This window comes from Bradyrhizobium sp. 160 (assembly GCF_023073735.1).
Taxonomy (GTDB): Bacteria; Pseudomonadota; Alphaproteobacteria; order Rhizobiales; family Xanthobacteraceae; genus Bradyrhizobium.
This window is the reverse complement of record NZ_JADPKD010000077.1, coordinates 56,613-113,274: the sequence shown is the minus strand read 5'-3', so window position 1 is coordinate 113,274 and position 56,662 is coordinate 56,613. Positions and strand designations below refer to the sequence as shown.

Sequence of the window (56,662 nt, the reverse complement as noted above, 5' to 3'; positions counted from 1 at the left end):
CCGTATCGGTCTCGAACTTGGCGATCCCGGCCGAATTGAGCCAATCGATCAGCCGCTTCACCTCGCCTATCACCTCGGGGCCGATACCGTCGCCGGGGAGCAGCAGCAGTTTATGGGTCGCCATGGTCGTGTCCTCAGTTTTTCCTCGTCATTGCCGGGCTTGACCCGGCAATCCAGCCTTCTTGAAAGATGGATGCCGGGGTCAAAGCCCGGACATGACGAAGGGCATGAATTTCGGCCGGAGTGCTAGAGCGGCGTTGCGCGCTTGGCAAGACACCATTGCCGGGGAGCCGGCTGTGCAAAGCGGATGGAGCCTGCCACACTCGCTCGGCCGGAGTACCCCTTGCACGCCCCTGACCGCGCCCCGCCGAACGCGCATCCCGCGCGGCTGATCCTGACCTTGTCGCTGGCAGCGACGGTCGGGCTCGGGATCGGCCGCTTTGCCTATGCACTGGTGCTGCCGGATATGCGGGAGACCCTCGGCTGGCCCTACTCGGCGGCCGGATTCATGAACACCATCAACGCCGTCGGCTATCTCGTTGGCGCGCTGATGGCGTCCCGGCTGATCCAGCGGGTCGGCTGGTCGGCGGCGATCCGCCTGGGAACCCTGGCCTGCGTCGCCGCGCTCGCCACCTGCGCGCTATCAGGCAATTTCGTTGCGCTGAGCCTCGCGCGCCTCGTGCTGGGCTTGGGCGCGGCGGCCGGCTTCGTCGCCGGCGGCGCGCTGGCTGCGACCATCGCCCAGTCCCGCCCGGAGCGCGCCAATTTCCTGCTGAGCCTGTTCTACGCCGGCCCGGGCATCGGCATTCTCGCCTCGGGGCTGATCGCCCCGTTCACGCTGCAATATTTCGGGCCGGGCTCGTGGTGGATCGTCTGGTGGGCGCTAACCCTGCTGTCTGTCGCAATGACGATTCCGCTGTTCCTGATCCGCATCGAAAGCGGTGCGCGCTTCTCGGAAGGCAGCCACGCGTCGTTTGCGATTCTGCCGGTGCTGATCTATCTCGCCGGCTACTTCCTGTTCGGCGCCGGCTACATCGCCTACATGACCTTCATGATCGCCTATGTGCGCGACGGCGGCGGCGGGGCCGCGGCACAGGCCGGATTCTGGAGCCTGATCGGGCTGAGCGCCTTCGTCACGCCATGGGTTTGGCGCGGCGTGCTGGCGCTCGATCGCGGCGGGCTTGCCACCGCTATCATTCTCGGCACCAACGCGTTAGGAGCCGCCTTGCCGATGCTCGGACATTCGCCGGCGTGGCTTGCGGTCTCCGCGGTGGTGTTCGGCGTCGCGTTCTTCGCCGTGGTCGGCTCGACCACCGCCTTCGTGCGCTTCAACTATCCGCCAGAGGTGTGGCCGACCGCGATCGCGGCGATGACGATCTCGTTCGGCGTCGGCCAGACGCTCGGGCCAATCGTGGTCGGCGCGATCACGGATGCGCTGGGGAGCTTGAGTTACGCGTTGAACGTATCGGCGGCGCTGCTGGCGCTGGGGGCGGTGGCGGCGCTGTGCCAGCGCAAGGTGGGGCCGAAGGCGGCGAATGGTGAATAGCGAATTGAGAGCGGGTTGGCTTCACTGCTTCCCTATTCGCTACTCCCGATTCGCCATTCGCCTCTCAGCTCCCACTAAACGAATTATACCCCTGGTCTTCCCAATAACCACCCTTGTAGTCGTTGGTGACCTCCATCGAGACCACGTATTTCGGGTTCTTGAAGCCGAGCTTGGTCGGCACGCGAATCTTCATCGGGAAACCGTAGGCGCGCGGCAGAATCTCGTTCGCGTATTTGAACGTCATCTGGGTCTGCGGATGCAGCGCGCTGCGCATGTCGAGGGGAGAATTGTAGCCGTCCTTGTCGGCGCACTGGAACCAGACATATTTCGCACGCGTGTCGGCGCCGATCAGCTTGAGGAAATCGCGCAGCGGCGTGCCGGTCCAGCTTCCGATCGCGCTCCAGCCCTCGACGCAGATGTGGCGGGTGATTTGCGTGACCTGCGGCAGCTTGTAGAGCTCATCCAGTGTCCAGGACTTCTTGTTGTCGACGAGGCCGCGCACCTCGAGCTTCCAGTCTTTGCCGTCGACGTCGGGCGCGTCGTCGAGATCGTAATAGGCGTTGAACGGGAACGGCTTGGTGATCGCGCTCTCGGGAAACGTCGGCGCCAGCGCATCGGGATTGAAGATGAAGGCCTGCACCGCGTCGTTAAATTTCGAGACCTGCTTCAGCATCTCCTCGGCCGAGGAGGAATCGACGATGTCGCAGCCGGTGAGCAGCGTCAGCGCCCCTAAGCTGGCGCCGCCCGCGATGAAGCGGCGGCGGGTGACATCCGGCATCGCCTTGATGGAGTCTTTGATCAGCAATCGCTTGTCGACGCCGGGGATCAGGAATGAGCGCTTGGCCATGATCTCCTCCCTCTCAACGACCAATGATCATCGCGCGCAGGCTCTTCGGCACCAGCAGCGCGAGAGCAACGTGAATGACCAGGAACGCGCAGATCGCGGCCATGCAGAAGAAGTGCACATAGCGCGCGGTTGGATAATCGCCGAACAGCATCACCAAATAATAGAGCTGCACCGGCTTCCAGATCGCGAGGCCCGAGAGCACGATCAGCACGCCGACCACGATGATGCCGGCATAGAGCAGGCGCTGCACGTAATTGTAGACGGTGAGATCGTCATGGCCGAGCTTGAAGGTCAGCGCCGCCCTGACGTCGTGCAGCACGCCGGACGCCGTGATCGGCAGCAGCTTCTTGCGGAAGCGGCCGGTGGCGAAACCGGTGATGAGATAAGCGAGGCCGTTGATCATCAACAGCCACATCGCCGCAAAATGCCAGAGCAGGCCGCCGCCAAGCCAGCCGCCGAGTGTGTACTCGCGCGGAAAGCTGAAGCCGAACAGCGGCGAGGCGTTGTAGATCTGCCAGCCCGACAGGATCATCAGGATCATGGCAAGCGCATTGATCCAGTGCATGATCCGCACCCAGGCCGGCTGGATCACTTTGGCCGGAGTGGCCCTGACCTGCTCGTCGGTGACTGTGAGGCTCGCCATGATGGTTCCGTCCTGAAGGTCGTGTGTCAGCAATTATACGCCGAAGCGTCCGCTTTCGTTACGCCCTTCCGGCATCGAATCGATACCGGGGGCTATCACGGTCACAATAAAGCGAGCCGGGTACCCCCGGCTCGCGGCCTCAAGGCCTCCTGTTGGGGGGATGAAACAGGACCGCGCGGTGTTACGTCGCCGGCATCAGCACGGTGTCAACCACATGGATGACGCCATTCGACTGGTTGACGTTGGAGATCGTGACCATCGAGGTGCCGCCTTTGGCATCGACGATCCAGGTCTTGCCGTCCATCTTCTTCACTGTCAGTTCCTCGCCCTCGGCGGTCTTCATCTTTTTGCCGTCGGTGAGGTCGGCGGCCACGAGCTTGCCGGGCACGACGTGATAGGTGAGGATCTTGGTCAGCGTCGCCTTGTTCTCGGGCTTGACCAGATTGTCGACGGTGCCGGCTGGCAGCTTGCCGAAGGCGGCGTTGGTCGGCGCGAACACCGTGAACGGGCCTTTGCTTTCCAGCGTCGGCACCAGGCCCGCCGCCTTGACCGCCGCGACCAGCGTGGTGTGATCCTTGGAGTTGACCGCGTTCTGGACGATGTTCTTGGACGGGAACATCGCGGCGCCGCCGACCATGACGGTCCTTTCCTCGGCGCTGACAGGCGCGACGACGGTCGCGGTGATGGCCAGGGCACTGAAGGCGGCGGCAGCGAGACAGGCAATGCGCTTCGACATGAAGAATCTCCCGATTGAATTGAGACCGGCGATGGCCGGCGTTGAGCTGACAACAACGGCGGCTGCGACAGTTCGATCTGGAGCAGCAGCGCGTCGTTGGACCGAACTACGGGAGGGTTTGCGATGCGGTTTCGCAGAAAAATTCTTTGTGATGCGTGAAACTATGCGGGGGGATGTTCGTGTGGTGGCTCCGCCGTCATTGCGAGGAGCGAAGCGACAAAGCAATCCGGGCTATCTGCGCGGATATTTCTGGATTTGCTTCGCTTCGCTCGCAATGACGAACTCGCGGCTACGACCGGGGCTAATCCCTATTGTTCGGCGTCTGGATGAAGCCGCGATTATGCGTGGGGCTGATCAACACTTCGTTGATGCAGACTCTGGCCGGCATGCTTGCGATGAAGGCGATGGTGCGGCCGAGATCTTCGGATTGCAGCATCCTGGCCTGCTCCTCCTCGCTCGGCACCACCGGGCGCAGTTTCAGGATTGGCGTCGCCACCTCGCCCGGCATCAGGCAGCAGGCGCGCAGGCCGTTGACGCATTCGTCCATGTTGAAGGAATGGGTCAGCGCCAGCACCGCATGCTTGGTCGTGGTATAGGCCGGGCCCGGCATCTTCGAGACGTGACGGCCGGCCCAGGACGAGACGTTGATGATCGCGCCGTCCTGCTGCTTGCGCATCGTCGGCAGCACCGCGCGCATGCAATAGAGCACCCCGTTGAGATTGACCTGAACCAGTCTGTCCCAGCCTTCCAGTTCCATATCCTTCCAGCTGCGCTTGGGGACATTGATGCCGGCATTGTTCACCAGCAGATCGATCCGGCCATGTCTGGCGACGATCCGATCGGCCGCCTTCTGCGCTTCAGTGGCGTTGGACACGTCCAACACAATGGCCTCGGCCGTCCCGCCTGCTCCCGTGATCTTCGCGACCACGGCATCCAGGGCTGGCTGACGCCGGCCCGAGACCACCACCGTCCAGCCATCGGCCGCGAGCGCCTCGGCGCCGGCCTCCCCGATGCCGCTGCCGCCGCCGGTGACCCAGGCCACGCGTTTTCCGTTTCTTGTCATGCCAACTGTCTCCGTTGCTTCTGCGGGGCGGTTTTTGCTAATCCAGCCCTCGGTTTTGACCGGCCTTTGCCGGCGAGGAATGTTGCATGAACCAAGCTGCCAACGCCAACCTGTTTTCCCGCCTGTTCGACGGTCTTTCCGATCCCAAACGCCTCGCGATCGAGACGCATGACGGCGCCCATATCAGCTATGGCGATCTGATCGCGCGCGCGGGGCAGATGGCGAATGTGCTGGTCGCACGCGGCGTGAAGCCCGGCGATCGCGTCGCGGTGCAGGTGGAGAAATCGGTCGCCAATATCGTGCTGTATCTTGCCACGGTGCGGGCCGGCGCGGTCTATCTGCCGCTGAACACTGCCTATACGCTGAACGAGCTCGACTACTTCATTGGCGATGCCGAACCGTCGCTGGTGGTCTGCGATCCCTCCAAGGCCGAGGGCCTCGCCCCGATTGCTGCCAAGGTGAAGGCCGGGGTCGAGACGCTCGGCCCTGACGGCAGGGGCTCGCTGACGGACGCCGCCGCCAAGGCGAGCAGCGAGTTCACGACGGTGCCGCGCGAAAACGGCGACCTCGCCGCGATCCTCTACACGTCAGGCACCACGGGCCGCTCCAAGGGCGCGATGCTCACCCACGACAATCTAGCGTCGAACTCGCTCAGCCTCGTCGATTACTGGCGCTTCACCGACAAGGACGTCTTGATCCACGCGCTGCCGATCTACCACACCCACGGCCTGTTCGTTGCGACCAACGTGACGCTGTTCGCGCGCGCGTCGATGATCTTTTTGCCGAAGCTCGATCCGGATCTGATCATCAAGCTGATGGCGCGCGCCACGGTGCTCATGGGCGTTCCGACCTTCTACACACGGCTTCTGCAGAACCCCGCGCTGTCGCGAGAGACGACCAAGCACATGCGGCTGTTCATCTCGGGCTCCGCACCGCTGCTGGCCGAGACCCATCGCGAATGGTCGGCCCGCACCGGCCACGCGGTGCTCGAGCGCTACGGCATGACCGAGACCAACATGAACACGTCGAACCCCTATGACGGCGAGCGCGTGCCCGGCGCGGTCGGCTTCCCGCTGCCGGGCGTCTCGTTGCGCGTGACCGATCCCGAGACAGGCAAAGAGCTTCCGCGCGACGAAGTCGGCATGATCGAGGTGAAGGGCCCAAACGTCTTCAAGGGCTATTGGCGTATGCCGGAGAAGACCAAGGCGGAATTCCGGCCCGACGGGTTCTTCATCACCGGCGATCTCGGTAAGATCGACGCCAAGGGCTACGTCCACATCCTCGGCCGCGGCAAGGACCTCGTCATCTCCGGTGGCTTCAACGTCTATCCGAAGGAAATCGAGAGCGAGATCGACGCCATGCCCGGCGTGGTCGAATCCGCCGTGATCGGCGTGCCGCACGCCGACTTCGGCGAGGGCGTCACCGCGGTGCTGGTGCGCCAGCCCGGCGCGAGCATCGATGAGGCGACCGTGCTGAAGGGCCTGGAAGGACGACTCGCCAAATTCAAGATGCCCAAGCGCGTTTTCGTCGTCGACGAGCTGCCGCGCAACACCATGGGCAAGGTGCAAAAGAACATTTTGCGCGAGACGTATAAGGATATTTACTCGAAGAAATAGGGGCTCAATCGCTCCGGGATGGGGAACGCATGAACCGAGAGCAGGCCGTCCGGATCAACGATCATCTGCTTGATGCTTGCGAAGCCCTCGACCGGGCTCGAATGGCGATTGCAGCACTTGGCAAGACCGAGCGGATCGAGCTCGGGGACTGGCTTGTCGCTATCGTCGGCGCCCTGGAGGACAAGCTGCTCCTGCCGATTTACGAGCAGCATCCGGAGCTGGAGCCGCCAGCGGCCGATTTAGAGGAGCCGACGGTCACCAGCGAGCTCACATGGAATGACGTCCAGCTTCCGCCGTCAGTGACCGAGCAGCGTTTCGACGAGATCATTTTTTCGGTCATGGAGCGGACTTGGCGGAAGACCGCCATGATGGTCTGGCTTGTGGTGAATCGCTGCAAGGAACTTGGATTGTCGATCGACGACGAAATGGTTGCTGCGCGATTGAAGGCGCTTTCCGACTCCGATCGCATCGAAGGCATCGGCGATCTGCGAATGTGGCGCCACAGCGAAGTACGATTGAAGGACTAGACCGCCGATTAGGCCAGATCGGGGCTCAGTCCCGTTCACTTGGTGTAGCGTACGCTCTCAACCCCGCCTTGCGACCAATCCAGACTGCTGTTGTTGAAAGAGTCTTGATTGTTCGCTTCGCACGCAAGGAGTGTGTGGCGGCTACTGCCCGCCTAACAGGCTCAGCACAAACCGGCTGCCCACGATGAACAGATAGCAGCCGAACGCGACCTCCAGCGTTCGCTTCGACATCGCATGGGCGGCTCTTACACCGAGCGGCGCGGTGACGAGGCTCATCGGCATCACCAGCGCGGCGCCGATCAGCGAGACGTAGCCGAGCGCGAACGGAACTTGCAGCGCTACGATGGCCGGATAGGTCGTCGCGGCCGGCCAGCCGGCATAGACGTAGCCGAGCGCGCCGGGGATCGAGATCAGCACGGCGAGCGCCGATGAGGTCGCGACCGCCTGATGGATCGGACGGCCGTAGAACGTCATCAGCAGGTTGGAGAACAGGCCGCCGCCGATGCCCATCAGCGTCGAGAGGATGCCGACGCAGAAGCCGTAGGCGCGCATCAAGAGCCCCTCGGGCATGTCACCTCCGAGCTTCCAGCTCTCGCGCGCGAAGACAAGCCTCGCCGCAGCGGCGTAGGCGACACAGACGAACACGATCTTGAACAGCCGCTCCGGCGCGTAGCGCGCCACCACGCTGCCGGCGACGACGCCAATGACGATCGGCAGCCACCAGAGACGCAGGATCGCCATGTCGACCGCGCCGCGCCGGTAATGCGCCTGGAACGAGCGAAGCGAGGTCGGGATGATGATCGCGAGCGAGGTGCCTATGCAGAGCGGCATCCGCACCTCCAGCGGCACGCCGACGATGCGAAAGCATTCGTAGAGCACCGGCACGAGGATCGCGCCGCCGCCGATGCCGAACACGCCGGCCAGGAATCCCGAGAGTGCGCCGGTTGCAATCAGCAACAGCGCGAGCTCGATGATCTCCTTGATATCAAGACCTGGAATCACCCCTGACCTGCTCCGGCATCGCCCCCGAAACATCTGCTCGGATTCGGCTGCAGGCCCAGCTGTAGAAGATCTGATTTGCCTGGTCGACACGCCGCGCCTGCCCCCTTGGGTGGGATGCAGGACGTGCATATCCGCCATCGCACGGAAAGTCGGTGCGCACGGCAGAATTAGACATGCCCTTGTGGTTCGCCCGAGGTGCTTCCGGCGTCATGAACTGCTGGCTTGAGCGACATTCGAACCACCATCGCTTAGAGGCGTTCCAATAGTGATTTCAATGGACCGCGCCGACGCCAGAAAAGGATGAACCAAGATTCGATATTTCGCTGGTAGGCCTACGCTCTGGTATACCAAGCCTCTGATTGGCCTTGTTTCATCAAGGCTCTAGAGCTGAACTCGCGTTCGATTTATGGCCATTTGGTGATTGCGCAGGTGAAGTCGACTCCGTAAATAGAGCCGACCTTTCCGATCCCCACGCGCCCTTCTGTTGGGCCGCAATACAACATCAAAGCCCATGACCGCACGGATCGAACGACCGCTCTCGCCACACATGCAAGTCTACCGCTGGACACTGACGATGGCGCTGTCCATCGTCCATCGCGCCACCGGTATCGCCCTTTATGTCGGAACCCTGCTGCTGGTCTGGTGGCTGGTTGCCGCAGCCTCCGGTCCGGCCGCCTACGGCCATGTCCAGGCCTTCGCCGGCAGCATCATCGGCCGGCTGATCGTGTTCGGCTACACTTGGGCGCTGATGCATCATATGCTCAGCGGCATCCGGCATTTCGTGTGGGACCTCGGCTACGGCTTCAAGGCCAATGAGCGGGAAGCGCTGACCTGGGGCGCCCTGATCGGCGGCATCGCTCTGACGGTGCTGATCTGGATCATCGCCTATGCGATTGGAGGCGGCCGATGAGTTTTGACGAATCCCACGGCTCGCCGCAGCGTCCCTCGATGCGCACCCCGCTTGGCCGCGTCCGCAATCTCGGCGCCGCGCATTCGGGCACGTCCGATTTCTGGCGCCAGCGCATCACCGGCGTCGCGATGACGCTGCTGATGATCCCGGTGCTGGTGATCATCATGATGCTGCTCGGCCGCAACCAGGTCGGCGCTGCGCAGATTCTCAGTTCCATTCCTGTCGCCGTGATCCTGCTCCTCTTCATCATCGCCAGCGCCTGGCACATGAAGATCGGCATGCAGGTGGTGATCGAGGACTACGTCCATAACGAGAAGCTGAAGCTCACTGCCATCATGCTCAACAACTTCTTCTCGGTCGCCGTGGCGCTCGCCTCGACCTACGCGATCCTGAAACTGTCATCCGGAGTGTAACCCATGGCCACCACAACGAATGGCTCGGGCAAGGGCGCTCCCGCCACCAACGGCAAAGCCTATCCGATCGAAGACCACACCTATGACGTCGTCGTGGTCGGCGCCGGCGGCGCGGGCCTGCGCGCCGTGGTCGGCTGCAGCGAAGCCGGCCTGCGCACCGCCTGCATCACAAAAGTGTTTCCGACCCGCTCGCACACGGTCGCAGCGCAGGGCGGCATCTCCGCCTCGCTCGGCAACATGCACAAGGACGACTGGCGCTGGCACATGTACGACACCGTCAAGGGGTCGGATTGGCTCGGTGACCAGGACGCGATCGAATACATGGTTCGTAACGCGCCCGACGCGGTCTACGAGCTCGAGCATTGGGGCGTGCCGTTCTCACGCACCGAGGACGGCAAGATCTACCAGCGGCCGTTCGGCGGCATGACGACCGAGTTCGGCAAGGCCCAGGCGCAGCGCACCTGCGCCGCCGCCGACCGCACCGGCCACGCCATGCTCCACACGATGTACGGCCAGTCGCTGCGCCACGCAGCCGAGTTCTTCATCGAGTTCTTCGCCATCGACCTGATCATGGACGACCAGGGCACCTGCCGCGGCGTCATCGCGCTCAAGCTCGACGACGGCACGCTGCACCGCTTCCGCGCCCAAACCACGATCCTGGCCACCGGCGGCTACGGCCGCGCCTATGCCTCCTGCACCTCGGCGCATACCTGCACCGGCGATGGCGGCGGCATGGTGCTGCGCGCCGGCCTGCCGATGCAGGACATGGAGTTCGTCCAGTTTCACCCGACCGGCATCTACGGATCGGGCTGTCTCGTCACCGAGGGCGCGCGCGGCGAAGGCGGCTATCTCGTCAACTCCGAGGGCGAGCGCTTCATGGAGCGCTATGCGCCGTCGGCCAAGGATCTCGCCTCGCGTGACGTCGTCTCGCGCGCGATGACCATCGAGATCCGCGAAGGGCGCGGCGTCGGCAAGAAGAAGGATCACATCTTCCTGCACCTCGACCATCTCGATCCCGCGGTGCTGGCCGAACGGCTGCCGGGCATCTCCGAATCCGCGAAGATCTTCGCCAATGTCGACGTGACGCGCGAGCCGATCCCGATCGTGCCGACCGTGCACTACAACATGGGCGGCATCCCCACGAATTATCACGGCGAGGTGCTGACTAAGAAGGATGGCGACGACAACGCCATCATCCCGGGCCTGATGGCGATCGGTGAAGCCGCCTGCGTGTCCGTGCACGGCGCCAACCGCCTCGGCTCCAACTCGCTGATCGATCTCGTCGTGTTCGGCCGCGCCGCGGCGCTCCGCCTCGCCGAGAAGCTCACGCCCAACGCCAAGCAGCCCGAGCTGCCGGCGAACTCGGCTGACCTCGCGCTCGGCCGGCTCGACCATTACCGCTACGCCTCCGGCGGTACGCCGACGGCGAAGTTGCGTGAGGGCATGCAGCACGTGATGCAGAACAATTGCGCGGTGTTCCGCACCGGCGAGGTTTTGAGCGAAGGCCAGAACCTGATCCAGAAGGTCCACAGCGGCATCACCGACATTGCCGTGTCCGACCGCTCGCTGGTGTGGAATTCGGACCTCGTCGAGACGCTCGAATTCGACAATCTGATCTCGCAGGCGGTGGTGACGATGAACTCGGCCGCCAACCGCACCGAGAGCCGCGGCGCTCATGCGCGCGAGGATTTCTCCGAACGCGACGACAAGAACTGGATGAAGCACACGCTGGCCTGGCTGGACGAATCCGGCAAGGTCAAGATCGAGTACCGCCCGGTTCACAACTACACCATGACCAACGACGTGCAGTACATCCCGCCGAAGGCGCGCGTGTATTGATCGAACAATAGCCGTCATTCCGGGGCGATGCGCAGCATCGAGCCCGGAATCTCGAGATTCCGGGTCTGGTCCTTCGGATCATCCCGGAATGACAAAAGGTTAGAGCAATGGTTGAATTCGCACTTCCGAAGAACTCCAAGATCACTGGCGGCAAGACCTGGCCGAAGCCGGCGGGCGCCACCGAGCTCCGCGAGTTCAGGGTCTATCGCTGGAATCCGGACGACGGCAAGAATCCGAGCGTCGACACCTATTACGTCGATACCAATGATTGCGGTCCGATGGTGCTGGACGGCCTGATCTGGATCAAGAACCACATCGATCCGTCGCTGACCTTCCGCCGCTCCTGCCGCGAAGGCGTCTGCGGCTCCTGCGCCATGAACATCGACGGCCAGAACACGCTGGCCTGCACCCGCTCGATGCACGACGTCAAGGACGGCGCGGTGAAGATCAACCCGCTGCCGCATCAGCCGGTCGTCAAGGACCTCGTCCCCGACCTGACCAATTTCTACGCGCAATACGCCTCGGTCGAGCCGTGGCTGAAGACGACCTCGCCGACGCCGCAGAAGGAATGGCGCCAGAGCCACGAGGACCGCGAGAAGCTTGACGGCCTCTATGAATGCATCCTGTGTGCCTGCTGCTCGACCTCCTGCCCGAGCTATTGGTGGAACAGCGAGCGCTATCTCGGCCCCGCCGCGCTGCTTCAGGCCAACCGCTGGGTGTCCGATTCGCGCGATGAAGCGACCGGCGAGCGGCTCGACAATCTCGAGGACCCGTTCCGCCTCTATCGCTGCCACACCATCATGAACTGCGCCAAGGCCTGCCCGAAGGGCCTGAACCCCGCGGAAGCCATCGCCGAGCTCAAGCTCAAGATGGTCGAGCGCCAGATCTGAGTCGAAATTGATGGGCCCGCCCCGGCCGGGCTGGCCCGGGCATGCTGCGATCGCACTCAATTCGAGGAGAATTTTCTCCGGCCCGCTGCGCGCGCAAATTTTGAACCCACAACCAAAGGTTCCAGCAGAAGCTGCTTCCTTCCCTGCGCGTGATTCAGTTAAGCTCCGGCCAGGGACGGAGCGACTGTGCAGAGGGCGCAACGCAATTCGCTGAAACTGTTGCAGTGGATGATGGCGGCATCCCTGGCGCTGCCGATTGCGTTGTTCGCCATCGCCGCCACGATCTCCTACACATCGACGAATGATATCGCCGACCGCGAGATCGAGCGCACCCTCGACGTCGCGCATGAGCATGCGCTCAAGGTGTTCGAAACCATCGACCGCAGCCTTGCCGAGCTCAACGAGGTCGTGCGCAGCCTTCCCGACGAAACCATCCGCGCGCGCGAACCGGCTTTGCACCGTCGCCTGAAGCGGCTGACCGATTCGCTGCCGCAGCTCAAATCGGCCTGGATCTTCGATGCGGACGGAAAAGCGCTGGTCAACAGCCTCGTCTCGCCGCCGCCGGAGCTGAGCTTTGCGGACCGCGATTACTTCTATGCCCACGTCGACCAGAGCATCGGCACCTTCATCGGCACGGCGCTGACGCCACGCCCGCCCTATCAGGGCGCCCGCTTCTTCGGCGTGAGCCGGCGCCGCGATGCCGACGACGGCCGCTTCATCGGCGTGATCCAGGCCTCGGTCCTGCCGGAATATTTCGAGAGCTTTTATTCCAGGATCGGCTCAGATCCCGGCAGCTTCTTCGCGATGGGGCGCACGGACGGCGCACTGCTCGCGCATTTCCCGCGGCTCGACCACGACCTGCGGCTCGATCCGGGCGGCCCGGTGGGCCAAAAGATCGCAACAAGCCCCGAGCACGGCCTCATGACCATCGCCTGGCCGTTGGACGGGATTGAGCGCCGCATCGGCTACCGGCGCATCGCCGAATATCCGATCTATGTCAGCGCCGGGCTCGAAAGCTCGGCCATCCGGGCCCGCTGGTTCGCCACCATGGGCCAGCATCTGGTGTTCGGCATTCCCGCGACCGCGCTGCTGTTCCTGCTGCTCGCCTTCGCGTTCCGCCGCACCCAGCATCTCCAGGCCGAGGCCGCAGCGCGGCGAGAAGCCGAGGACGCGCTCAAGCACAGTCAGCGCCTGGAGGCGCTCGGGCAGCTCACCGGCGGCGTCGCGCACGACTTCAACAATCTGCTGACGGTGATCCGCGCCTCGGTCGACCTGCTGAATCGCCCGCAACTGACCGAAGAGCGGCGGCAGCGCTACATCACGGCCATCGCGGACGCAGTTGCGCGCGCCGCCAAGCTGACGTCCCAGCTCCTCGCCTTCGCGCGGCGCCAGACCCTGAAGCCGGAAGTGTTCGATGTCGGACAGCGGATGCAGTCGCTGCATGACATGCTGGCAACGCTGCTCGGGCCCGCCATCGAGATCGTCACGCGGTTGCCGGCCGAACCCTGCCTCGTCAACGCCGATGCCGGCCAGTTCGAGACGGCGCTGATCAACATGGCGACCAATGCGCGCGATGCCATGCAGGGCAAGGGCAGGATCACCTTCGAGGTCGAGGCCGCGACGACCATTCCGGACACGCTGGCCCCCGGCGCTCATGGCTACATAAGCGTCACCGTCCGTGACACCGGGATCGGCATTCCTGCGGCGCGGCTCGGGCGCATCTTCGAGCCGTTCTTCACCACCAAGCAGGTCGGCCACGGCACCGGTCTCGGCCTGTCCCAGGTGTTCGGTTTCGCCCGGCAATCCGGCGGCGAGGTGACGGTCGCGAGCGAGGTGGGACAAGGCAGCACCTTCTCGCTCTATCTGCCGCGCGTGCCGCTGGAGCTGCGGCCGCAGCGGCAGGCGCCGAGCACAGCGCCCGCGGTGGCCGGCAGCGGCATGTCGGTGCTGGTGGTCGAAGACAACATCGAGCTCGCCAATTTTGCCGCCGACGGGCTGACCGAGCTCGGTTACAGCATCACGCTGGTCGACAATGCGACCGACGCGCTTGCCGAGCTCGTCGTGGACGCCGATCGATTCGACGTCGTGTTCTCCGACGTGGTGATGCCGGGGATGACCGGGCTCGACCTGGCGCAGGCGGTCCGCGACCGCGGCATCGGCGTGCCGGTCGTGCTGACCACGGGCTACAGCCAGGCTCTATCCCAGGATGGCGCCGCCGAGTTCGATCTCGTGCAGAAGCCCTATTCGATCGAAGAATTGTCGGGCGTGCTCCACCGGACCGCCCGGCTGCGGCGCGTCCGGGACGGCGCTGCCGAATGAATCGGTGCTCGGAACCCAAGGGAACCGTTTGATTTCCTTTGCGTTGTCCGCCCATGCACAAGCCGGCCGCGAAGCGCGAACAGGGCAAGAATCCGCCCATTGTCGAGGTCAAAGGCGAGAACGGCGATGACGTGGCGCCGCCGCCGCCCGAGCTGCTCGAACCGGACCCCGAACTGTCGCCCGAAGAAGCCGAGCAGGCCCGCAAGGACTATCTGCTGACGCGTTTCTGGATCAGCGCGCGCGGCTTCTGGGGCCGCAACGGCGACCGCATGGCCTGGCCGTTCTCGATCGGCCTCGGCATGCTGATCGTCCTGACCGTCGGCTTCCAATACGGCATCAACGTCTGGAATCGCGCGATCTTCGACGCCATCGAGAAGCGCGATGCGACGAGCGTCTTCGATCTCACGGCGCTGTTCTTCCCGCTCGCAATCGGCAGCATCGTGCTCGGCGTCGCCCAGGTGTTCGCGCGGATGAGCATCCAGCGGCGCTGGCGAGCCTGGCTCACGAGCAGCGTGCTGACGCGCTGGCTCGCCAACGGCCGCTATTATCAGCTTAACCTCGTCGGCGGCGACCACAAGAATCCCGAATACCGCATCGCCGAGGATCTGCGCATTGCGACCGACTCGCCGGTCGATTTCCTCGCCGGCGTCACGTCCGCGCTGCTGTCGGCCGTGACCTTCATCGTCGTGCTCTGGACCATCGGCGGCGCACTCACCGTCAGGCTCGGCGGCTCAAGCCTCACCATTCCCGGCTTCCTGGTGATCGCCGCGATCCTCTACGCCGCGATCGCCTCCAGCTCGATTTTGGTGATCGGCCGCCGCTTCGTGCAGATCTCCGAGGACAAGAACCAAGCCGAAGCCGATTTCCGCTACACGCTGACGCGCGTGCGCGAACATGGCGAGAGCATCGCGCTGCTCGGCGGCGAAGAGGAGGAGCGCGACGGCATCGACCGCAATTTCACCAGCGTACTTCGGCAATGGGCGCGCCTGGCCGGACAGCACATGCGGACGACGCTTGTCTCGCAGGGCTCCAGCCTCGTCGCGCCCGTGGTCCCTCTCCTGCTCTGTGCGCCAAAATTCCTCGACGGCAGCATGACGCTGGGACAAGTCATGCAGGCGGCCTCCGCCTTCACAATCGTGCAGAGCGCGTTCGGCTGGCTGGTCGACAATTATCCGCGACTCGCCGACTGGAACGCCTGCGCGCGGCGCATCGCCTCACTGATGATGTCGCTCGACGGTCTCGAACGTGCCGAGCAAGGCGATGGGCTTGGCCGCATCAAGCGCGGCGAGACCAGCAATGACGCCATGCTGGAGTTGAAAGACCTTTCTGTCACGCTGGACGACGGCACCGCCGTGGTCGGCGAGACGGAGGTGGTGATAGAGCCGGGCGAGCGGCTTCTGGTCGCCGGCGAATCCGGCACCGGCAAGAGCACGCTGGTGCGCGCTATCGCAGGGTTATGGCCGTGGGGCGGCGGCAGCGTCAATTTCCATCCCGACCGTCGGCTGTTCATGCTGCCGCAGCGGCCCTACGTACCCGCGGGATCGCTGCGCCGCGCGGTAGCCTATCCCGGCGCCGCCGAGGATTGGACGATCGAGGAGATCGGCAAGGCCCTGCGCAAGGTCGGCCTCGATCACCTCAAGGAGAAGATCGAGGAGGAGGCGCCGTGGGACCAGACGCTATCAGGCGGCGAGAAGCAGCGCCTCGCCTTTGCGCGGCTGCTGCTGCACAGCCCCGACATCATCGTGCTCGACGAGGCCACATCCGCGCTCGACGAGAAGAGCCAGGACAAGATGATGAAGATGGTCACCGACGAGCTGCCGAAGGCGACCATCGTCAGCGTCGCACATCGCGCCGAGCTGGAGGCTTTCCACAGCCGCAAGATTGTGCTGGAGCGCCGCAAGGGCGGCGCCAGGCTCGTCAGCGACGTCGAGCTGATCCCGCGCAAGGGCAAGCGCAGGCTGCTCGGCCGCTTCCTGCGCCAGCGCATGGCCCCGCCGAAGAAGGCGGCGTGACTTTCGCTTCGCCGTCCCGGCCGTAATCGTCCGCATCGAGCGTTGGAGTCCCTCGCAAAACCGGCTATGCATGCGCCGCCTGCAATGAGGACCGCCTGCTTGACGACCGACAACGCCCCTTCGTCCGCGCCGTTCGGCGCCTTTGCGCCGAATGCGGCGCAGGCCGCTCTCATTCGCCTGGCCCAACAGTCCGGGCTGAAGCGCGGCGCATTCCGGCCCTGGATGTCGCGGCTGGTCAACCTGCTGCGCGGCGGCCCGGTCGACGTGCAATATCAGGGCGCTTCGTTCCGCTTCTATCACCAGGGCAGCGCGACCGAGCGCGGTGCGCTGTTCAATCCCGACTACAATCTCGACGAGCTCGATTTCCTGCGTGAGCACACCCCGGCGGGCGGCACATTCGTCGACGTCGGCGCCAATGTCGGCACGTTTGCGCTGGTGATGGCGCGGCAGGTCGGCACCACAGGCAAGGTTGTGGCGATCGAGCCGCATCCGACGACGTTTGCGCGGCTCGCGTTCAATCACGCCGCATCGAACGCGACACAGGTGCGCCTGGTGCAGGCCGCTGCCGGTGACAGCAACGGCGAGCTGATGATCGAGAGCGGCGGCGGTAATCTCGGTGCCACGCACGTCGTCACCGGCACGGCGAGCGCTGATGCGATCAGGGTCCCCTCGCTGCGCCTGACCCGTATCCTCGACGAGGCTGGCGTCACGCAGATCGATTCGCTCAAGATCGACGTCGAAGGCTTCGAGGACCGCGTGCTGATCCGCTTCTTCCGCGACGCGCCGCCATCGCTGTGGCCTCGCGCCGTGGTAATCGAACACTTGTCTCAAAACGAATGGCAGCAGGATTGCATTGCCGACATGGTGGCGCGCGGCTTTTCCATCGCGCGCAAGACGCGCAGCAATACGTTCCTGTCGCGCTGACAGGGACGAACAACGGAGGTTGCGATGCTGGATCACATGGGATTCTCGGTCTCCGACTATGAGCGCGCCAAGGCGTTCTACGCCAAGGCGCTGGCCCGGCTCGGTTACAGCCTGATCATGGAAGTGACGGCCGAGCAGACCGGGCACGCCGCAGCCGCAGGGTTCGGCGCCGACGGCAAGCCGGATTTCTGGTTCGGCGGCGAAGGCGCGATGAACAAGCCGGTCCACATCGCGATCGCAGCCAAGGACCGCGCCACGGTGGACGCGTTCTACAAAGCGGCGATAGCGGCGGGCGGACGCGACAACGGGCCGCCCGGCATCCGCCCGCATTATCATGCGAACTATTACGGCGCCTTCGTGCTCGATCCCGACGGGCACAACATCGAGGCGGTCTGCCACGCACCGGAATAAGCCGCGCTGCACACCGGCGAACAGGGAACATCGGCACGGCATCATCGTTATCGTCCTCTGGGCCATTGATCACGAAGGTGCCGATGCCAATCGAGCCGCCAGAGATTCCACCGACAACACCGGGGACTCCAACCGAGCCGCCTCCTGGAATTCCGCCGGGCAATCCGCAACCCGACATCACGCCGCCGATGCGCGAGCCCGGCGAAACACCGCGGCCGGATGAATTGCCCGGCCATGTTCCCGAAGAGATTCCACGACGCGGGCCGAACGGACCGCTCACGCCCAATCCCGCGACGGACGCGCGTTCGCCGCGGGATCACACATGAGGCGAGCGATCACATGCGGGGCGATTGCAACATGCGTCTGAATGCGCAATGAACGTCGTCATAATGAAGTTATTTGCGTGCAGAAATAAATCGGGCCCCGACTGCTTGGCCCGCCACATTCCGGCCTAACGCGTAGCTGTTCATCCCAACACTTCGTCAAAGAACCTTCCGGGGAAGCTCACCACCATGACCAACCTTCGTCTCGTGCTGCTTGCAACGACGGCCCTGACCGCGATGCAATTCGCAAGCTCCGCATCGCATGCGCAAAGTGCGCCGCCGCTCGTCGTCGCGCAGGCCCAGCCACAAGAGACTGGCCCTGACGGAAAACCGAAGCAGCCTCCGAAGGGCCCGCCAGCGGCCGCGCCACCTGCGGCGCCCGCGCGCCCGGCCGCACCGCCGCCCGCGGCTGCACCGCCGCATCCGCCCGCCGCGCCTCCGCCGGCCGCCGCACCGCCGCGCCCGGCAGCGCCGCCCCCGCCTCCGCCTGCGGCCCGTCCGGCGCCGCCGCCACCTCCGCCGCCTGCCGCACCGAAGCAGCCTTCGCCGCCGGCTGCGGCGCCGCAGCAGCATGCGCCGACACCGTCCCCTTCGGCACCGCCTGCAGCACGTCCGGCTCCCACGCCGCCAGCACCTCCTCCCGCCGCAGCTCCGCAGCAGCATGCGCCGACGCCACCGCCACCTGCGGCTCGCCCGACACCGACACCGACGCCGCCTCCTGCCGCGCAGCCGCATACGCCGCCTCCGGCGCCTTCTGGCGCACGCCCGGCTCCGACGCCGCCGGCCCCGCCCGCAGCAGCGCCTCAAGGCCGCCCGGCGCCGACGCCTTCGCCTTCGCCTTCGCCCGCAGCGCCGACGGCACGACCTGGCGCGCCTGCCCCGACCGCCACGCCTGCACCGACTGCGACACCAGCCCCGACGCCTGCGCCGACCGCGACGCCGGCTCCCGGGAGCACGCCCGGCGCGCCGCCGGCTGGACGCCCCGGTGCACCGCTGCCCGGACGCCCGGGCGCGCCACCGGCTGCAGGATCGCCAGCTCCCGGTGCAACGCCCGCTCCAACGGCGACACCGGCACCAAGTCCCGGCACCCCGACGCCGCTGCCCGGACGTCCCGGTGCAGCACCGACGCCTGCTCCCGGCGCAACACCGGCCCCGGGCGCAACACCGACGCCTGGCCCTCAGGGGGGTACGCCGCCTGCGGGTGCGCCCGCTGCCGGAACTCCGCCCGCGTCGCCGCAAGCCGGCGCCCCGGCCCGGCCGCCGGCGCCTCCCGCCGGTGCCGCGGCGCCAACTGTCGTCCCTGGCACGGCGGCCGCAGCACCGCCGCCGAACCGGGCGCAATACGCTCCGCCCACGGTCGCGCCGGCCTTCCGAGCCGCGCCCACCGTTGCAGCACCGTTGCCGCCTCCGCCGCGTCCGCCGCAGCGTGACCTGACGCCGCTCGCGATCGGCGCAGGCGTGGTGGCCGGCGTCGCGATCGGCGCCACCATCGCCGACCTCCACAACCAGCGGCGCGAGGTCGTCGAAGGCGGCCGCACCGTCTACACCGAGCCGGATCGCATCATCATTCGCGATCCGGGCGGGCAGGCCTATGTCCGCGGCAACGATCTCTATCGCTTCCGCTACGGCGCCCGCGACATCCGCACCGACACAGTCGGCGGCGAAACCCGCACCGTCGTGGTCCGCCCTGACGGCAGCGAGGTGATCACCGTGGTCGGTGCGGACGGTTCGCTGCTGCGCCGAATCCGCAGGGACCCCGGCGGGCGCGAGATTGTCATCATCGACAACAGCTACCGGGATCCGCGCGCGATCGGCGGGTTCTATGTCGACGTGCCGCCGCCGGTGGTCAACATTCCCTATGATCGCTACATCGTCGATGCCCAGGAGGCGTCGCCGGACGTGATCTACGCGACCATGCAGGCACCGCCGGTGCAGCGGATCGATCGGCGTTACTCGCTCGACGAGATCCGCTACAGCCCCAATGTTCGCATGCAGATGCCGAGCATCGACGTCAACACGATCAACTTCGAGACCGGATCGTGGACCATCCCGCCGGACCAGGCGGCCCGGTTGCAGGTGATCGCCGACGGCCTCAACCAGGCGATTCAGCGCAACCCGCGCGAGGTGTTCCTGATCGAGGGACATACTGACGCGGTTGGCAACGAGGTCGACAATCTATCGCTGTCGGACCGCCGCGCACAGTCAGCGGCCGAATTGCTGACGCAGCAGTTCGGTGTGCCCGCGGAGAACCTGACGTCGCAAGGCTACGGCGAGCAGTATCTGAAGGAGCAGACGCAAGGGCCGAGCCTGATCAACCGGCGCGTCACCATCCGCCGCATCACACCGCTGCTCAATGGCGGCCAGGCCTCGCTGCCGCCGCCCCCGCCCGGCACCGCGCCGCCGCGCTGAGACGAAGCATTACGAACGCAAATGGCCGGGAGCGATCCCGGCCATTTTTTTCGAACAGCATCGCCGCTACGGCCGAGCAGCCAGCCCAAGCGCGTCGACCATGAGGCGAAAGATCTCGGTATTGTCCATCGAACCGCGCACACCATCACTGCCTGGCCCTGCCGCCGTGAGGATGACGTCCTCACCCGAATGCACACTGGCGCCGATCATCGCCGGCAGATTGCCCGGGCGCAGCACGACGCCTGGAACATCCTTGTATTTGTCGTTGGCCTTGAAGGTCCCATCCTCGCCACCCTTCACGGTAGGCTCGTTGGGATTGTCGAGCTTCGGGCGGAACGTCTCGTAATGGTCCGGCAGACTGGCCGAGAAGATGGCGAGCCGCCGGCTCACGTCGACGCGTGCCGGATAGCCCTCCGCATCCGCAGCCGGATAATTGGGAAATCCGGCCTGCTCGTAGACGCCGACGCGCTCGCGCAGCGGCACGTTGGGCGCAGTGCCCATGTCGTCAATCACCGTACCGACGAGGCTGTTGGGATGATTGTGGTCCGCCACCACCAGAATGAGGGTGTCGTCGCCACGCGCATGCGCCCATTCACGTGTCTGGCGCACAGCATTGTCGAGCATGATCGTGTCGTAGACGGCTCGCTCCATGTCGAGCAAATGCGCGTATTTGTCGATCATCCCGGACTCGACCATCAGGAAGAAACCGGCCTCATTCCGCGACAAGAGTTTCAGCGCCGCCTGCACCTGCTCGGTCAGGTCGGGCTGCTCGGGGAATTTCCTGACGCCGCCGCCCTTCAGGAACTTGCGGTCCAGTGCGCCGTCCATGTTTCCCGTTGCGAACAGGCCGAGCAGCTTGCCCGTCTCCGGCTTGGCCGCGAGAGCGCCGAGCTCACGCGCGGTGGTCGCCACCTGATAGCCTGCATCGCGAAACTTCGCGATGTAATCGGTCTCGTCCTTGCGTTTCGAGCCGGCGGCGGATTTCGGCAGAAAATTTGCGCTGCCGCCGCCCATCAGCACATCCGGCTCGCCGCGAAGAATTGCTCGACGATCTCGTCATAGGCGGCGCGCCGGCGGGTGTGCGCAAGCATCGCCGCCGGCGTCGCGTCCTCGATCTCGGTATTGGTGACGATACCGATCGCCATGCCGAGCCGCCTCCTGGCGAGGCTCGTGATGGTTTCGACCCGTGGATCGTCGAACGGGCTTGCGGTGCGGTCCGCATAGACGCCCAAAGCGTTGACGGCGCTCTTGTGCCCGGTCGCATAGGCGCTGGCCGAATTCGCAGAGTCCGTGATGATCGAGTCCGAGCCTGCGGTCGCCACCAGTGCCATGTGAGGCATGTCGTCGATGGCGAGCTTGCCGCGGCTCTTGCCCTCCGAAATGCCCTTGGACAGGATGCGGGCTGCGACCCGATGCGCCGGCGACATGCCATCACCGATGAACAGGATGACGTTCTTCGCCTTGCGCGGACCCGTGTCGTAGACCGTCCATGTGACGCTGCGCTGGCGCGTGCCGTCGCTCACGTCCACGGCAACGCTGCCCGGCGTAGTCAGTGTAACGTCGCGCAGGACCAGGGCCGACTGTTCCTTGCCGTCCTCGCGATCGACGAAAATCCCGGAGCGGCCGAACGCGACTGCGTAATCTGTGCCGTTCACCGTCACCTTCAACTTGGCCGGGTCAACCGGCCCGGGGAGTTCGACCTTAAAATCGAATTGAGCTCCGGCCAGGATCTCGGCACGATCAATGGGATAGATCGTCTGTGCCGACACTGACGTTGCCCAAAGAAGGACGATGAGAGAGGCGACGGCCGACTGCTTGACCATGTTCGATGCTCCGCGCTGCCCATTCCGGGGGAAGCTAGGAGCCTAGCGGCCCTCAATGACACCGTCATTATGTCGTGCATCGCCCGATCGCCGCGACAAAGGGCTCAATCCTTGTCGCTCTCCAGCCGGAAGATCTGCGAGCCTTCGCTGCCCGACAGCAGGCCGGTGTCGCTGTAGAGCTTCAGCTTGCTGCGCGTGTCGGCGATGTCGAGATTGCGCATGGTGAGCTGACCGATTCGGTCGGCAGGCGTGAAGGCGGCGTCCTCGACCTTCTCCATGCTGAGCCGCTCGGGCGCGTAGGTGAGATTGGGACTCTCGGTGTTGAGGATCGAGTAGTCGTTGCCGCGGCGCAGCTCCAGCGTGACTTCGCCGGTGACGGCGCGCGCGACCCAGCGCTGCGCGGTCTCGCGCAGCATCAGGGCCTGCGAGTCGAACCAGCGGCCCTGATAGAGCAGCCGGCCGAGACGCATGCCGCTGATGCGGTACTGCTCGATGGTGTCCTCGTTGTGGATGCCGGTGACGAGGCGCTCATAGGCGATGTGCAAGAGCGCCATGCCGGGCGCCTCATAGATGCCGCGGCTCTTGGCTTCGATGATGCGGTTCTCGATCTGGTCGCTCATGCCGAGGCCGTGGCGGCCGCCGATCGCGTTGGCCTCGAGGAACAGCGCGACGGCATCAGAGAAGGTCTGGCCGTTGAGCGCAACCGGCTGGCCTTCTTCGAAACGCACCACGACCTTCTCGGCCTTAACGGCGCAGTCGTCGCGCCAGAACGGCACGCCCATGATCGGGTTGACGATCTTGATGCCGCTGTCGAGGCTCTCGAGATCTTTCGCCTCGTGCGTGGCGCCGAGCAGATTGCTGTCGGTCGAATACGCCTTCTCGGCGCTCATCTTGTAGGCAAAGCCCTGGGCCGTCATGAACGCCGACATCTCGGCGCGGCCGCCGAGCTCGTCGATGAACTGCTGGTCGAGCCAGGGCTTGTAGATCTTCAAAGCGGGATTGGTTAGCAGGCCGTAGCGGTAGAAGCGCTCGATGTCGTTGCCCTTGAAGGTCGAGCCGTCGCCCCAAATGTTGACGCCGTCCTCCTTCATCGCCGCGACCAGCATCGTGCCGGTGACGGCGCGCCCCAGAGGCGTGGTGTTGAAATAGGTGATGCCGCCGGTCGAGATATGGAAGGCGCCCGACTGGATCGCGGCGATGCCTTCGTGGACGAGTTGCGTGCGGCAATCGACCAGCCGGGCCTTCTCGGCGCCGAACTCCATCGCCTTGCGCGGAATCTCGTTGTAGTCGGCCTCATCAGGCTGGCCGAGATTGGCGGTGTAGGCGTAGCAGCGTGCGCCCTTCTGCTTCATCCAGAGCAGCGCCGCAGAGGTGTCGAGGCCGCCCGAAAAAGCGATGCCGACTTTCTCACCCTTGGGCAGGCTTTTCAGGATTGTGGTCATGGGGCTTCCAATCGGGTCACAAGGGCTGATGTCGGGCCGGGTTTGACCCGCGCGAATATCAAATTTCGCACGCCTCGGCACCTCTTTAATGGCTCAAATCGACGGCTCTGGACCTGTCTTGCGGCCGAACAGGCGCTGGCGGAGCCGGTAGGCGGGCCAGTTCAGCCGCGTCAGGGCCGCGTCGACCGCCTCGTCCGAAAACCGCGTTCGAGGCCAGCGGTAAATCAGCGCGTAGGCGAACCAGATCACCACGAAGGTGACGAGGCCGGCAATCGAGACATCGGTGAAGAAGTGGCCGCCGAAGGCCATACGCAGCCCGCTGGTCACAGCGCCGAACACCACGGCGGCCGTATAGGCGAGCGGCCGCCACGCCGGCGGAGCGAGAGCGGCCGGTGCCAGCGTCCAGAACGCGGTCGCGCCTTCCCCGGAGAAGAACGAGCAGTTGCGCCCGCAGCCGCCGCGCGGATCCCACCACGGCACGAACTGCTGATCGCCAGCAAACTCGGTCACCACGACCGGACGCGGCCGGCCCCAATAATTCTTGAACGTCAGGTTGGTCAGAATGCCGGCCGACATCGTCAGCGTTACCAGCAGGAAGACGACCGTGCGCCCCGGCACCAGCAGCGGCCGGTCAGGCCGGATCATCTTGACGACGAGCGCGACGATCGAGGGAAGCGCGAATGCCCAGGCGATCCACATCGCCGCATCGCGCGCAAAGCCGGCCCAGCCGTTCAGCTTGAGCGGGAATGTCTTGGTCGCGGGGTCGAAGAACAGCGACGCGAGCTTGAGGTCGAGCTCGGGATAGAGGCCGAAGACAAGGCCGATCACGAGCCACAGCGAAAGGGCGATGAAGAGTCCAGTCCGGTTCATGGCGCGCGGTTTAGCGGAGCAGGGCGGAGATGAAAACCCCAACGGCGGTCCCCATCCTCCCCTGGAGGAGGATAAGAAGTCACCGCGCATCGGGCCTGGAATTCGACGGCAGCGGAGGTGGGGGCAGGTGCGAAGGCGGCGGGATGCGCCAGGCGCCTGCATTGCGGCCGGCGATCAGCCAGTAGACCACGCCGGCGACGATGCCCGCGCCCGTCATGATCTCCAGGTGGCGCCGCACGATACCCTCGAATTGGAACGTGTCGCCGTGGAAGGGGACGAGACCGAGATAGCAGGCGAGCCCGACAAGGCCGCCGCCTGCGGCATAAGCGAGCGCGCTGCGGATATAGAGCGCCTCGGTGATGGCAACGATCACCGCGGCCGGCACCAGGGCGAAGCCGGAGACGAAGATGAAGCCGAAGCCGAACAGGATGTCGATCGTGCCCTGATCGACGGGACCCGCGCCGAGGTCAGCGAATTCCGGAAACAGCAGCGCGACGACGACGATTATGCCGCCGACGAAGCAGGCGGCGAGGAAGCCGATGAAGATGACGACAAGGCGGCCGATCAGGGACATGACGTCACCTTCACCGTCGTTGCGAGGAGCCAGCCGGTCCCGCCTTCGGCGGGCCGGATGACAGGCTCCGCGACGAGGCAATCCAGACTGCCTCCGCGGAAAGATTCTGGATTTGCTTCGCTGCGCTCGCAATGACAAGGATGCGAAGGCGCAGGCATTACCTATCAATCCGTCATCGCCATCGCGCGCAGCGCCTGGCGTTCACGCGCCGAGAGCTTCTCCGTCTCTGATTTGAGCTGGCCGCAGGCAGCGAGGATGTCGCGGCCGCGCGGGGTGCGCACCGGCGAGGAATAGCCAGCGTTGAAGATGTATTCGGAGAACTTTTCGATCTGGTCCCAGTCCGAGCATTCATAGGCGGTGCCGGGCCAGGGATTGAACGGAATGAGGTTGATCTTGGCCGGAATGCCCTTGAGCAGCTTCACCAGCAATTTCGCATCGTCGAGCGAATCGTTGACGCCCTTGAGCATCACATATTCGAACGTGATGCGGCGCGCATTCGAGGCGCCGGGATAGTCGCGGCAGGCCTGCAGCAGTTCCTTGATCGGATATTTGCGGTTGAGCGGCACGAGCTCGTTGCGCAATTCGTCGCGCACCGCATGCAGCGAGATCGCGAGCATCACGCCGATCTCCTCGCCGGCGCGCACGATGTTCGGCACCACGCCCGAGGTCGACAGCGTGATGCGGCGGCGGGAGATGCCGATGCCTTCATTGTCGCCGACGATCAGCAGCGCATCGCGCACCGCATCGAAATTGTAGAGCGGCTCGCCCATGCCCATCATCACGATGTTGGTGACGCGGCGCGTGCCGTCTTCGCGATCGGCCCAGTCGTTGAGGCGATCGCGCGCCACCATCACCTGTCCCACGATCTCGCCGGCGGTGAGGTTGCGCACCAGGCGCTGGGTGCCGGTATGGCAGAACGAGCAGTTCAGGGTGCAGCCGACCTGCGAGGAGACGCAGAGCGTGCCGCGATCGGTCTCGGGGATGTAGACGCACTCGACCTCATGCGCCTTCTGGATGTTGTCGCCGCTCGGCAGACGCAGCAGCCATTTGCGGGTGCCATCGTTGGAGATCTGCTCGGCCACGACCTCGGGCCGGTCGACGGTGAAATGCTGCGCGAGCTCGGCGCGAATGCCCTTCGAAATCGAGGTCATCTCGTCAAAGCTCTGGGCGCCGCGGAAATAGAGCCAGTGCCACAGCTGCTGCACCCGCATCTTGCGTTGCGCCGGTGCGACACCGATCTCGCCGAGGCGATCGGCGAGCTCGGCACGCGACAGGCCGATCAGCGAGGGCCTCGCCGGCGGCACATAAGTTTCGAGCGGAGTCTTCTCCACCAGGATTGCGTTGTGCGGCTCGGTCGTCGGTTGCATTGAATGGACCTGATGGGTTTTGTCGTTCCGGGATTGGTCCGGAGGACCAGACCCGGAACCTCGAGATTCCGGGTTCGATGCTGCGCATCGCCCCGGAATGACGGTAAATCTGGAACAGCCCCTATATAGCAACCGGATCTGCCGATTGCGACCGCGGCTATGACTTAGCCTTACCGCCTGCAATCCTATCTTTTGCAGTCCTGGGCGATCTTATCGAGCGCCTGGGCGAGGCCCTTCAGCGAAAACGTGTCGGTCGTCTCGGTGCCCTTGGCCGAGACCCCCTTGACCACGAGATCGGCGGATTTGCGCATGGCTTCGACCATCCGCTCCTCCTCGGCCGCGTTCTTGATCCAGAGGCCATCGCCCTGCGTATACATCGCGAAAGCAGCGCCGCCGACCTCGGCCGTCGATTCCGAACCCGGTTTCAGCGCATAGCCGATCATGACCGAGACTTCGTTGTTGACCTTCTCGGCCGGCCGGGTCGACACGAACGCATAAGCAGGATCGCGCGGCCGGTTCGGCGGGTTGGTCTTCGACGACGAGGGCTTGGCCAGCGCGAAGCAGACCTTCTTGCCGTTCGGCGTGGCTGAATAGGCGCCCCAGGTGCCGAACTGGCCGATCAGGGTCGGCTCCGCGCCGCCCGCAACCGCCGCGGGCGCTGCCGCCGGTTTGCTCTCTGGCTTTGCCGCCGTCTTGGCAGTCGGATGGGCCGCTGGGGGCGCCGGCTTTGGTGCCGCCTTCGGCGCCGGTTGCGGCGTCTGCGCCCCAGCGAGATCGGCGATCCCGCACGTCATCATGCCGATCATCAAAATGAAAGATAGCACCCGCCACATGCTGGAGTGGTTCCCTCAATATTGTGACTGGAAGATGGCCCGGCCGTGTTTTGTCCCCCGGCAGGGATAGCCGGGAAAGTCCAATTTGGGAAGGCAGTTAGCGGGTTGTCAGCACTAGCCTCGAGATCGCGCGGCGCGCTGCTCGGCCCATTGCGCCTCGGTCCAGCCGAGCAGGTCCTCGGCCCCGGAACTGCGCAAATGCGCGCCTCCGTCGATCACCACCATCTCGCCATTGATATAGCCGGCGCGGTCCGAGACCATGAAGCTGGCGAGGTCAGCAAGTTCGCCGTGCTCGCCGGTGCGGCCCAGCGGGTTGCGGGCGGTCCAGCCTTCGTCGCGACCTTCAGGGCGGAGCTGCCCCGACGCGCCGGCGGTCGGGAACGGTCCCGGCGCGATGGCAACGGTTCGGATGCCCTTCGGACCCCATTCCACGGCGAGACTTTTGGTCATCGCCAGCAGCGCCGACTTCGCCATCGCCGAAGGCACGGTGAAGGCGCGGCCGGTGATGGTCGAGGTCGAGAGGATCGAGAGCACGACGCCGCCATGCTTACTCTCGATCCAGCGCTTGCCGGCGGCGAGCGTGCAATACATCGCGCCATGCAGGGTCGGCGCGAGGATCGCGTCCGCGGCGCGAAACGAGAGATGCTCGCTCTGCGCGATGAAGGTCGCCGCAGCATTGTTGACGAGGATATCGAGCGGCGCCTCGCGCCAGATCTGATCCATCATGTTGTCGACGGCCGCACCGTCGCGAACGTCGCAGGCGATGGTCGTGACTTTGCCACTGCTCTCTTTGCGCATCTCGCTCGCCGTTGCCTCGAGCCGGTCGAGCTTGCGGCCACAGATCACGAGCTCGGCGCCGAGTGCGAGGAAGCGACGGCCCATCGCCGCGCCAAGGCCGGAGCCGCCGCCGGTGACGAGGATGCGCTTGTCGTTGAGCAGGTTCGTTTCAAACATCGTTTGAATCCTTATCTCCGCGGATTTCGTCATTGCAAGGAGCGAAGCGACGAAGCAATTCAGATTATTTCCGCAGGGCGGACTCTGGATTGCCTCGCGGAGCCTGTCATCGGGCCGCGCTTTGCGCGGACCCGTTGGCTCGCAATGACGTGATGATAGGCCGAACAGAACGACCAACAAAGAATCCGGATTGTCCGGCTGCTCTAAATCCGGCAAAACCGGGCCAATCATAATTCCACTCGAAACGCTCCAGGTGCCCGCCATGAAAGCCATCCTCTGCTCGCAATATTGCCAGCCCGACGATCTCGTTCTGGCTGACGTGCCGGATCCGGTAGCAGGACCCGGCGAGGCCGTGATCGCGATCAAAGCGGCGGCGCTGAACTTCTTCGACATCCTGATGATTCAGGGCAAGTATCAGATCAAGCCGCCGTTCCCGTTCTCGCCGGCCGCTGAAGTCGCGGGTGTGATCGAGAGCATCGGCGCTGGCGTCACTGATCTGAAGGTCGGCGATCGCGTTGTCGCCTCGTGCGGCCACAATGGCGCACGCGAGAAGATCGCGCTGCCGGCGGCCTCGATTGTCAAGATCCCGGACAATCTCGACTATGATCGCGCGGCCGGCATCATCATCATCTACGGCACCGCGCTGCATGCGCTGGAGGATCGCGCCAGTCCGAAGCCGGGCGAGACGCTCGCGGTACTGGGCGCAGCCGGCGGCACGGGCCTTGCTGCCTGCGAGCTCGGCAAGCTGATGGGCCTGAAGGTGATCGCCTGCGCCTCATCGGACGAGAAGCTCGCATTCGCCAGGGCGCACGGCGCCGAGCTGACGCTCAATTACGCCAAGGAGGATTTGAAGGAAGGTTTGCGCAAGCTCACCGACGGCAAGGGCGTCGACATCATCTTCGATCCCGTGGGCGGTGCTTACGCCGAGCAGGCGCTGCGCTCGATCGCCTGGGAGGGTCGCTTCCTTGTGATCGGCTTCGCCGCCGGCGACATTCCGAAGATGCCGCTGAACCTCGCACTGCTGAAGGGCTGCGACATCCGCGGCGTGTTCTGGGGCGCCTGGACCCGGCTCAACCCGGCCAAGAATCGCGCCAATCTGGAGAAGCTCGTGAAGTGGACGGCGGAAGGCAAGATCTCCTCGCATGTCGACCGGACCTTCCCGCTGGCCCAGACCGCGGACGCGTTGAAGGTGCTCGCGGGACGTCAGGCGATGGGAAAGGTGATCTTGCACCCGTGATTGCGACTGCGCTGGCTGTCGCGAAGATATGCGCATGACAGCTGAGTTCATGGCACCCCATTCCTAGACCGCCACCTGGTAAGGTCTCCTCAACCAGCGCGGGCAAAATTGAGGTGCATTCCACAACCTCGCCCGAATCAAACCCAAATATTTCCCGATTCGTCCCCATCGCCGTCGCTTTTTGGGCTGATTCAGATTGCGATTTACCGGCTCCAGTTTGCTGGGCGCTCCTGGACAACAACAAAAAAACTGAAACCGGTATGCCCCGCGTCGTGTCAGTCTTGGGGAGCATCACCATGGAGACGACGGCGTTCCGTCCGTCCAGGGAATCGAGGGCATTCGATTCCGATCAAGCCGCATCACATCCGTCCACCGCATCGTACATCCGTGCGCGCGCCGCACGGATCGATCTGTCACCCGACGATCCAATTCCACTATTCCTGTCCGATCCGCGCGGTGCCCCGAACCCGGACGAATATACCTCGCTGGAGTTGCGTCCCCGGGTCAGAATTGTGCCGCGTGTTCTTGCGGGCGGTCTCGCAGCCGTTCTCGTGGCGTCCATTCTGGCAATTCTGGCCGCGCTGTTTCAGTCCGACCTTCGCGGCATCTTCGATGCCGGTGGCTCGGCAGTCGTCGCGCTGGAGCAGGCGGTGGCCTCGGCCAACCCGTCGGTCATACCGCAGAGCCCGCGCAAGGATTCGGCGCGCGTGACCGATCCACGCCTGGCGAGCGCTGACACGCAGGATCTTCCTGCACCGCCGAGCCGCGAGGAGATCGCGACCGCCTATCAGACCGCGCTGCAAGCCCAGACGCCTGTGCCTCAGCCCGCGGCGGCACCGCCTGCGCCCCCTCCGCCCGCCAGCACGCTCGACGCCGACACGCTGGCCGGGCTGATGACGCGCGCGAAGAGCCTGTTGGGAATTGGTGACATTGTTGCGGCCCGCCTGCTGCTCGAACGCGCCGCCAATGCACAGGATGCGGCAGCGGCGTTTCTGCTGGCCCAGACCTATGACCCGGCCGTGCTGGGCACTAGCGACGCGCGGCGCATCGCCGCTGACGCGACCGCCGCGCGCGACTGGTATCAAAAGGCCGCGGCACTCGGATCGGCCGAGGCGCGGCAGCGCCTCGCCCAGCTTCAGAACTAGATCGTTTCAGGGGGACATCATGCGTAACGCTTTGGGAATGGCGCTTGCCGCCATTATGACGATCTGTGCCTTCGCGGCGCGCGCCGATCAGACCGAATACGATCCCGCCAAGGTCTCTGACGGCCTGAAGGCCATCTTCCAGTTCGGCTCGACCTCGACCAAGCAGGCGCTGAACGCAAACACGGTCACGCTGATCACCGGCACGATCGGCGGCACCTATGTGCAATTCGGCGCCGACCTCGCTTCCGTGCTCGACGACGGCAACAAGATCCGCGTGCTGCCGATCGTCGGCCGCGGCTCGGTGCAAAGCGTCGCCGATATCCTGTTCCTGCAAGGTGTCGATCTCGGAATCGTGCGCGCCGACACGCTCGACTATCTCGAGCGCAAGGGTTTTGCCACGGGCATCAAGAAGCAGTTCACCTATGTCACCAAGCTCTACAATGAGGAGATGCAGGTGATCGCGCCAAGATCGGTCGCGACGCTCAAAGACCTCGAAGACAAGACGGTGAGCGTGGACCTGCCGAACGGCGGCACCTTCGTCACGGCGCTCACCGTGTTCGAGCGGCTCGGGATCAAGGCGAAATTCGTCTATGTCGAGCAGCGCATCGCGATGGAGAAACTGAAGGCCGGCGAGATCGACGCCGTCATCGTGGTCGGCGGCAAGCCGTACAAGTCGGTCTCGACCTTCGGCAATGACGGCCGCTTCCATCTTGCGAAGGTCGACTATGCAAAGCCCCTGCAGAGCGATTATCTGCCGGCAACGCTGACCGCCAAGGACTATCCGAACCTGATCAAGGAGGGCGAGAGCGTGGACACGATCGCGGTGCCTGCGGTGCTCGCGGCCTACAACTGGACGCCCAACACCGAGCGCTATCGCAAGCTCGCGCTGTTCGTTGACGCGTTCTTCACCAAGTTCCCCGCGCTCCAGAACCCGCCCTTCCATCCCAAGTGGAAGGAGGTCTCGCTCGCGGCGCCTCTGTCGGGCTGGAGCAGATTGCCGGTGGCGCAGCAATGGCTCGACCGGCACGGCGTCGAGCCGGTGACGCGCCAGCGCTTCGAAGCGTTCCTGAAGCAGAGCCCGGCGGCCGCGCAGGTGTCCGATGCGGACAAGGAGACGCTGTTCAAGCAATTCCAGGCATGGGACGCGGAGAAGGCGCGTGCGGGGGAAAAGAAGTAGTGGCGCCGTCACTCCTCCGCCTTATCCACCCCGCGCTTCAGCGCGGCACGGGCGGCCTCGCGGTGCTCGTTCGTGATGTGGCCGGCCACCATGCGGATCGCGGTGGCGAGCACGGCGGCGTCATCGGCGAAACCGAGGATCGGCATCACATCAGCGACGAAGTCGAATGGCAGGATGAAATAGGCGATCGCCCCCAGCAGCGAGGCCTGAACATGGCGCGGCGTCTGCCGGTCGAAGGCGCAGTAATAGGCCGCGAGCAGGTCTTCGGCGAACGGCAGTTGCGCGGCAACGCGCTTCAGCTTGCGCCAGAAGCGGCGGCGAACGCCCTCGCGGTCTTCCGCGAGCCGATCGGCGGGCTCAAAGCCGACGCTGTGTTCGGCAGCCATGCTCAAACTCCCCTTTCAGCCGGAGCGGCGGATCGCCGCGTCGCCTGCTGATCACAAGATGGGGATAAGGCCAGGAGCCGCAAGACGTCAGCCGGCAATGGCGTTCATCGCCTTGGCCAGTTCGATATCGAGCGCAGTAACGCCGCCGGCGTCATGGGTCGACAGCACCACCTCGACCGTCTTGTAGACGTTGCGCCATTCGGGGTGGTGATCCACCTTCTCGGCGACCAGCGCCGCGCGGGTCATGAAGCCGAAGGCCTGGTTGAAATCCTTGAAGACGAAGGTCTTCCCGATGGCGTCGCGGCCGGACATCTCACCCCAGCCCGGTAGTCCGCCGAGCGCCTGCTTGCGCGCCTCCGCCGATAGCCGCTCTGCCATGATCGCCTCCGTCGTTCAGGGGAACTTTACCCTAACGCCGTGTCGATGCCCGGGTTCATACGGGATTTCGTCCATCCGCTAACCATGAAGGAGATGTAACCCCGCCGGACAAGAAATTTGCTACAATTGCGGGCGTAAATCGCCGGCGAAGATGAAACTGAGCCTCAAGCGCCTGTTTGGGAGATCGATGACCGGGGGACTGAACCTGGCCGAAACGCCCTCTCCGCCTTCGCCGCGATCCGCGGCGCGGAAGACCGCGCTCGTGTCTCTGGCCCTCGTGCTTGCGATCGTCGGTGCGCTCGCCGGCGGTTACTACTTCGCGATGCGGCCGGTGACGCTGAAGATCGCGGTTGGTCCCGCCAGCAGCGATGACGTCAAGGTGGTGCAGGCGCTGACTCAGGCTTTCACGCAGAACAAGAGTCAGGTGCGGCTGCGCCCGATCCAGACCGACGGCGCCACCGCCAGCGCCAATGCCCTCGCGGAAGGCAAGGTCGATCTTGCCATCGTGCGCGGCGACCTCGATGTGCCGAAGAACGCGCAGGCGGTCGCGACGCTGCGCAAGAATGTCGTGGTGCTGTGGGCCGTAGCGGGCAAGGGCAAGAAGAAGGGCGCGAAGATCACCAAGGTGGCACAACTCGCCGGCCATCGCGTCGGTGTCGTCGGCCGCACCCAGGCCAACGTCAACCTGCTCAAGGTGATCCTCCAGCAATACGGCGTCGATCCCGCCAAGGTCGAGATCGTGCAATTCCCGGCCAACGAGGTTGCCGAGGCGATCAAGGCCCAGAAGGCCGACGTCTACCTCGCGGCCGGCCCGGTCAACAGCAAGATCACGGCGGACGCGATCTCTGCATCGGTCAAAGAGGGCGGCACGCCGACTTTCCTCGCGATCGATTCCGCCGACGCGATCGCGCAGAACCACCCGGTCTACGAATCCGCGGAGATTCCAGCCGGCGCCTATGGCGGTTCACCCGACCGCCCGGACGACGAGGTCAAGACCATCAGCTTTGCGCACCACATCGTGGCGCGCAAAGCTGTGTCCGAAACCACCATCGCGGCATTCACGCGCCAGCTGTTCGCCGTGCGCCAGCAATTGGTGACGGAATTCCCACTGGCGGCGAAGATCGAGACGCCCGACACCGACAAGGATGCGGTGATCCCCGTGCATCCCGGCGCCGCCGCCTTCGTCGACGGCGAGGAAAAAACCTTTCTCGACAAATACAGCGACTACATCTGGTGGAGCCTGATGGCGCTCTCCGCCATGGGCTCGATCGGCGCCTGGTTTGCCGGCTATCTGAAGAAGGACGAGCGCGACAACAACAGCCATTTGCGCGAACGCCTGCTCGACATGATCACGGCGGCCCGCAAGAGCGAGACGACCGAAGAGCTCGACCAGATGCAGGCCGAAGCCGACGTGATTTTGCGCGACACGCTGCGCTGCTTCGATCACGGTGCGATCGAGGAGGCCGCGCTCACCGCCTTCAACATCGCACTCGACCAATTCCATGCCGCCGTCGCCGACCGTAAGGCGGTGCTGTTCAGCCTGCCGCAGACGCCGCCCCGCACGGGCACGCAATTCAGAGCCGCCGGCAACGCGTAGCGCCTGCGCGTTATTGCTGCGTCACATTGTCTCAATATAGGGTCTGATCTCATCGTGGCGGCTGCCGCAAGGCACCCGTCCCTGGCGAAATCGGGACCGTCCCATGACCATCACATTCTCACGCCGCCGTTTCCTCACCACCAGCGCGGGCGCGCTTGGCACGATCGCGATGCCTTATCTGTCGCGAGCGGCTGACCGGCCTGCAGTCACCCATGGCGTACAATCAGGCGACGTCACGGTCGACGGCGGCGTGGTGTGGGCACGCACCGACCGGCCGGCTCAAATGCTGGTCGAGGTGGCGACGACGGAGTCGTTCAGGGACGCTCGCGCGCTGCCGCCGATCGCAGCGCTGCCCGAGAGCGACTTCACGGCCAAAATGCTGATCGAGAACCTGCCGGGCGGACAGGACATCTTCTATCGCGTGCGCTTCCGCGATCTCTCGCATAGCGCGGTCGAGGGCGAGCCGGTGACCGGCCGCTTCCGCACCGCGCCGGCCGACCGCCGCGATGTCAGCTTCGTCTGGGGTGGCGACGTCGCCGGCCAGGGCTGGGGCATCAACCCTGACGACGGCGGCATGTTCACCTTCGCCGCGATGCGCAAGCATCGTCCGGATTTCTTCCTGCACTCGGGCGATACGATCTACGCCGACAGCCTCATCCAATCCGAGGTGAAGCTCGCCGACGGCAAGATCTGGAAGAACGTCACAATCCCCGAGAAGGCCAAGGTCGCGGAGACGCTGGACGAGTACCGCGCCGCGCACAAATACAATCTGATCGACGACAACCTCCGCGCCTTCAATGCCGACGTGCCGATCTTCGTGCAGTGGGACGACCACGAGGTCACCAACAACTGGTCGCTATCGAAGGAGTTGCCGGCGTCATACAAAGTACGCGACATCACGCTGCTCGCCGCGCGCGCAACGCGCGCCTTTCACGAGATGTATCCGATGCGCGAGAGCATCACTGAACCGGGCCGGATTTATCGCCAGATCTCCTACGGCCCGCATCTCGACGTGTTCGTGCTCGACGAGCGCAGCTATCGCGGCGCGAACGGCGCCAATCTGGAAACGGAATACGGACCGGCCAGCCACTTCCTCGGACCCGACCAGATCGCCTGGCTCAAGCGCGGCCTGTTGAATTCGCGCGCGACCTGGAAGGTGATCGCCTCCGACATGCCGCTCAGTCTCATCGTCGCGGACACGCCGAAAGGCGGATCGGAAGCGATTGCGCAAGGCGACGGCCCGGTACGCGGCCGCGAGTTCGAGATCGCGGACATCCTTCGCTTCATCAAGATGGCGTCGATCAGCAACACGGTGTGGCTGACCGCGGACGTACACTATGCCGCCGCGCATTATTACGATCCGAACAAGGCACAATTCCAGGATTTCGAGCCGTTCTGGGAGTTCGTCTCGGGTCCGCTGCATGCGGGCACTTTCGGTCCGAACGCGCTCGACAACACCTTTGGGCCGGAGGTGCGCTTCGTCAAGGCACCGGGCAAGGACAGCCAGAACCTGCCGCCGTCTGCCGGGATGCAGTTCTTCGGCCACGTCAAGATCGACGGCGCCTCCGGCCAGATGACGGTGAGCTTGCGCGACCGCGCCGACGTGGCGCTGTGGTCGACCACGCTCGACCCGAAATCTGCCTGAACCTCAGCGACCGCGCGTCCGCAGCGCAGCCTCCAGCGCCTCGCTCGAGCACGGCTTTTGCAGCCGCGGCCGCGCCGCAAATTCGGGCGGAATCCGCGTTTCGGCACCATAACCGGTGACGAAGACAAATGGGACGTTCAGCGCCACCAGTCGCTCGGCGATCGCAAAGCTCTTCTCGCGGTTCAGCTCGACGTCGAGCAGGGCGAAATCGGGAGCACCTTTCGCGATCGCGTCCAGCGCCTGCGTCACCGACCCGGCGGTGCGCACCTGCCTCACGCCAAACCCGAGCAGACGGTCCTCGAAATCGATTGCAATGATCGGATCGTCCTCGACGACGAGGACGTCGGCAGGACATGGGAAGCCATCGAGAAGTGCGGGTGCCATGATCGCATCTTGGAGCGAGAGGTTTTTCTGATCAGGACAGCCGCGCCACGACGCCTGCGCCCAGCGCATCGGAGGGTTCCCGGAACGAAACCACCACATCACAGTTCTTCAGTCTGTCCACTTGTGCACACAGGAAACGGACGGAACCCGGTATTGTGGAAAAGAGCACGGGGGGTTCACGATGGATGCGCGTATCGGCAGTACAAGCGAGGTCGACAGCCGGCCGATCAACAATCTGTTGCGGCGCCTGAGCCCGGCGGATTACGCACTGCTCGCGCCGCACGTCATCATCGAGGACTGCGCGGCCGGCGAACTGCTCTACAATCCCGGCGATGACGTCCAGGTCGTCCACTTCCCCTGCGGACCCTCGCTTGCGACCTTTCTCGTCCCTAACGAGGATGGCCGCGACGTCGAGACCATCCTGGTCGGTCGTGAAGGCGCGGTGGGCGGCATCGTCAGCGAGGGATTTCTGCCGGCCTATACCCGCATCTGCGTGAAGTTCGGCGGCCCATTTTCGCGCATTCACGTCGGCAAACTGGAAGCAGCCAAGACACGTTCGCCGTCACTGCGCAACATCTTCGCCCGCTATGCCGATTGCATGCTGGCGCAAATCTTCCAGTCGACCGCCTGCAACGCCATCCACTCGATCGAGCAGCGCACCGCCAAATGGATCTTGGCAGCAATGGAGCGTACCGGCGACGAAAGCAGCGTGCCGCTGACGCATGAGCAGCTTGCGACATTGCTCGGAGTGGGGCGCAGCTATGCGAGCCGCGTGCTCCAATCGTTCAAAGCCGAAGGCGTGCTCGACACGAGGCGCGGTTCAATCCTCGTCCGCAGCCGCGACGGCCTTCGCCTGCGCGCCTGCCTCTGCAACGATGCTGTCAAGCTGCACTTCGAGGAAGTGCTGCGAGGCGTCTATCCAACGGAGGAGCGGGAGGCCGGATAGCGAACCTAGTCTCGCCTCTTCTCCCTTGTGAAGGCAGTGCACATGGGAGAGGACATGAGCGCTCCGCTGGCGTGATCGTGCTATGCTCTCCGCCGCATGAGCGGGGCTTTCCTTCATACGGTCTTCGATATTGCAGCATGGCTGGCGGCGGCAGCTGCCGTCTACTGGCTGTCGCGACAGGGCTTGCGGTTTCCTGTGCAATCCTTCGAAATGTCCTACATCGCCGCCCTGGTGTTCGGCGCAGGCGTCGGCGCCTACCTGTTCGGGTCGGTCAATCTGTGGCTGTCGGGCCAGAGCGGCGTTGCGCGCTCGGTCGAGGGTGCGCTCGCCGGCGGCATCGTGGCGATCGAGCTCTACAAATGGTCCGCAGGCATCACGGCGCGAACCGGCGCCCGTTTTGCCCTGCCGCTGGCGCTCGGCATCGCGGTCGGCCGGATCGGCTGCTACTTCGCGGGCCTCGACGATTTCACCTATGGCACGCCCACGGCGCTGCCCTTTGGCCATGATTTCGGCGACGGCCTTCTTCGCCACCCGGTGCAGCTCTATGAGAGCACCGCCATGGGCGTGTTCGCGCTTCTCTATGTGCTGGCGGTCTTGAACCGAAACGGGTTTGTGGTCACCAATGGTTTCTACCTGGTGCTCGTCTACTATGGAGCGCAGCGCTTCCTGTGGGAATTCCTCAAGCCCTATGGCACGCTGATCGGCCCCTTCACGCTGTTTCACCTGCTGTCGCTGTCCATCCTACTCTACGCCGCATTCATGCTGGCGATGGCGCCCAAAGCGAGATCCCTGCATGAACGCGCCGTTGCGTAAGTCGCGCCCCTATATCTTCTGGGGCCAGACCCAGTCGCTGTGCGAGACCTGCCTGAAGCTGGTGCCGACCAAGATCCAGATTCTCGGCAACGAGGTCTGGTACGAAAAACGCTGCCAGCAGCATGGCGTCCAATCAACGCTGGTGTCGACGGACACGGCCTATTGGCGTCTGTGCAAGGATTTCATCAAGCCTGGCGATCGGCCGCTGCAATTCCAGCAGCGGACGGAATTCGGCTGTCCCTATGATTGCGGTCTGTGCGCCGACCACGAGCAGCATTCCTGCCTGGCGCTGATCGAGATCACCGAGCACTGCAATCTCACCTGCCCGGTGTGCTTCGCCGAATCCTCACCGGCGCGGACGCGGTTCACGCCACTCGCAACGGTCGAGAGGATGCTGGATGCGCTGGTCGCGAGCGAGGGCGAGGCCGACCTGGTGCAGATTTCCGGCGGCGAGCCGACGCTGCATCCGGATTTCTTCGAGATCCTGGACGCCGTGCGCGCCCGCCCGATCCGCCACGTCATGATCAACACCAACGGCCTGCGCATCGCCCGCGAGAAGGATTTCGTGGCGCGGCTCGCCGAGAACAAGCGCGGGCTGGAGGTCTATCTCCAGTTCGATTCGCTGCAGCGCGAGCCACTGATCAATCTGCGCGGCGCGGACCTTCGAAAAATCCGCCAGCAGGCGCTGGAGAATCTTGAGCATTACGGCGTGTCGACCACGCTGGTCGCAACCATCAAGCGCGGCGTCAACGATGCCGAGATCGGCGACATCGTCCGCCACGCGCTCACCTGGAAATGCGTGCGTGGGGTCACGCTGCAGCCGGTGCAGGACGCCGGCCGTAACGAGAACTTCGACAAGAACACCGACCGCATCATGCTGTCGGAGATCCGCAAGCGCGTGATCGAGACCGACGTGTTCGGCGACAAGGACATGATCCCGCTGCCCTGCAATCCCGAAAGCATTTCGATCGGCTACGGCCTGCGCAACGGCGAGAACGTGCTGCCGCTGACCTCGCTGATCCCGCAGGAGCAGCTCGTCGCGGTGATGCCGAACACGATCAGCCCGGAGAAATATCCGGTGCTGAAGGAGAAGTTTATTGACCTCTTCTCGCTGTCGTCGGGCCCGCTCAACACCCCCGAACGCGTCTGCGAACTGCTATGTTGCCTGCCGAGCTTTCAGGTGCCGCAAGGGCTCACTTACGAGAACGTGTTCCGCGTCACCATCGTGCAGTTTCTCGATCGCTTCAATTTCTGCGTCGGCAACGTCAAGCGCAGCTGCATCCATTTCGTGACGGAGCAAGGCTCGATCATTCCGTTTGACACCTACAATCTGTTCTACCGCAACGGAAACATCGACGGCGTTCGCGCGGCCCTCGCTGCACAGACGACCGACGGAGTCTTGCAAGCATGAGCATCAGCAACATACCGCCGCCGGGACTGCCTCCTGCCCCGGCGAACAAACGCGGCGGCTGCCTGACCGCCCTCATGGCGATCTTCGGGCTGATCATGCTGCTGCCGGGTGTCTGCGCCTTGCTCTTTGGCGGAATGTCGGTCGTCGAGGACGGCCGGATCGCCTCCGACATCGCACCGCTGGTCTTCCTGGGCCTAGTCGTGGGAATCGGCGGGATTGCCCTGATCTGGGCGGCGATCAAGGGGCGGCGCGCTTAACGCCGCTATTCGCCTAACCCCCGGAGATTCCCGGACAAAATTCAGTCAACCAACGGCCAAAGTACACATTGTTTTTTGGCTGTTTTTGCATATATTGCGCCGCAACGCGTAGGGCGCCCGGTCTGATATGGCCGGGCTTCCTTTTTGGGCGGCGAGCGCCCGTTTCCAGTCTTTCAGCGTTGTTTCGAGAAGAGGTCCCGGTCCGACCGGCGAGATCGCGCTTAACCCATTGTTCGAACGCAAAGAAGCTCACTCATGAACCTCCGCAACGTTGCCATTATCGCCCACGTCGACCACGGCAAGACGACCCTGGTCGACCGCCTCCTCCAGCAGTCCGGCACGTTCCGCGAGAACCAGAAGGTGACCGAACGCGCCATGGACTCCAACGATCTGGAGCGCGAGCGCGGCATCACCATTCTGGCCAAGGCGGCCTCGGTGCAGTGGAAGGACACCCGCGTCAACATCGTCGACACCCCCGGCCACGCCGATTTCGGCGGTGAGGTCGAGCGCATCCTGAACATGGTGGACGGCGCGCTGGTGCTGGTGGACGCCGCCGAAGGCCCGCTGCCGCAGACCAAGTTCGTGGTGTCCAAGGCACTCAAGGTCGGCCTGAAGCCGATCGTCGTCATCAACAAGGTCGACCGTCCCGACGCGCGCCCGACCGAGGTCATCAACGAGGTGTTCGACCTGTTCGCAGCGCTCGATGCCAGCGAAGAGCAGCTCGACTTCCCGATCCTCTACGGGTCGGCCAAGCAGGGCTGGATGGCCGAAAGCCCGGAGGGTCCGAAGGACAAGGGCATGGAGCCGCTGTTCGACCTGATCCTGCGCCACGTCGCGGCGCCGAAGGTCGAGGAAGGTCCGTTCAAGATGATCGGCACCATCCTGGAAGCCAACCCCTATCTCGGCCGTATCATCACCGGCCGCATCTCCTCCGGCGTGCTCAAGCCGAACCAACAGGTCAAGGTGCTCAACGCCGACGGCAAGCTGGTCGAGTCGGGGCGCATCACCAAGATCCTGGCGTTCCGCGGCCTCGAGCGCACGCCGCTCGATGAAGCGGAAGCCGGCGACATCGTTGCGATTGCGGGCCTGACCAAGGGCACCGTCGCCGATACGTTCTGCGATCCGACCGTGGAAGTGCCGCTGCCGGCCCAGCCGATCGACCCGCCGACCGTGTCGATGTCGTTCATCGTCAACAACTCCCCGCTCGCCGGCACCGAAGGCGACAAGGTGACGAGCCGCATGATCCGCGACCGTCTCTTGCGCGAGGCCGAAGGCAACGTTGCGCTGCGCGTCGTCGAAGCCGCCGACAAGGACGCGATGGAAGTCTCGGGCCGCGGCGAATTGCAGCTCGCCATCCTGATCGAGACCATGCGCCGCGAGGGCTTTGAGCTCTCGGTGTCGCGCCCGCGCGTCGTGTTCCAGAAGGACGAAGCCACCGGTGCCACGATGGAGCCGATCGAGGAGGTCGTGATCGACGTCGACGAGGAGCATTCCGGCGTCGTCGTGCAGAAGATGAGCGAGCGCAAGGCCGAGCTGATCGAGATGAAGCCGTCCGGCGGCAACCGCCTGCGTCTGGTGTTCTACGCGCCGACCCGCGGCCTGATCGGCTACCAGGGCGAACTTCTGACCGACACCCGCGGCACCGCGATCATGAACCGCCTGTTCCACGGCTATGCCCCTTACAAGGGCGAGATCCAGGGCCGCCGCAACGGCGTCCTGATCTCCAACGACCAGGGCGAGGCGGTCGCCTACGCCATGTTCAAGCTGGAAGACCGCGGGCCGATGATGATCGAGCCGGGCTGGAAGGTCTATCGCGGCATGATCGTCGGCGAGCATACCCGCGACAACGATCTCGAGATTAACGTGCTCAAGGGCAAGCAGCTCACCAACATCCGCACGACCTCCAAGGACGAAGCGGTGCGCCTGACCCCGCCGATCCGCATGACCCTGGAAAAGGCGCTCGCTTATATCGAGGACGACGAGCTCGTCGAGGTCACCCCGAAGTCGATCCGCCTGCGTAAGAAGCATCTCGACCCGAACGAGCGCAAGCGTGCGGAAAAGGCCAAGGAAGCGGTGGCGTAGGCCAAGCGAATGGGGAATGGCGAGTAGCGAATAGGGTTATTTGGCGAGAGGCGGCATTTCTTATACTCTATTCGCCATTCGCCACTCACTATTCGCCCTTCCATGTCCTTCCCCTCCTCCGTCGACGTCGCGATCATCGGCGCAGGTGCCGCCGGCCTTGGCGCCGCGCATGCGCTGCATGGCTCCGGCCTCTCCGTGATCGTTCTGGAGGCGCGTAATCGGCTCGGCGGCCGCGCCTGGACCGTGCAGGCCTCGCCTGACGTGACCTTCGACGTCGGCTGCGGCTGGCTGCACTCGGCTGACAAGAATTCCTTCGTTGCGATTGCCCGCCAGCTCGGCTTCGAGATCAACACGGATCTGCCGCCTTGGGGCGATCGCGCCTATGGCGACGCCTTTCCGGAAGCCGAGCGCATCGCCTTTGCGGACGCGATCGACGAATTCTACGAACGCGCCTGGGAGGCCGCGGAAAGCGGCGAGGACGCGCCCGCCTCCTGCTACCTCGAGCCTGGCAACCGCTGGAATCCGATGATCGACGCGGTCTCGACTTATGTGAACGGGTGCGAACTCGATCAAGTCTCGATCCTCGACATGGAGCGCTACGAGGACACGTATTTCAATTGGCGTGTGCGAGCCGGGTATGGAACGCTGATCGCGGCCTATGGTGTGCCCTGTCCGGTCGCGCTGAACTGCAACGTTACGCTGGTCGATCACTCCGGTCAGCGCATCCGGCTCCAGACCTCGCAGGGCACGATGATCGTGAACAAGGTGATCGTCACCGTCCCGACCAATCTGATTGCCGATGAGGCGATCCGCTTTTCTCCGCCGCTTCCCGCCAAGCTCGATGCCGCACGCGGCCTGCCGCTCGGTGTCAACGACAAGGTGACACTGGCGCTCGCGGATGCTGAAGCCTTTCCGAAGGACGGAAACCTGCGCGGCGCCACCATGCGCACCGCGATGGGCACCTATCACATCCGCCCATTCGGGCAGCCCTGCATCGATGGCTTCTTCGGCGGCAGCTTTGCGCGTCAATTGGAAGACGCCGGCGAGGGCGCCTTCGCCGCCCATAGCATCGACGAGATTGCAGGCTTTCTCGGCAACGACATCCGCCGCAAGCTAAAACCCCTGCGCGAGTCGCGCTGGGCGCACGATCCTTTCGCCCGCGGCTCCTATTCGCACGCGCTGCCGGGTCACGCCGACGATCGCGCCGTGCTGGCCGCACCGGTTGATGGCCGGCTGTTCTTCGCCGGCGAGGCAACCTCGCCAAATTTCTTCTCGACAGCGCATGGCGCGCGCGACAGCGGCGAGCGAGCGGCCAGGGAAGTGCTGGCGGCCCTAGGCAGGCCATGACCGCAAGCTCCGTGTTGCGAGCGCAGCGAAGCAAATCCAGGGTCTTTCTCCGGAGAGATTCTGGATCGCTTCGTCGCTTCGCTCCTCGCAAGACGAGGATACTATTCGATCACCCGCGCCCATAAATCGGCATCGGGCACGAAACAGGGATCGTACTTGCCGAAGATGCGATAGCGATTGCGTGCGACGAGGCTGTACACGGGATCCCGCAGCGGCCTCGGCACGGCGAACAGCCGGCGCACCCATTCCCAGCCGGGGAGCTGAGACAGCACCATGAGCGCGGCATCGGACTTCATGAACACCTCGCCGCCGTGGATCACTGCATTGGTATCGGGATCGTGCGGATCGATCCCGAACGTGCGCGCGAGCCGCGCCCCATAATCCGACTGGACCGGCGTGAAGCGAAACCCCTTCGCCGTATCGCGGGCGGCGACGAAACGGACCCAGCGCGAGCAGAAGATGCACACGCCATCGAACAGGATCACATCGTCGTCGGGCCATTCAGGCATCAGCGATTGTCCCACGGCTTCTTGGCCGCCACCGGCCTGCCCTGGTTCAGCGCGCGCGCGAGCTCGCCGCTTGCGGCTTTGACGCCGGCCTCGGTTTCGATCATCCAATGACCCTCGCTGCCGACGGCCGGCAGGATGCGAAAGTCGAGCTTGTCGCCACCGCCGCCAAACGCCTCGGCCAATCTTTGAGAAAATGCCGGTGCGAAGTAACTGTCGTTGGCGGCAACGAGCCACGTGACGGGGATGCGCGCGGTCTTGCCGAATTCGGCGGCGGCCGCAAGGAGCGTATGCGGCGCGCAGATCCTGTTCGGCTCATCATTGGCATGGCCGCCGCGCCCCGGCGCGAATGCAACGATGGCGGAGATCGCCTTCGGCTCGGCGCTGGCGAGCGCCAGCGCGCCCCAACCGCCGGCGGAATGGCCGATGACCGTTGCAGCCTCCTTGCGGATGAATTCCTGTTTTCGCAAATAGTCCAGCGCGAGCGAGATTTCGTCGGCCGTTGCACGGGCCGATCGCGCGTAGTCCGCCTCGTCGCAGCCGCCCTGGTCTTCGACATAGTGGCCGCCGGTCGCGCCGTGACCGAGCCGTTCCGGCACCAGCACGGCAAACCCGTGCGCGACGAGATACGCCGTGAGCGCGCGATATTCCGGTCGCGGCATTTGCGCGCGACGCAAGCCATTCTGCGTCGAGGCGTGGGCAATGACCGCGAACCGGAACGGGCCGGTGCCGACGGGGCGAAACAGCAGCGCATGCGCGGCAATGCCGGTATCCGGCGACGGCACGCGCCACTGTTGCCGGCGAAACGGTTCGCCCTCCTCTCCGGAGGGGCCAAACGTGGTCTGAGCGCACAGAGGTGACGCAGTCAGCACGGCCAACCAAGACAGAAACGCAGGGGTGATGAGGAGCCGCATGAATTGCCAGAGGAGGCGGACACCGACAGCGATGTCACACGAAAGCGCGATGAGATGAAGACGAATGGTCACCGCGCTTTAGACTATTGTTTGAGCATAATCTTTTCGGAAAACCGCTCCTCACTTTTCCGGATCATGCTCCAGTAGGAACGAATCACTCCGGCCAGACTTTTTGCGCAGCCATCGCATTCATTGGGTGCCGCAGCGAGTTTTGCACCGACGCACGGCAGGGCGATCCCGTTCTGAACGGCGGCTTGTCCTCTTTCGGTACAACATGGTTAAAAACTGATGCAGAAAGTCCACAGGTTAACCGATAATTAACGATAGGTCTTGCCGCCGGCGCGGCGACTTGGTTTGATCGCGTCCATGAGCACAACCCTGATCGAAGTCCGGCCGGCCAAAGCCGCAGATGCAACTGCGGTGGCGTCGACCCATGACGAAGCCTGGCGCTCGGCCTATCAGGGCATCATTCCCGGCGCCGAGCTGGAGAAGCTGATCAACCGCCGCGGTCCGCAATGGTGGGACAGTGCGATCCGCAAGGGCAGCCGCGTCAGCGTGCTGGTGTTCGGCGACAAGATCGCAGGCTACGCCAATTATGGCCGCAACCGCGCCCGCAGCCTGCATTTCGACGGCGAGATCTACGAGCTCTATCTGCGTCCTGAATTCCAGGGCCTCGGCTTCGGCCGCCGCCTGTTCGCCGCCGCCCGCCGCGACCTGATGCAGAGCGGCCTGAAAAGCATGGTGGTGTGGGCGCTGTCGGACAACGATCCGGCCACCGAGTTCTACCGTGCCCTGGGCGGCCGCATGGTGGCACGCTCCTCGGAGCGGTTCGGGCCGAAGTCGCTCGACAAGGTTGCCTTCGCCTGGACCAATTGAGCTGCTGAAACCTGAATCGGCAGCGTTTCCATCCGTCGATACCGTTGCCACTTGGGCCGGTGATCGCCGGATTCATTATTTCACAAAAACGCGATGGATCAGCGGGCGAAGCCCGCGTATGACAGCGCCAAAATCGCTGCCGGGCGCGATGTCACCTCGGCAACAACGGAGCCTTGAATGCGTATCGATGCGGTCTCGATCGGGAAAAACGTACCACATGACGTCAATGTCATCATCGAGGTCCCCGTGGGTGGCGAACCGATCAAATACGAGATGGACAAGGAGGCTGGCACGCTCGTGGTCGACCGCTTCCTCTACACGCCGATGCGTTACCCCGGGAATTACGGCTTCATCCCGCACACCTTGTCGGATGACGGCGATCCCTGTGACGTCCTGATCATCAACACCCGCGCCATCATTCCCGGCGCCGTCATGAGCGTGCGCCCGGTCGGCGTGCTGTTCATGGAAGATGAGGCCGGCGGCGACGAAAAGATTTTGGCGGTGCCGTCGTCGAAGCTGACGCAGCGGTACGATAAGGTGAAGAGCTACTCTGACCTGCCTGACATCACGCTCCAGCAGATCCAGCACTTCTTCGAGCACTACAAGGACCTTGAGAAGGGCAAGTGGGTGAAAATCCTGCGCTGGGGCGGCCCCGAGGACGCGCACAAGCTGATCCTCGAAGGCATTGAGCGCGAGAAGAAAAAGAAGGGCTAACGGTCATTCCGGGGCGCGCGAAGCGCGAACCCGGAATCCAGGAGTTTGTGTCCCGAGATTCCGGGTTCGATGCTGCGCATCGCCCGGAATGACGACAAACCTACACCGCCGGCTTCGGCAGCCTTGTGATCGCGCAGGCGGCACGGAGCGTATTCACCAGCAGACAGGCGACCGTCATCTGGCCGACGCCGCCCGGCACCGGCGTAATCGCGCCGGCAACCCCAAGCGCTTCCTGATAGGCAACGTCGCCGACGAGGCGGGTCTTGCCGTCTTGTTTGGGGATGCGATTGATGCCGACGTCGATCACGGTTGCGCCCGGCTTTAGCCAGTCGCCGCGCACCATCTCCGGCTTGCCGACAGCGGCGTAGACGAGGTCGGCGCGCTTCACGAGGCCAGGCAGGTCGCGCGAGCGCGAATGCGCGATCGTGACCGTGGCGTTCTCGTTCAGCAGCAACTGCACCAGCGGACGGCCGACCAGGTTGGAGCGGCCGATGACGATGGCGTTCATGCCTTCGAGCGAAGCGTGCACGCTTTTGGTCAGGATGATGCAGCCCAGCGGCGTGCAGGGCGACAGCGCCTCAAAACCGGCGGCGAGCCGGCCGGCATTGCTCGGATGCAGGCCATCGACATCCTTGGCGGGATCGATGGCATTGATCACGGCCTCGGTGTTCAGCCCCTTCGGCAGCGGCAGTTGCACCAGAATGCCGTGCACGGCCGGATCGCGGTTGAGCTTTGCGACGAGCGCCAGGAGATCTGCTTGCGCAACGTCGGCCGGCAGCTTGTGCTCGAACGAGGCCATGCCGGCGCCTTGCGTCTGAGTGTGCTTGGAGCGGACATAGACCTCACTGGCAGGGTCGTTGCCGACCAGCACCACCGCAAGGCCCGGCACCAGATTGTGCTCGCGCTTGACGCGGGCGACCTCCTCGGCGACGCGGCCGCGAAGTTCCGCGGCAATGACTTTTCCATCGATGATTTTCGCGGTCATGTCAGTTCCTATGGTCTATCGATTTGGCGAAAGCGAGCTGACGCAAGGCTTCGCCGAGCCGTGCCGAATCGCCTTCGATCGCGATCTGCTTCAGCCGCGAGGTCGCCCCGGATAAAAGCCTGACGTTGGCCTTGGGCACACCAAGCGATTTCGCCAGCAGGACCAAGACCGACTTGTTGGCCTCGCCACCATCGGCAATGGCGCGTACCCGCACCTTGAGCACGCTGCGGCCGTCGGAGAGCTGCTCGATCCCGTCGATGTCGTCGCGGCCGCCGCGCGGCGTCACCCGCAGCGCGATGCTGATTCCTGTGGCGGAGGGACGCCAGGGTTCTTTGACAACCAAGGCGCTCCAGCTTGCCTAGATCACGTTCGGGTAGATGTAATACAGGATCACCCGCTCGATGAACATGATCAGCAGGATCAGGATGATCGGCGAGATGTCGAGGCCGCCGAGACTGGGCAGGAAATTGCGAATAGGTGCCAGCAGGGGCTCGGTGATCCGGTACAGGAACTCCGCCACCGCCGAGACGAACTGGTTGCGGGTGTTCACCACGTTGAAGGCGATCAGCCAGGACAGGATCGCGGACGCGATCAGCAGCCAGACGTAGAGATCGAGCACGATGATGACGATGTCGAGAACGGCACGCATGGTTTTTGAAAACTCTGGCTCCGGTCGGGATTGACGCCGCTGGCTTGATATCGGTTCCCCCCGACCCAAACAAGGGAAGTCGGCGCCCGGATGGCTAAAACCGGGTTATACCCGTCCTTGACTTGACCTTGGCGGGGACTTAAATGGCGCCCGGTTGTCGGCCGCATTCACCAGAGCGGCCAGCAAAGGGGCCATAGCTCAGCTGGGAGAGCGCGTCGTTCGCAATGACGAGGTCGGCGGTTCGATCCCGCCTGGCTCCACCACGCTTCGCCCTTCGGGCTACGCGTGGCGCAGCCACGAGGAGTCCGAAGAGCGAAGCGTGGTGTCCGGCGAAGCCCGAAGGGCGAAGACGGACCGTATCCGCAAATCGAAACAGCAATTAGCCAAGGCCCTTCAGGCTACGCGTGGCGCAGCCACGAGGAGTCCGAAGAGCGAAGCGTGGTGTCCGGCGAAGCCCAAAGGGCGAAGACGGACCGTATCCGCATCGAAACAGCAATTAGCCAAGGCCTCCGGGCTCCGCGTGGCGCAGCCACGAGGAGTCCGAAGAGCGAAGCGTGGTGTCCGGCGAAGCCCAAAGGGCGAAGACGGACTGTTCGAAGCTCCTGCCCCTATTTCCCCATAAACCGCGGTGGCCGCTTCTCCATGAAGCTTGCGACTCCTTCCCGGAAATCGCTGCCGTTCAGCGCCACCATCATCTCTCGGTTGGCTTCGATCGTCGCCTCGGCCAGCGTCTGGAACGGCACCTCGTAAAGCTGCCGCTTGATCACCGCCATCGCGCTCGGTGAGACCAAATCGGCGAGGTCGCGGGCATAGGCATAGGTCTCCTCGCGGAGTTTTTCCGGCGAGCAGAGCCGGTTCACCCGCCCGATCCGCAGCGCTTCCGCGCTCGGCACGCGCCGGGCCGAAAGCAACAGGTCCAGCGCATTGGCATGACCGACGATGCGCGGCAGCATCCAGGATATGCCGTGCTCGGCGATCAGACCGCGCCGCGCGAAGGCGGTCGTGAACACCGTGTTGTCGGCGGCAAAGCGCAGATCGCAATAGAGCGCGTGGACGAGGCCGATGCCCGCGGTCGCGCCGTTGAGCATGGCAATGATCGGCTTCTTGATCGATGGGTAATAGCCGTAGCGCGTCTGCCAATCCGGCCGGCGGTTCATGTCAAAGGGCGGCAGGTTCGAGGCGCGTCTGACGTCATCGGGATCGAGCCCCTTCAGCGCATCCATGTCGGCGCCGGCGCAGAAGGCGCGGCCCGCACCGGTGAGCACGATGACGCGGACATTGTCGTCGATGCTCGACGCTTCCATCGCGTGACGCACGTCGCGCTCCATGATCGGCGTCCAAGCGTTCATACGATCCGGGCGATTGAGCGTGATGGTTGCGATCTTATCGCTCACTTCATAGAGAATGTGCTCGTAGGCCATGGCGCTCTCCCTTTGCCGGCGCGTTCGTGCGCGCACGTTGACAGAGAGCCTAGCATATTCAGGGGAGAGGCAAGGGCTTCGCGCGAAGGCGCGATCACTCGGCGGCTTGCGCCAGCGCCGGCCGGCGCGCCAGCCAGCCATCGATGAAGTGATCGAGCCAGGCGCGTTCCGCGGCATCGTAGACGGCACGATCTGCAAAATGATGATGCCGCTGCCGCGCACCCGGCGCGCTGAAGCCATCATAGCCGCGCGTGGTCCAGCGACACATCATCGCGTAGGTCACGTCTGGATGAAACTGCACACCGAAGGCATTGCCCGTACGGAACGCCTGCACCGGAAAATCATCGCCCTCGGCAAGCAGCTCGGCGCCGACCGGAAGATCAAATCCTTCGCGATGCCAGTGGTAGACTTGCTCCGGCCAGTGCGGGCAGAGCGCATGTCCCGCGGCAGTGGGCCTGATCGGGTAGTATCCGATCTGGGCCAGCGCCTCCGCATGAGGCGCGACCCGGGCCCCGAGCTGCATCGCCAGCATCTGTGCACCTAAGCAGACGCCGAGGAACGGCCGCTGCTCGCGGAGCGGAATTTCGATCCAGTCGATCTCACGGCGGATGTAGTCGTCGGGATCGTTGACGCTCATGGGGCCGCCGAAGATCACGACGCCGGCATGCTGATCGAGCGTCTCGGGCAGGGCATCGCCGAAGCGCGGTCGCCGGATGTCGAGACGATGACCGAGCGCGCGCAGGGCGTTGCCTATTCGGCCGGGGCTCGAGGATTCCTGATGCAGGACGATCAGAACCGGGAGCCGGGCTTCGGAGGCGAAGGCGGCCGCGCCAGGCGTCCTCTTTCGGAGGGGCACCAATTCTGCGCGACGAAACCTGTCCGTCCGGAACGACATGGCCTCTGCGAGTGCTATCGGTTCAGACCGCCAGCATAGCTAAGCGATGGTTAACATCGTGTGAGTTCGCGCACACACCGGGATCAAAGCAAGCTCCGGGCCACTACCGGGCGCCTCAGGCTTTCTCTTAGTATCTGCGCCTCTGGAATCGGCTGGTCGCGGCCAGGATGAAGCCGCGCGGGAAGAAACGCAGCGCCAACGGCACAATCTTGATGCCCAGACCAGGCAGCACTGCCCGTTTGTTGGCCATCAGACCGCGATACGCATCGCGGGCCACCTCGGCGGCAGAGACGTTGAGAACCGCCGTATCATGTTGGGATCCGACACCGGCGCGAGCCTGGAATTCGGTTGGCACCGGGCCCGGGCAAAGCACGGTGACGCGGACGCCGCGCGGTGCAAGCTCCGCCCGCAGCGCTTCGGTGAAGGAGATGACATAGGCCTTTGAGGCGTAGTAGACGGCCATGCCGGGGCCAGGCAGAAAGCCGGCGACAGATCCGACATTGAGAAGACCGCCCCTGTTCTTGATGAGCTGATCGGCAAAGCGCAGCGACAGATCCGTCAGGGCCCGGACATTGACATCGACGACGCCGAGCTGCTCAACGCGATCGCGCTCGATCGCATCACCGAACACGCCGAAGCCGGCATTGTTGACGAGATGATCGAGCTCGACACCTTCAGCGGCAAGCGCTGCCGCGATCTTGTCGCCGGCATCCGCTTCCTCGAGATCGCAGGCGATCACGATCGGTTTCTTGCCGCCCTTGGCGGCCAGCTCAGCGGCGAGCGCTTCCAACCGGTCTGCCCGGCGCGCGGTCAATGCGAGGCGATGCCCGTTGGCGGCAAACACGCGCGCCAGCTCCATGCCGATACCCGCCGAGGCACCGGTAATCAGCGTCACCCGCTCAGTCACGATCGAAGTCTCTTGAATTCAAGTTTTTGGCCCCGCAATGGTGGAACGAGAGCATAGGCCACGCGCGACATGCAAGCTGCGCCGCCAGCATGGCCGCTTGAGCAGAACGACAGGCCGCGCTGAAAAACCTTTGATTTGCAGGCGAATTCGGCGCAGGCGGCGAATAAATTAAAGTTTCGTCATGTCTCCGCGCAGGCCGCGATCAGTCGAGGCCAGAGCCGTCAGCCGCGACCGCGGTGTCCTTGACCTGACCACCGGCTCGGTCCGCGACCGCGTGCTTCAAGTCGATCCGGTCGCGCTGCGAAATCCCGAGCAGATCGGAGGCGCGCCAGACGACGTTGTCCTCGAACTCGCTGACCTGGCCGTCTGCATAGACCAGCTCCCACATCATCCGCACGATGCGCTTGCGACCCTCTTCGTCGAGCGAGCGCATGATGACGCTGGTGAAATGATAGAGATCGACCGCCTCGCCCTCGACCTGGGTGGCGTCGGCGATCAGCCGGTCCGCAGTGCCGCGATCCAGCCCAAAGTGGCTTTCGATCAGGCTATGTAGTTTACGTTGCTCGGCTGCGCTCGGCTGACCGTCCAGCGAGACCACGTGAATCAGCAGCGCCGTGGCTGCCAGCCGATAGTCGCTATCGCCAAATGCGCGAGTCTGGTCGTGGGGAGCAACAATGTCGGCGATGAATTGGCGCAGGCCGTCGAGCATAAAGTCCTACCGAGATCGATGAAGCCGCGAGGGGCGGATGTTACCAGCATTATATGAGGCGCAAATTCAACCGGCGCAATGTGCGTCAGTTCCGCGCGCTGCATTACGTTTCGGCAATCTGCCGGTTGGCGTTATGCCCGGTCCGATCGGCGCTGGAGGATGTAGCGCGCATCCGCCGCCACGCCCTCATTGCGACGGAGCGCATGTCGGACGCATCCCTCACGGTATCTCGTACACCACCATCTTGTCGGCAATGCCGCGCAGAGCCGCCTGCTTCTGGATCGGCTTGATCTCGCGCTGCTGAAGGATTTCGGCAACCGCCGGCACGTCGAGCACTGGACCGGTGATGTGGATCTCCTGCGCGGTCGACAGGCTTTGCACGCGCGCGGCGATGTTGACGGTCTGGCCGAAATAATCCTGGCGCTCGTTGAGCATCACCGCGAGGCAAGGCCCCTCATGAATACCGATCTTGAGAATGAGATCGTTGGCGCCGCGCTCCTTGTTCAATTCATCCATGGCGGCGCGCATGCGCAGCCCCGCGGTAATTGCGTGCTCAGGTCTGACGAAGGTCGCCATGACAGCGTCGCCGATTGTCTTCACCACCGCCCCCTTCTCGGCGGCAATGATCTCCAGCAGCGCACGAAAATGCGCGCGCACGAGGTCAAAAGCACTGAGATCACCGACTCGCTCGTATAGCGCCGTCGACCCCTTCAGGTCAGTGAACAGGAAGGTCAGCGACGTGATCTTCAATCGCTGGTCGACATTGAGGTTGTCGGCCTTGAAGACGTCGCGGAACGTCTGATTGGACAGCATCCGCTTGGCCGTCAGAATGGGCTTGCGCTTGCCGATCATCTCATGCAGCGCATCGGCGGCAATCCACACCGAGGGCAACACGCGATTGCCTGATTGATTCTCGAGCGTGAGGCGCAACGGTCCGGGGCGCATCACAGTGGTCCCCGTAGGCGCCTCTAATTTGTTGAACATGATCGAAAGCTGCTGACGTTCGCTCGTCGGCTCACCCTGAACATCCAGGAAATGGGCGGAATGCGTCACCGGCTCGAAGACGATGACGAACTGGCTAGGAAGCTTCAGCGAGAGGATCGCCTTTTCGCCGGCAGGCAATTCGAGCGCTTCCAGCGTCACTTCGTTGATCAGGCGCGAGAACGATTCATCGTTGATGTCGACCCCAGAGCTCCAGAACATCTGCCGCACATATTCCCAGATCGGCAATGTGTCGGGATCGTGGGCACCGATTCGGCGGACGCGCGGACTGACGGTAAAAGCCACCTCGACCATCTCATCGACTGACGCCTCGTACCCAGCTGCACAGAGCGCACAGTTGTAGTCTTCATGCTTCAGGGATTTCAACGTCGTATGCGCACCCAGAACTCCTCCGCAGCCGGGACACAGCACGTTCCAGCTCATGTCGAACAGGCCGAGCCGCGATGCGTGCAGGAATCCAGAAATGACCTTCTCCTGATCGAGCCCGGCACGATCGGCAAAATCCAGCACGTTGATGCGGTTGAGGTCTCGATCCTGACCATTGGCGATCAGTTGCGCAATCGCGTCGACCACCTTGGCGTCGGCGGTCTGCTTCAGAACGGAAAACTGGGCCTGGATGTCGCTCATGGCGGGGGCTCTGTCTAAGGTGGATCACGCCATCGGCCAGACGAGCGTCCGTTACCGACGCGTGATGCGTAACATGGGTGAGTGGTCTGGCTGCGTCGTGACGACGCCATGCGGAATCACGGGAACGGTATCGGCAAGCTCGACGCGGAACGCGCCGATCAGCCGGGCCAGCGCCAGCACCGATTCGGCTTGCGCAAACGGCGCGCCGATGCAGACGCGGGGGCCCGCGCCGAACGGCAGATATGCGAAGCGATCAGGCGGCTCTTTCGCCATGAAGCGCTTTGGAATGAACGCGTTCGGCTGATCCCACAATTTCTCGTGCCGGTGCAAAAGCCACGGCGCGATCATGATGATGTCGCCCTTGCCGATCTCGATGCCGGCCGCGTTGTCCTTCTCGCGCGCGGCACGCGCGACCAGGAAGGCGGGCGGATAGAGCCGCATGGTCTCCTCGATCACGGCACGGGTGAATTTCTGCCGCTCGATGTCGGCCATGCTGTCGAGATGTTCGCCGCGGGTCTCGGAGGCGACCTCCTCCTGCGTGCCAGGGTCGAGCGACAGCAGATAGAGCGCCCAGAACAGCGCCGTCGCCGTTGTCTCGTGACCCGCCAGGATCATGGTTGCGACCTCGTCGACGAGCTGTCCGTCGGAAAAGCCCTTGCCCGTTTCAGGATCGCGGGCCTCGTCCATGAGGTCGAACAGGTCACGCGGCGGCGCGCCGTCCTTCTTGCCCGCCGCGCGCCGTTCGGCGACCAGCATGGCAACGAATTCGGTCCAGCGCTTGCGAAAGCGCGCTCGTGCAAGATCCATCGGGCTCGGCCAGGACACCGGCAGCACCATGTCGAGGAAATAGGGCCGTCCCAGCCGCGCGGCATATTCCATGATGAAATTGCGCAAGCTCGTGCCATGGCGGTCCATACCGAACGAGAACATCGTGCGTCCGGCGATCTCGAGCGTCATGCGCTGCATGACCTCGCGCAGATCGACCGGCTCGCCGGTTCGCGCGTCGAGCTTCGCAATCGCTTCGTCGAGCACCGCGGTCATGTGCGGGACGAGATTTGCGGTAGCGCGCGGCGTGAAGGCCGGGGCTAGCGTGCGGCGCTGAAACGTCCAGGAATGACCTTCCGCAATCAGGAGGCCGTCACCGAGCACCGGGCGCAGCATGCGGATGCCCGCCGGCGTGCGCGTATAGTTCTCGTAATTGCTGAGCAGGACGTGCCGGATCGCGTCCGGCTGGTTCAGGATGAAACTGTTGCGGAAAAAAAAGCGGCCCGGGATGACGTCTTCCTCATAGGCGCGCTGCCCCCAGGACGCGATCATGTTCTGGCGGATCACCGCGAGCTTGCCAAAGAACGACATATCGTCCGGCGCACGCGGCGGGGTCGGAGGGATGATGGGCCGACGCACGCTGGCGATGTTCATGGCTCTCTCCCGCGGAAGTGACGCAAGCAAACAGCTAATAAGTCAGCTCGGCAATCGCAATCCTGTTCTCAGAGGCGGGCCAGGCGCGTGCCACAATCCGTTCTTCGCCAAACTGGGCCACGATGTTACGCCCGACCTCGCTCGCCGGAAGCCGCAGGGTTGCTGCCGCATCCGTGGGCACGCCCGATTTGACGTCGGCCGGCTCCTTGCCGTCGAGCAGCACCACGTCGCGTGGCAGACCGAAATAGCCGCGCGGCCGAGACATGATCACGACAGCTCCTGCGTCCTTGTCAGCCGGCCCGAGCGGGCGCGCGGGCCGCAGGTGCACGACGTCCGACGAGCGCGGGAATGGCGAGCGGTAGATGTGCGTCGTCGGCGCGTCGGGCGATGCCAGGACGAATTCGAGCGACCAGGTGGGATCGACCTGGACCGGTCCCCAGCGGCCATCGGCACCGGTTTTTGAGCTGTGCAGCGCACCGCCCTTGCGCTCTCCCGTCTCGGGATCGACGCGGAAGACCTCGACGGTTGCGCCGGCCACCGGACGGTTGGTCGGCACGCCGCCCGGCGTGCCCGTGACCAAACCGCTCAACTTCACGCTTGGCTCCGGCACAATCGCGATGCGCATCGGCTCGCGGCCGGCGACGAACTTGTAGATCTCGCGAAATGCGCGCGGATGAAACGCAACCTCGCGATGATCGAGCGCACCGAGCACGAGGTTGGTGGCGCCCTTCAGCTCCGGCCCCTCCGCGGTAACACCGGTCGGGACGCCGGGGTTTCCGATGAAACGGCCGTCGGCTTGGGCATATTTGTCCAGGCCGTCACTGCGCAAGGTGAGAAAAGCTGTGCCCGCCGTCACCTCGCTCTCGCCCTCGTTCAAGCCGCGCAGGAATGCGCCGCGGCCATTGAACTCGTTGTTGGGCTGGTCGTCGGTCGCGAACACGCCGTGATTGGGCGTGCCACACAACACGGCGTGGCTGACATCGCCGGCACCGCCATTTTTGATGACGTTACGGATCGCATAGCCACCGCGGGAGCTGCCGATCAGCGCCACGCGCGGCGCGCCGGTACGGCGCTTCAGGTCAGCGATGGCGGCGGTGAGCTCGCGGCGCTGGTCTTCGGTCGAGGACCGGTTCGCCTGCTCGACCTTGTCGTCGCTGCGCGCCAGCGGATCGGTGAAATTGATCGCCGCCATGCGATCGCGTGCGACGCCGTTCGATTCCATCCGCCACAAAGTCGTCATCCAGAGCGCGTCGTAGTCGCCGTTGCCGTGGACCAACAGGATCGGCGGCAGCTCAGTGCTTGGCGTGGCGGCCGGTGCGGTTTGGGCCATCGCGCCCGCCCGCAAGCTCGCAACTGCGAAAGGCAAGCTGCTGACCCCTTGCAGGATCGTCCGTCGCGACAGCTTCATCTGTTCCTCCCCGGCAAACGCCTCTTTGCACCGCTTATACCGGCCTAACCACTGGACAGCGAAGGACTTTCGCGGGCATCACTGAATTTGCCGGAATCGCCAGGACCATTTCTGCCAGACCGTTTGGAAGGGATATGACCGAGCAGAGCAACCGCCAGAAAATTGTCGCCGAACGCATCACCGCGCCGCTGCGGTACACCGTATTCCGGCGCATCTGGCTTGCCAGCCTGCTCTCCAATCTCGGCCTCCTGATCCAAGGCGTTGGTGCCGCCTGGGCGATGACGCAGATGGCGGCCTCGGCCGATAAGGTGGCGCTGGTGCAAACCGCGCTCATGTTGCCGATCATGCTGATCTCGATGCCGGCGGGCGCCATCGCAGACATGTATGATCGACGCATCGTCACTCTGGTCTCGCTGTCGATCGCGCTGGTCGGCGCGAGCGCGCTCACTGTGCTGGCCGGCCTTAATCTGATCACGCCAGAATTGCTGCTCGCCTTTTGCTTCGTCGTCGGCAGCGGCAATGCGCTGTTCGG

The 56,662-nt window shown here is 64.3% G+C and carries 54 protein-coding genes, 1 tRNA gene and 1 pseudogene (2 of these 56 only partly in view); 28 read left to right on the top strand and 28 right to left on the bottom strand.

The genetic code is table 11. The features are described from left to right. Nucleotides 1–124 carry the start of a 3-isopropylmalate dehydrogenase gene (gene leuB, locus IVA98_RS32590; protein WP_247332322.1) on the bottom strand. Its footprint begins 989 nt before the window's first position, so the window shows 124 of its 1,113 coding nt (coding positions 1–124); its start codon is at nt 122–124; its stop codon lies beyond the left edge, outside the window. A 219-nt stretch (nt 125–343) separates the two neighbouring features. Here leuB and IVA98_RS32585 point away from each other — a divergent pair, with 219 nt between their 5' ends. After that, nucleotides 344–1,546, top strand: coding sequence for a YbfB/YjiJ family MFS transporter (locus IVA98_RS32585; RefSeq protein ID WP_247299918.1), 1,203 nt, complete (start codon nt 344–346; stop codon nt 1,544–1,546). A 64-nt stretch (nt 1,547–1,610) separates the two neighbouring features. Here IVA98_RS32585 and IVA98_RS32580 read toward each other — a convergent pair whose 3' ends face one another. The 4 genes from IVA98_RS32580 to IVA98_RS32565 form a co-directional block, all read right to left on the bottom strand. Next, nucleotides 1,611–2,393 carry a molybdopterin-binding protein gene (locus IVA98_RS32580; protein WP_247299915.1) on the bottom strand — a complete coding sequence of 261 codons (783 nt, stop codon included), beginning with the start codon at nt 2,391–2,393 and terminating at the stop codon, nt 1,611–1,613. 13 nt (nt 2,394–2,406) lie between these two features. Next, nucleotides 2,407–3,036 (bottom strand): cytochrome b/b6 domain-containing protein, encoded by a 630-nt coding sequence (locus IVA98_RS32575; RefSeq protein WP_247299912.1) that lies wholly within the window; start codon nt 3,034–3,036, stop codon nt 2,407–2,409. 181 nt (nt 3,037–3,217) lie between these two features. Beyond that, complete coding sequence (locus IVA98_RS32570) at nt 3,218–3,772, bottom strand: fasciclin domain-containing protein (RefSeq protein WP_247299910.1); 555 nt, start codon at nt 3,770–3,772, stop codon at nt 3,218–3,220. 301 nt (nt 3,773–4,073) lie between these two features. Beyond that, nucleotides 4,074–4,835: an SDR family oxidoreductase gene (locus tag IVA98_RS32565; protein WP_247299907.1), complete on the bottom strand. Its 762-nt coding sequence runs from the start codon at nt 4,833–4,835 to the stop codon at nt 4,074–4,076. Nucleotides 4,836–4,921: 86 nt separating this feature from the next. Here IVA98_RS32565 and IVA98_RS32560 point away from each other — a divergent pair, with 86 nt between their 5' ends. Continuing rightward, nucleotides 4,922–6,451: a malonate--CoA ligase gene (locus tag IVA98_RS32560; RefSeq protein ID WP_247299904.1), complete on the top strand. Its 1,530-nt coding sequence runs from the start codon at nt 4,922–4,924 to the stop codon at nt 6,449–6,451. 29 nt (nt 6,452–6,480) lie between these two features. Then, entirely contained in the window at nt 6,481–6,978 is a 498-nt protein-coding gene (locus tag IVA98_RS32555) for a DUF3658 domain-containing protein (RefSeq protein ID WP_247299901.1), read from the top strand. Between the two features lie 141 nt (nt 6,979–7,119). On the opposite strand, the gene IVA98_RS32550 is transcribed toward IVA98_RS32555, so the two are convergent. Further along, a complete protein-coding gene (locus tag IVA98_RS32550; protein WP_247299898.1) occupies nt 7,120–7,980 on the bottom strand; it encodes a sulfite exporter TauE/SafE family protein in 861 nt (286 codons plus the stop codon). A gap of 511 nt (nt 7,981–8,491) precedes the next feature. On the opposite strand from IVA98_RS32550, the gene sdhC reads away from it, so the two are divergent. The 10 genes from sdhC (at nt 8,492) to IVA98_RS32500 (ending at nt 20,430) form a co-directional block, all read left to right on the top strand. Continuing rightward, complete coding sequence (gene sdhC, locus IVA98_RS32545; protein ID WP_247299897.1) at nt 8,492–8,890, top strand: succinate dehydrogenase, cytochrome b556 subunit; 399 nt, start codon at nt 8,492–8,494, stop codon at nt 8,888–8,890. Further along, nucleotides 8,887–9,303 (top strand): succinate dehydrogenase, hydrophobic membrane anchor protein, encoded by a 417-nt coding sequence (gene sdhD, locus IVA98_RS32540; protein ID WP_247276140.1) that lies wholly within the window; start codon nt 8,887–8,889, stop codon nt 9,301–9,303. Before sdhC ends, sdhD begins: the two co-directional genes overlap by 4 nt. A 3-nt stretch (nt 9,304–9,306) precedes the next feature. Continuing rightward, nucleotides 9,307–11,142, top strand: coding sequence for a succinate dehydrogenase flavoprotein subunit (gene sdhA, locus IVA98_RS32535; protein WP_247299894.1), 1,836 nt, complete (start codon nt 9,307–9,309; stop codon nt 11,140–11,142). Between the two features lie 107 nt (nt 11,143–11,249). After that, the gene (gene sdhB / locus IVA98_RS32530; RefSeq protein WP_247276138.1) at nt 11,250–12,032 is read left to right on the top strand and encodes a succinate dehydrogenase iron-sulfur subunit; all 783 of its coding nucleotides are present in this window, start codon (nt 11,250–11,252) and stop codon (nt 12,030–12,032) included. A gap of 186 nt (nt 12,033–12,218) precedes the next feature. Continuing rightward, nucleotides 12,219–14,351: an ATP-binding protein gene (locus IVA98_RS32525; protein ID WP_247356426.1), complete on the top strand. Its 2,133-nt coding sequence runs from the start codon at nt 12,219–12,221 to the stop codon at nt 14,349–14,351. 53 nt (nt 14,352–14,404) lie between these two features. Then, nucleotides 14,405–16,363, top strand: a complete 1,959-nt coding sequence (locus IVA98_RS32520) for an ABC transporter ATP-binding protein/permease (protein WP_247356424.1) — start codon at nt 14,405–14,407, stop codon at nt 16,361–16,363. A gap of 99 nt (nt 16,364–16,462) precedes the next feature. Then, entirely contained in the window at nt 16,463–17,287 is an 825-nt protein-coding gene (locus IVA98_RS32515; RefSeq protein WP_247299888.1) for an FkbM family methyltransferase, read from the top strand. Between the two features lie 24 nt (nt 17,288–17,311). Beyond that, nucleotides 17,312–17,698: a VOC family protein gene (locus IVA98_RS32510; protein WP_247356422.1), complete on the top strand. Its 387-nt coding sequence runs from the start codon at nt 17,312–17,314 to the stop codon at nt 17,696–17,698. 83 nt (nt 17,699–17,781) lie between these two features. Next, nucleotides 17,782–18,024: a hypothetical protein gene (locus IVA98_RS32505; RefSeq protein ID WP_247299885.1), complete on the top strand. Its 243-nt coding sequence runs from the start codon at nt 17,782–17,784 to the stop codon at nt 18,022–18,024. 186 nt (nt 18,025–18,210) lie between these two features. Further along, nucleotides 18,211–20,430, top strand: coding sequence for an OmpA family protein (locus IVA98_RS32500; RefSeq protein WP_247332318.1), 2,220 nt, complete (start codon nt 18,211–18,213; stop codon nt 20,428–20,430). A 66-nt stretch (nt 20,431–20,496) separates the two neighbouring features. Here the strand turns inward: IVA98_RS32500 and IVA98_RS32495 are convergent. The 7 genes and pseudogenes from IVA98_RS32495 to IVA98_RS32465 form a co-directional block, all read right to left on the bottom strand. Continuing rightward, nucleotides 20,497–22,253, bottom strand: a pseudogene (locus IVA98_RS32495) (alkaline phosphatase). Between the two features lie 104 nt (nt 22,254–22,357). Next, nucleotides 22,358–23,695, bottom strand: a complete 1,338-nt coding sequence (gene argG, locus IVA98_RS32490; RefSeq protein ID WP_247299880.1) for an argininosuccinate synthase — start codon at nt 23,693–23,695, stop codon at nt 22,358–22,360. A 93-nt stretch (nt 23,696–23,788) separates the two neighbouring features. Next, a complete protein-coding gene (locus IVA98_RS32485) occupies nt 23,789–24,565 on the bottom strand; it encodes a phosphatase PAP2 family protein (RefSeq protein ID WP_247299878.1) in 777 nt (258 codons plus the stop codon). Nucleotides 24,566–24,644: 79 nt separating this feature from the next. Next, the gene (locus IVA98_RS32480; RefSeq protein WP_247299876.1) at nt 24,645–25,139 is read right to left on the bottom strand and encodes a hypothetical protein; all 495 of its coding nucleotides are present in this window, start codon (nt 25,137–25,139) and stop codon (nt 24,645–24,647) included. Between the two features lie 164 nt (nt 25,140–25,303). Then, nucleotides 25,304–26,506, bottom strand: a complete 1,203-nt coding sequence (rlmN, locus tag IVA98_RS32475) for a dual-specificity RNA methyltransferase RlmN (RefSeq protein ID WP_247299873.1) — start codon at nt 26,504–26,506, stop codon at nt 25,304–25,306. A 185-nt stretch (nt 26,507–26,691) separates the two neighbouring features. Beyond that, nucleotides 26,692–27,339, bottom strand: coding sequence for an invasion associated locus B family protein (locus tag IVA98_RS32470; protein WP_247299871.1), 648 nt, complete (start codon nt 27,337–27,339; stop codon nt 26,692–26,694). A 114-nt stretch (nt 27,340–27,453) separates the two neighbouring features. Next, nucleotides 27,454–28,293, bottom strand: coding sequence for an SDR family oxidoreductase (locus IVA98_RS32465; RefSeq protein WP_247299869.1), 840 nt, complete (start codon nt 28,291–28,293; stop codon nt 27,454–27,456). Nucleotides 28,294–28,555: 262 nt separating this feature from the next. On the opposite strand from IVA98_RS32465, the gene IVA98_RS32460 reads away from it, so the two are divergent. From IVA98_RS32460 to IVA98_RS32450, 3 genes are all read left to right on the top strand, one after another. Then, nucleotides 28,556–29,530 carry an NADPH:quinone oxidoreductase family protein gene (locus IVA98_RS32460; RefSeq protein WP_247299867.1) on the top strand — a complete coding sequence of 325 codons (975 nt, stop codon included), beginning with the start codon at nt 28,556–28,558 and terminating at the stop codon, nt 29,528–29,530. A gap of 113 nt (nt 29,531–29,643) precedes the next feature. Further along, complete coding sequence (locus IVA98_RS32455; protein ID WP_247299865.1) at nt 29,644–30,675, top strand: hypothetical protein; 1,032 nt, start codon at nt 29,644–29,646, stop codon at nt 30,673–30,675. 19 nt (nt 30,676–30,694) lie between these two features. Next, nucleotides 30,695–31,852, top strand: a complete 1,158-nt coding sequence (locus IVA98_RS32450; protein WP_247332315.1) for a TAXI family TRAP transporter solute-binding subunit — start codon at nt 30,695–30,697, stop codon at nt 31,850–31,852. An 8-nt stretch (nt 31,853–31,860) separates the two neighbouring features. On the opposite strand, the gene IVA98_RS32445 is transcribed toward IVA98_RS32450, so the two are convergent. Together IVA98_RS32445 and IVA98_RS32440 are read right to left on the bottom strand one after the other, a co-directional pair. Further along, the gene (locus tag IVA98_RS32445; RefSeq protein WP_247280031.1) at nt 31,861–32,238 is read right to left on the bottom strand and encodes a YkvA family protein; all 378 of its coding nucleotides are present in this window, start codon (nt 32,236–32,238) and stop codon (nt 31,861–31,863) included. A gap of 87 nt (nt 32,239–32,325) precedes the next feature. Further along, nucleotides 32,326–32,616: a 4a-hydroxytetrahydrobiopterin dehydratase gene (locus IVA98_RS32440; protein WP_247299861.1), complete on the bottom strand. Its 291-nt coding sequence runs from the start codon at nt 32,614–32,616 to the stop codon at nt 32,326–32,328. Between the two features lie 151 nt (nt 32,617–32,767). On the opposite strand from IVA98_RS32440, the gene IVA98_RS32435 reads away from it, so the two are divergent. Both IVA98_RS32435 and IVA98_RS32430 read left to right on the top strand, forming a co-directional pair. Continuing rightward, nucleotides 32,768–34,213: a TAXI family TRAP transporter solute-binding subunit gene (locus IVA98_RS32435; protein ID WP_247299859.1), complete on the top strand. Its 1,446-nt coding sequence runs from the start codon at nt 32,768–32,770 to the stop codon at nt 34,211–34,213. Between the two features lie 103 nt (nt 34,214–34,316). After that, entirely contained in the window at nt 34,317–35,858 is a 1,542-nt protein-coding gene (locus IVA98_RS32430; RefSeq protein ID WP_247299857.1) for an alkaline phosphatase D family protein, read from the top strand. Nucleotides 35,859–35,861: 3 nt separating this feature from the next. On the opposite strand, the gene IVA98_RS32425 is transcribed toward IVA98_RS32430, so the two are convergent. Beyond that, nucleotides 35,862–36,242 carry a response regulator gene (locus IVA98_RS32425; protein ID WP_247332309.1) on the bottom strand — a complete coding sequence of 127 codons (381 nt, stop codon included), beginning with the start codon at nt 36,240–36,242 and terminating at the stop codon, nt 35,862–35,864. A gap of 181 nt (nt 36,243–36,423) precedes the next feature. Here IVA98_RS32425 and IVA98_RS32420 point away from each other — a divergent pair, with 181 nt between their 5' ends. The 6 genes from IVA98_RS32420 to IVA98_RS32395 all read left to right on the top strand — a co-directional run bounded on the left by IVA98_RS32420 (nt 36,424) and on the right by IVA98_RS32395 (nt 43,098). Next, nucleotides 36,424–37,188 (top strand): Crp/Fnr family transcriptional regulator, encoded by a 765-nt coding sequence (locus IVA98_RS32420; protein ID WP_247299853.1) that lies wholly within the window; start codon nt 36,424–36,426, stop codon nt 37,186–37,188. A gap of 96 nt (nt 37,189–37,284) precedes the next feature. Continuing rightward, nucleotides 37,285–38,001 carry a prolipoprotein diacylglyceryl transferase family protein gene (locus tag IVA98_RS32415; RefSeq protein WP_247299851.1) on the top strand — a complete coding sequence of 239 codons (717 nt, stop codon included), beginning with the start codon at nt 37,285–37,287 and terminating at the stop codon, nt 37,999–38,001. Beyond that, a complete protein-coding gene (locus IVA98_RS32410) occupies nt 37,982–39,412 on the top strand; it encodes a radical SAM protein (RefSeq protein ID WP_247356420.1) in 1,431 nt (476 codons plus the stop codon). Before IVA98_RS32415 ends, IVA98_RS32410 begins: the two co-directional genes overlap by 20 nt. Continuing rightward, nucleotides 39,409–39,669, top strand: coding sequence for a hypothetical protein (locus IVA98_RS32405; protein WP_247299849.1), 261 nt, complete (start codon nt 39,409–39,411; stop codon nt 39,667–39,669). Before IVA98_RS32410 ends, IVA98_RS32405 begins: the two co-directional genes overlap by 4 nt. 255 nt (nt 39,670–39,924) lie before the next feature. After that, a complete protein-coding gene (gene typA, locus IVA98_RS32400; RefSeq protein WP_247299845.1) occupies nt 39,925–41,751 on the top strand; it encodes a translational GTPase TypA in 1,827 nt (608 codons plus the stop codon). A gap of 102 nt (nt 41,752–41,853) precedes the next feature. After that, nucleotides 41,854–43,098: a flavin monoamine oxidase family protein gene (locus IVA98_RS32395; protein ID WP_247299843.1), complete on the top strand. Its 1,245-nt coding sequence runs from the start codon at nt 41,854–41,856 to the stop codon at nt 43,096–43,098. 101 nt (nt 43,099–43,199) lie between these two features. Here IVA98_RS32395 and IVA98_RS32390 read toward each other — a convergent pair whose 3' ends face one another. After that, the gene (locus IVA98_RS32390; RefSeq protein ID WP_247299841.1) at nt 43,200–43,607 is read right to left on the bottom strand and encodes a thiol-disulfide oxidoreductase DCC family protein; all 408 of its coding nucleotides are present in this window, start codon (nt 43,605–43,607) and stop codon (nt 43,200–43,202) included. After that, complete coding sequence (locus IVA98_RS32385) at nt 43,607–44,518, bottom strand: dienelactone hydrolase family protein (RefSeq protein WP_247356418.1); 912 nt, start codon at nt 44,516–44,518, stop codon at nt 43,607–43,609. Before IVA98_RS32385 ends, IVA98_RS32390 begins: the two co-directional genes overlap by 1 nt. 366 nt (nt 44,519–44,884) lie before the next feature. On the opposite strand from IVA98_RS32385, the gene IVA98_RS32380 reads away from it, so the two are divergent. Next, the gene (locus tag IVA98_RS32380) at nt 44,885–45,394 is read left to right on the top strand and encodes a GNAT family N-acetyltransferase (RefSeq protein ID WP_008136728.1); all 510 of its coding nucleotides are present in this window, start codon (nt 44,885–44,887) and stop codon (nt 45,392–45,394) included. A gap of 177 nt (nt 45,395–45,571) precedes the next feature. Beyond that, a complete protein-coding gene (gene ppa / locus IVA98_RS32375; RefSeq protein ID WP_247299836.1) occupies nt 45,572–46,108 on the top strand; it encodes an inorganic diphosphatase in 537 nt (178 codons plus the stop codon). Nucleotides 46,109–46,208: 100 nt separating this feature from the next. On the opposite strand, the gene folD is transcribed toward ppa, so the two are convergent. From folD to IVA98_RS32360, 3 genes are read right to left on the bottom strand one after another with little or no spacing between them, the layout of a single operon-like run. Next, nucleotides 46,209–47,093 carry a bifunctional methylenetetrahydrofolate dehydrogenase/methenyltetrahydrofolate cyclohydrolase FolD gene (folD, locus tag IVA98_RS32370; protein ID WP_247299834.1) on the bottom strand — a complete coding sequence of 295 codons (885 nt, stop codon included), beginning with the start codon at nt 47,091–47,093 and terminating at the stop codon, nt 46,209–46,211. Between the two features lies 1 nt (nt 47,094). Beyond that, nucleotides 47,095–47,436, bottom strand: coding sequence for a DUF167 domain-containing protein (locus IVA98_RS32365; RefSeq protein WP_247299831.1), 342 nt, complete (start codon nt 47,434–47,436; stop codon nt 47,095–47,097). A 15-nt stretch (nt 47,437–47,451) separates the two neighbouring features. Continuing rightward, the gene (locus IVA98_RS32360; RefSeq protein WP_008539240.1) at nt 47,452–47,742 is read right to left on the bottom strand and encodes a YggT family protein; all 291 of its coding nucleotides are present in this window, start codon (nt 47,740–47,742) and stop codon (nt 47,452–47,454) included. A 187-nt stretch (nt 47,743–47,929) separates the two neighbouring features. Between IVA98_RS32360 and IVA98_RS32355 the strand changes: the two genes are divergently transcribed. Beyond that, nucleotides 47,930–48,005 (top strand) — tRNA-Ala (locus tag IVA98_RS32355). 345 nt (nt 48,006–48,350) lie between these two features. On the opposite strand, the gene IVA98_RS32350 is transcribed toward IVA98_RS32355, so the two are convergent. From IVA98_RS32350 to IVA98_RS32320, 7 genes are all read right to left on the bottom strand, one after another. Further along, nucleotides 48,351–49,163, bottom strand: coding sequence for an enoyl-CoA hydratase (locus IVA98_RS32350; RefSeq protein ID WP_247356416.1), 813 nt, complete (start codon nt 49,161–49,163; stop codon nt 48,351–48,353). A 94-nt stretch (nt 49,164–49,257) separates the two neighbouring features. Beyond that, the gene (locus IVA98_RS32345; protein WP_247299827.1) at nt 49,258–50,058 is read right to left on the bottom strand and encodes a glutamine amidotransferase; all 801 of its coding nucleotides are present in this window, start codon (nt 50,056–50,058) and stop codon (nt 49,258–49,260) included. 127 nt (nt 50,059–50,185) lie between these two features. Beyond that, nucleotides 50,186–50,965, bottom strand: a complete 780-nt coding sequence (locus IVA98_RS32340) for an SDR family NAD(P)-dependent oxidoreductase (protein ID WP_247299826.1) — start codon at nt 50,963–50,965, stop codon at nt 50,186–50,188. A 202-nt stretch (nt 50,966–51,167) separates the two neighbouring features. Then, a complete protein-coding gene (locus tag IVA98_RS32335) occupies nt 51,168–51,674 on the bottom strand; it encodes a tellurite resistance TerB family protein (protein ID WP_247299824.1) in 507 nt (168 codons plus the stop codon). A gap of 219 nt (nt 51,675–51,893) precedes the next feature. Then, entirely contained in the window at nt 51,894–53,303 is a 1,410-nt protein-coding gene (locus IVA98_RS32330) for an adenylate/guanylate cyclase domain-containing protein (protein ID WP_247299823.1), read from the bottom strand. Nucleotides 53,304–53,354: 51 nt separating this feature from the next. Continuing rightward, complete coding sequence (locus IVA98_RS32325; RefSeq protein ID WP_247356414.1) at nt 53,355–54,722, bottom strand: cytochrome P450; 1,368 nt, start codon at nt 54,720–54,722, stop codon at nt 53,355–53,357. A gap of 34 nt (nt 54,723–54,756) precedes the next feature. After that, a complete protein-coding gene (locus tag IVA98_RS32320; protein WP_247356405.1) occupies nt 54,757–56,130 on the bottom strand; it encodes a hydrolase in 1,374 nt (457 codons plus the stop codon). Between the two features lie 134 nt (nt 56,131–56,264). On the opposite strand from IVA98_RS32320, the gene IVA98_RS32315 reads away from it, so the two are divergent. Then, nucleotides 56,265–56,662, top strand: the 5' end (the start) of a protein-coding gene (locus tag IVA98_RS32315) for an MFS transporter (protein ID WP_247299816.1). 1,291 nt of this gene lie beyond the right edge of the window; the window shows 398 of its 1,689 coding nt (coding positions 1–398); its start codon is at nt 56,265–56,267; its stop codon lies beyond the right edge, outside the window.

Bases quoted from the DNA above. Each gene is read 5' to 3' on its own strand.
- IVA98_RS32390 (WP_247299841.1), bottom strand. From the start codon at position 43,607: ATGCCTGAATGGCCCGACGACGATGTGATCCTGTTCGATGGCGTGTGC.
- IVA98_RS32560 (WP_247299904.1), top strand. From the start codon at position 4,922: ATGAACCAAGCTGCCAACGCCAACCTGTTTTCCCGCCTGTTCGACGGT.
- IVA98_RS32480 (WP_247299876.1), bottom strand. From the start codon at position 25,139: ATGTCCCTGATCGGCCGCCTTGTCGTCATCTTCATCGGCTTCCTCGCC.
- rlmN (WP_247299873.1), bottom strand. From the start codon at position 26,506: ATGCAACCGACGACCGAGCCGCACAACGCAATCCTGGTGGAGAAGACT.
- IVA98_RS32570 (WP_247299910.1), bottom strand. From the start codon at position 3,772: ATGTCGAAGCGCATTGCCTGTCTCGCTGCCGCCGCCTTCAGTGCCCTG.
- folD (WP_247299834.1), bottom strand. From the start codon at position 47,093: ATGACCGCGAAAATCATCGATGGAAAAGTCATTGCCGCGGAACTTCGC.
- IVA98_RS32470 (WP_247299871.1), bottom strand. From the start codon at position 27,339: ATGTGGCGGGTGCTATCTTTCATTTTGATGATCGGCATGATGACGTGC.
- sdhB (WP_247276138.1), top strand. From the start codon at position 11,250: ATGGTTGAATTCGCACTTCCGAAGAACTCCAAGATCACTGGCGGCAAG.
- IVA98_RS32410 (WP_247356420.1), top strand. From the start codon at position 37,982: ATGAACGCGCCGTTGCGTAAGTCGCGCCCCTATATCTTCTGGGGCCAG.
- IVA98_RS32345 (WP_247299827.1), bottom strand. From the start codon at position 50,058: ATGTCGTTCCGGACGGACAGGTTTCGTCGCGCAGAATTGGTGCCCCTC.
- sdhC (WP_247299897.1), top strand. From the start codon at position 8,492: ATGACCGCACGGATCGAACGACCGCTCTCGCCACACATGCAAGTCTAC.
- IVA98_RS32395 (WP_247299843.1), top strand. From the start codon at position 41,854: ATGTCCTTCCCCTCCTCCGTCGACGTCGCGATCATCGGCGCAGGTGCC.
- IVA98_RS32425 (WP_247332309.1), bottom strand. From the start codon at position 36,242: ATGGCACCCGCACTTCTCGATGGCTTCCCATGTCCTGCCGACGTCCTC.
- IVA98_RS32510 (WP_247356422.1), top strand. From the start codon at position 17,312: ATGCTGGATCACATGGGATTCTCGGTCTCCGACTATGAGCGCGCCAAG.
- ppa (WP_247299836.1), top strand. From the start codon at position 45,572: ATGCGTATCGATGCGGTCTCGATCGGGAAAAACGTACCACATGACGTC.
- sdhA (WP_247299894.1), top strand. From the start codon at position 9,307: ATGGCCACCACAACGAATGGCTCGGGCAAGGGCGCTCCCGCCACCAAC.
- typA (WP_247299845.1), top strand. From the start codon at position 39,925: ATGAACCTCCGCAACGTTGCCATTATCGCCCACGTCGACCACGGCAAG.
- IVA98_RS32505 (WP_247299885.1), top strand. From the start codon at position 17,782: ATGCCAATCGAGCCGCCAGAGATTCCACCGACAACACCGGGGACTCCA.
- IVA98_RS32440 (WP_247299861.1), bottom strand. From the start codon at position 32,616: ATGGCAGAGCGGCTATCGGCGGAGGCGCGCAAGCAGGCGCTCGGCGGA.
- IVA98_RS32580 (WP_247299915.1), bottom strand. From the start codon at position 2,393: ATGGCCAAGCGCTCATTCCTGATCCCCGGCGTCGACAAGCGATTGCTG.
- IVA98_RS32445 (WP_247280031.1), bottom strand. From the start codon at position 32,238: ATGGCTGCCGAACACAGCGTCGGCTTTGAGCCCGCCGATCGGCTCGCG.
- IVA98_RS32575 (WP_247299912.1), bottom strand. From the start codon at position 3,036: ATGGCGAGCCTCACAGTCACCGACGAGCAGGTCAGGGCCACTCCGGCC.
- IVA98_RS32500 (WP_247332318.1), top strand. From the start codon at position 18,211: ATGACCAACCTTCGTCTCGTGCTGCTTGCAACGACGGCCCTGACCGCG.
- IVA98_RS32435 (WP_247299859.1), top strand. From the start codon at position 32,768: ATGAAACTGAGCCTCAAGCGCCTGTTTGGGAGATCGATGACCGGGGGA.
- IVA98_RS32415 (WP_247299851.1), top strand. From the start codon at position 37,285: ATGAGCGGGGCTTTCCTTCATACGGTCTTCGATATTGCAGCATGGCTG.
- IVA98_RS32450 (WP_247332315.1), top strand. From the start codon at position 30,695: ATGCGTAACGCTTTGGGAATGGCGCTTGCCGCCATTATGACGATCTGT.
- argG (WP_247299880.1), bottom strand. From the start codon at position 23,695: ATGACCACAATCCTGAAAAGCCTGCCCAAGGGTGAGAAAGTCGGCATC.
- IVA98_RS32330 (WP_247299823.1), bottom strand. From the start codon at position 53,303: ATGAGCGACATCCAGGCCCAGTTTTCCGTTCTGAAGCAGACCGCCGAC.
- IVA98_RS32325 (WP_247356414.1), bottom strand. From the start codon at position 54,722: ATGAACATCGCCAGCGTGCGTCGGCCCATCATCCCTCCGACCCCGCCG.
- IVA98_RS32430 (WP_247299857.1), top strand. From the start codon at position 34,317: ATGACCATCACATTCTCACGCCGCCGTTTCCTCACCACCAGCGCGGGC.
- IVA98_RS32385 (WP_247356418.1), bottom strand. From the start codon at position 44,518: ATGCGGCTCCTCATCACCCCTGCGTTTCTGTCTTGGTTGGCCGTGCTG.
- IVA98_RS32320 (WP_247356405.1), bottom strand. From the start codon at position 56,130: ATGAAGCTGTCGCGACGGACGATCCTGCAAGGGGTCAGCAGCTTGCCT.
- IVA98_RS32380 (WP_008136728.1), top strand. From the start codon at position 44,885: ATGAGCACAACCCTGATCGAAGTCCGGCCGGCCAAAGCCGCAGATGCA.
- sdhD (WP_247276140.1), top strand. From the start codon at position 8,887: ATGAGTTTTGACGAATCCCACGGCTCGCCGCAGCGTCCCTCGATGCGC.
- IVA98_RS32465 (WP_247299869.1), bottom strand. From the start codon at position 28,293: ATGTTTGAAACGAACCTGCTCAACGACAAGCGCATCCTCGTCACCGGC.
- IVA98_RS32335 (WP_247299824.1), bottom strand. From the start codon at position 51,674: ATGCTCGACGGCCTGCGCCAATTCATCGCCGACATTGTTGCTCCCCAC.
- IVA98_RS32350 (WP_247356416.1), bottom strand. From the start codon at position 49,163: ATGGCCTACGAGCACATTCTCTATGAAGTGAGCGATAAGATCGCAACC.
- IVA98_RS32405 (WP_247299849.1), top strand. From the start codon at position 39,409: ATGAGCATCAGCAACATACCGCCGCCGGGACTGCCTCCTGCCCCGGCG.
- IVA98_RS32485 (WP_247299878.1), bottom strand. From the start codon at position 24,565: ATGAACCGGACTGGACTCTTCATCGCCCTTTCGCTGTGGCTCGTGATC.
- IVA98_RS32460 (WP_247299867.1), top strand. From the start codon at position 28,556: ATGAAAGCCATCCTCTGCTCGCAATATTGCCAGCCCGACGATCTCGTT.
- IVA98_RS32565 (WP_247299907.1), bottom strand. From the start codon at position 4,835: ATGACAAGAAACGGAAAACGCGTGGCCTGGGTCACCGGCGGCGGCAGC.
- IVA98_RS32555 (WP_247299901.1), top strand. From the start codon at position 6,481: ATGAACCGAGAGCAGGCCGTCCGGATCAACGATCATCTGCTTGATGCT.
- IVA98_RS32420 (WP_247299853.1), top strand. From the start codon at position 36,424: ATGGATGCGCGTATCGGCAGTACAAGCGAGGTCGACAGCCGGCCGATC.
- IVA98_RS32520 (WP_247356424.1), top strand. From the start codon at position 14,405: ATGCACAAGCCGGCCGCGAAGCGCGAACAGGGCAAGAATCCGCCCATT.
- IVA98_RS32360 (WP_008539240.1), bottom strand. From the start codon at position 47,742: ATGCGTGCCGTTCTCGACATCGTCATCATCGTGCTCGATCTCTACGTC.